The 57671-nt window shown below is 51.9% G+C and carries 45 protein-coding genes and 3 tRNA genes (1 of these 48 running past the window's edge); 30 read left to right on the top strand and 18 right to left on the bottom strand.

Annotation, left to right across the window (positions count from 1 at the left end; translation table 11 throughout):
- Together recB and recD are read left to right on the top strand one after the other, a co-directional pair.
- On the top strand, positions 1–3105 hold the 3' portion of the coding sequence (recB, locus tag NNN64_RS08220; protein WP_271441065.1) for an exodeoxyribonuclease V subunit beta. Its footprint begins 441 nt before the window's first position; the window shows 3105 of its 3546 coding nt (coding positions 442–3546); the start codon falls outside the window, past its left edge; it ends in the stop codon at positions 3103–3105.
- Positions 3102–4937 (top strand): exodeoxyribonuclease V subunit alpha, encoded by a 1836-nt coding sequence (recD, locus tag NNN64_RS08215; protein ID WP_271441064.1) that lies wholly within the window; start codon positions 3102–3104, stop codon positions 4935–4937. Before recB ends, recD begins: the two co-directional genes overlap by 4 nt.
- An 85-nt stretch (positions 4938–5022) precedes the next feature.
- On the opposite strand, the gene argA is transcribed toward recD, so the two are convergent.
- Positions 5023–6354: an amino-acid N-acetyltransferase gene (gene argA, locus NNN64_RS08210; protein ID WP_271441063.1), complete on the bottom strand. Its 1332-nt coding sequence runs from the start codon at positions 6352–6354 to the stop codon at positions 5023–5025.
- A gap of 234 nt (positions 6355–6588) precedes the next feature.
- On the opposite strand from argA, the gene amiC reads away from it, so the two are divergent.
- The gene (gene amiC, locus NNN64_RS08205) at positions 6589–7842 is read left to right on the top strand and encodes an N-acetylmuramoyl-L-alanine amidase AmiC (protein ID WP_137382705.1); all 1254 of its coding nucleotides are present in this window, start codon (positions 6589–6591) and stop codon (positions 7840–7842) included.
- Positions 7843–7917: 75 nt separating this feature from the next.
- Here the strand turns inward: amiC and NNN64_RS08200 are convergent.
- The 3 genes from NNN64_RS08200 to NNN64_RS08190 form a co-directional block, all read right to left on the bottom strand.
- Positions 7918–7994, bottom strand: a tRNA-Met gene (locus NNN64_RS08200).
- Positions 7995–8027: 33 nt separating this feature from the next.
- Positions 8028–8104 (bottom strand) — tRNA-Met (locus NNN64_RS08195).
- Between the two features lie 34 nt (positions 8105–8138).
- Positions 8139–8215, bottom strand: a tRNA-Met gene (locus NNN64_RS08190).
- A 205-nt stretch (positions 8216–8420) separates the two neighbouring features.
- Here NNN64_RS08190 and mltA point away from each other — a divergent pair.
- On the top strand, positions 8421–9518 hold the full coding sequence (gene mltA / locus NNN64_RS08185; RefSeq protein ID WP_271441062.1) for a murein transglycosylase A: 1098 nt from the start codon (positions 8421–8423) through the stop codon (positions 9516–9518).
- A 108-nt stretch (positions 9519–9626) separates the two neighbouring features.
- Positions 9627–10433 (top strand): tRNA cyclic N6-threonylcarbamoyladenosine(37) synthase TcdA, encoded by an 807-nt coding sequence (gene tcdA / locus NNN64_RS08180; protein ID WP_271441061.1) that lies wholly within the window; start codon positions 9627–9629, stop codon positions 10431–10433.
- Between the two features lie 68 nt (positions 10434–10501).
- Here tcdA and csdE read toward each other — a convergent pair whose 3' ends face one another.
- Both csdE and csdA read right to left on the bottom strand, forming a co-directional pair.
- Positions 10502–10945 carry a cysteine desulfurase sulfur acceptor subunit CsdE gene (csdE, locus tag NNN64_RS08175; RefSeq protein WP_271441060.1) on the bottom strand — a complete coding sequence of 148 codons (444 nt, stop codon included), beginning with the start codon at positions 10943–10945 and terminating at the stop codon, positions 10502–10504.
- Complete coding sequence (csdA, locus tag NNN64_RS08170) at positions 10945–12150, bottom strand: cysteine desulfurase CsdA (protein ID WP_271441059.1); 1206 nt, start codon at positions 12148–12150, stop codon at positions 10945–10947. Before csdA ends, csdE begins: the two co-directional genes overlap by 1 nt.
- A gap of 192 nt (positions 12151–12342) precedes the next feature.
- On the opposite strand from csdA, the gene NNN64_RS08165 reads away from it, so the two are divergent.
- The 4 genes from NNN64_RS08165 to rlmM all read left to right on the top strand — a co-directional run bounded on the left by NNN64_RS08165 (position 12343) and on the right by rlmM (position 15357).
- Complete coding sequence (locus NNN64_RS08165; protein ID WP_202037874.1) at positions 12343–12570, top strand: YgdI/YgdR family lipoprotein; 228 nt, start codon at positions 12343–12345, stop codon at positions 12568–12570.
- Positions 12571–12932: 362 nt separating this feature from the next.
- The gene (gene gcvA, locus NNN64_RS08160; protein WP_101741626.1) at positions 12933–13850 is read left to right on the top strand and encodes a glycine cleavage system transcriptional regulator GcvA; all 918 of its coding nucleotides are present in this window, start codon (positions 12933–12935) and stop codon (positions 13848–13850) included.
- Between the two features lie 18 nt (positions 13851–13868).
- A complete protein-coding gene (locus NNN64_RS08155; RefSeq protein WP_005130969.1) occupies positions 13869–14264 on the top strand; it encodes a DUF423 domain-containing protein in 396 nt (131 codons plus the stop codon).
- A complete protein-coding gene (rlmM, locus tag NNN64_RS08150) occupies positions 14257–15357 on the top strand; it encodes a 23S rRNA (cytidine(2498)-2'-O)-methyltransferase RlmM (protein ID WP_271441058.1) in 1101 nt (366 codons plus the stop codon). The genes NNN64_RS08155 and rlmM overlap by 8 nt, the downstream gene beginning before the upstream one ends.
- Positions 15358–15388: 31 nt before the next feature.
- Here the strand turns inward: rlmM and fucR are convergent, their stop codons facing one another.
- The 4 genes from fucR to fucI form a co-directional block, all read right to left on the bottom strand.
- Positions 15389–16117 carry an L-fucose operon activator gene (gene fucR / locus NNN64_RS08145; protein ID WP_271441057.1) on the bottom strand — a complete coding sequence of 243 codons (729 nt, stop codon included), beginning with the start codon at positions 16115–16117 and terminating at the stop codon, positions 15389–15391.
- A 58-nt stretch (positions 16118–16175) separates the two neighbouring features.
- Positions 16176–16598, bottom strand: a complete 423-nt coding sequence (fucU, locus tag NNN64_RS08140; protein ID WP_271441056.1) for an L-fucose mutarotase — start codon at positions 16596–16598, stop codon at positions 16176–16178.
- 1 nt (position 16599) lies between these two features.
- Positions 16600–18018, bottom strand: coding sequence for an L-fuculokinase (fucK, locus tag NNN64_RS08135; RefSeq protein ID WP_271441055.1), 1419 nt, complete (start codon positions 18016–18018; stop codon positions 16600–16602).
- A 115-nt stretch (positions 18019–18133) separates the two neighbouring features.
- On the bottom strand, positions 18134–19909 hold the full coding sequence (fucI, locus tag NNN64_RS08130) for an L-fucose isomerase (RefSeq protein ID WP_061068497.1): 1776 nt from the start codon (positions 19907–19909) through the stop codon (positions 18134–18136).
- A gap of 464 nt (positions 19910–20373) precedes the next feature.
- On the opposite strand from fucI, the gene NNN64_RS08125 reads away from it, so the two are divergent.
- From NNN64_RS08125 to fucO, 7 genes are all read left to right on the top strand, one after another.
- A complete protein-coding gene (locus NNN64_RS08125; RefSeq protein ID WP_271441054.1) occupies positions 20374–21873 on the top strand; it encodes a sugar ABC transporter ATP-binding protein in 1500 nt (499 codons plus the stop codon).
- Between the two features lie 3 nt (positions 21874–21876).
- Complete coding sequence (locus tag NNN64_RS08120) at positions 21877–22860, top strand: ABC transporter permease (protein ID WP_271441053.1); 984 nt, start codon at positions 21877–21879, stop codon at positions 22858–22860.
- 73 nt (positions 22861–22933) lie between these two features.
- A complete protein-coding gene (locus NNN64_RS08115; RefSeq protein ID WP_061068495.1) occupies positions 22934–23884 on the top strand; it encodes an ABC transporter substrate-binding protein in 951 nt (316 codons plus the stop codon).
- Positions 23885–23937: 53 nt separating this feature from the next.
- Positions 23938–25518 (top strand): FGGY-family carbohydrate kinase, encoded by a 1581-nt coding sequence (locus tag NNN64_RS08110; RefSeq protein ID WP_271441052.1) that lies wholly within the window; start codon positions 23938–23940, stop codon positions 25516–25518.
- A gap of 66 nt (positions 25519–25584) precedes the next feature.
- Entirely contained in the window at positions 25585–26583 is a 999-nt protein-coding gene (locus tag NNN64_RS08105) for a LacI family DNA-binding transcriptional regulator (RefSeq protein ID WP_271441051.1), read from the top strand.
- Positions 26584–26725: 142 nt separating this feature from the next.
- Positions 26726–27373 (top strand): L-fuculose-phosphate aldolase, encoded by a 648-nt coding sequence (gene fucA, locus NNN64_RS08100; protein ID WP_005130946.1) that lies wholly within the window; start codon positions 26726–26728, stop codon positions 27371–27373.
- 27 nt (positions 27374–27400) lie between these two features.
- A complete protein-coding gene (fucO, locus tag NNN64_RS08095) occupies positions 27401–28549 on the top strand; it encodes a lactaldehyde reductase (RefSeq protein WP_048213086.1) in 1149 nt (382 codons plus the stop codon).
- 94 nt (positions 28550–28643) lie between these two features.
- Here fucO and xni read toward each other — a convergent pair whose 3' ends face one another.
- From xni to queF, 5 genes are all read right to left on the bottom strand, one after another.
- Positions 28644–29399 (bottom strand): flap endonuclease Xni, encoded by a 756-nt coding sequence (gene xni / locus NNN64_RS08090; RefSeq protein WP_271441050.1) that lies wholly within the window; start codon positions 29397–29399, stop codon positions 28644–28646.
- Positions 29400–29568: 169 nt separating this feature from the next.
- The gene (locus NNN64_RS08085; RefSeq protein WP_271441049.1) at positions 29569–30936 is read right to left on the bottom strand and encodes an L-serine ammonia-lyase; all 1368 of its coding nucleotides are present in this window, start codon (positions 30934–30936) and stop codon (positions 29569–29571) included.
- Between the two features lie 53 nt (positions 30937–30989).
- A complete protein-coding gene (locus tag NNN64_RS08080; RefSeq protein WP_005130942.1) occupies positions 30990–32279 on the bottom strand; it encodes an HAAAP family serine/threonine permease in 1290 nt (429 codons plus the stop codon).
- Positions 32280–32839: 560 nt separating this feature from the next.
- The gene (gene ppnN, locus NNN64_RS08075) at positions 32840–34204 is read right to left on the bottom strand and encodes a nucleotide 5'-monophosphate nucleosidase PpnN (RefSeq protein ID WP_005130941.1); all 1365 of its coding nucleotides are present in this window, start codon (positions 34202–34204) and stop codon (positions 32840–32842) included.
- A 113-nt stretch (positions 34205–34317) separates the two neighbouring features.
- Positions 34318–35166, bottom strand: a complete 849-nt coding sequence (gene queF, locus NNN64_RS08070) for an NADPH-dependent 7-cyano-7-deazaguanine reductase QueF (protein ID WP_271441048.1) — start codon at positions 35164–35166, stop codon at positions 34318–34320.
- Between the two features lie 68 nt (positions 35167–35234).
- On the opposite strand from queF, the gene syd reads away from it, so the two are divergent.
- The 8 genes from syd (at position 35235) to NNN64_RS08030 (ending at position 43616) form a co-directional block, all read left to right on the top strand.
- Positions 35235–35780 carry a SecY-interacting protein gene (gene syd, locus NNN64_RS08065; RefSeq protein WP_271441047.1) on the top strand — a complete coding sequence of 182 codons (546 nt, stop codon included), beginning with the start codon at positions 35235–35237 and terminating at the stop codon, positions 35778–35780.
- Between the two features lie 635 nt (positions 35781–36415).
- Positions 36416–36745 (top strand): YqcC family protein, encoded by a 330-nt coding sequence (locus tag NNN64_RS08060; RefSeq protein WP_149692202.1) that lies wholly within the window; start codon positions 36416–36418, stop codon positions 36743–36745.
- Entirely contained in the window at positions 36745–37527 is a 783-nt protein-coding gene (gene truC / locus NNN64_RS08055) for a tRNA pseudouridine(65) synthase TruC (RefSeq protein WP_271441046.1), read from the top strand. Before NNN64_RS08060 ends, truC begins: the two co-directional genes overlap by 1 nt.
- 19 nt (positions 37528–37546) lie before the next feature.
- Positions 37547–37996 carry a flavodoxin gene (locus NNN64_RS08050; RefSeq protein ID WP_271441045.1) on the top strand — a complete coding sequence of 150 codons (450 nt, stop codon included), beginning with the start codon at positions 37547–37549 and terminating at the stop codon, positions 37994–37996.
- 342 nt (positions 37997–38338) lie between these two features.
- Positions 38339–39691, top strand: a complete 1353-nt coding sequence (gene gudP / locus NNN64_RS08045) for a galactarate/glucarate/glycerate transporter GudP (protein ID WP_271441044.1) — start codon at positions 38339–38341, stop codon at positions 39689–39691.
- A gap of 2 nt (positions 39692–39693) precedes the next feature.
- Entirely contained in the window at positions 39694–41034 is a 1341-nt protein-coding gene (locus NNN64_RS08040; protein ID WP_271441043.1) for an enolase C-terminal domain-like protein, read from the top strand.
- A 20-nt stretch (positions 41035–41054) separates the two neighbouring features.
- The gene (gene gudD, locus NNN64_RS08035; RefSeq protein ID WP_202037889.1) at positions 41055–42395 is read left to right on the top strand and encodes a glucarate dehydratase; all 1341 of its coding nucleotides are present in this window, start codon (positions 41055–41057) and stop codon (positions 42393–42395) included.
- Between the two features lie 78 nt (positions 42396–42473).
- On the top strand, positions 42474–43616 hold the full coding sequence (locus tag NNN64_RS08030) for a glycerate kinase (protein ID WP_271441042.1): 1143 nt from the start codon (positions 42474–42476) through the stop codon (positions 43614–43616).
- Positions 43617–44256: 640 nt separating this feature from the next.
- Here the strand turns inward: NNN64_RS08030 and barA are convergent.
- Positions 44257–47013, bottom strand: a complete 2757-nt coding sequence (barA, locus tag NNN64_RS08025; RefSeq protein ID WP_271441041.1) for a two-component sensor histidine kinase BarA — start codon at positions 47011–47013, stop codon at positions 44257–44259.
- A gap of 57 nt (positions 47014–47070) precedes the next feature.
- Between barA and rlmD the strand changes: the two genes are divergently transcribed.
- From rlmD to eno, 5 genes are all read left to right on the top strand, one after another.
- Positions 47071–48369, top strand: a complete 1299-nt coding sequence (gene rlmD / locus NNN64_RS08020) for a 23S rRNA (uracil(1939)-C(5))-methyltransferase RlmD (RefSeq protein ID WP_271441040.1) — start codon at positions 47071–47073, stop codon at positions 48367–48369.
- A 100-nt stretch (positions 48370–48469) separates the two neighbouring features.
- On the top strand, positions 48470–50704 hold the full coding sequence (relA, locus tag NNN64_RS08015; protein WP_202037893.1) for a GTP diphosphokinase: 2235 nt from the start codon (positions 48470–48472) through the stop codon (positions 50702–50704).
- 71 nt (positions 50705–50775) lie between these two features.
- A complete protein-coding gene (gene mazG / locus NNN64_RS08010; RefSeq protein WP_271441039.1) occupies positions 50776–51567 on the top strand; it encodes a nucleoside triphosphate pyrophosphohydrolase in 792 nt (263 codons plus the stop codon).
- 224 nt (positions 51568–51791) lie between these two features.
- Positions 51792–53429: a glutamine hydrolyzing CTP synthase gene (gene pyrG / locus NNN64_RS08005; RefSeq protein ID WP_005130912.1), complete on the top strand. Its 1638-nt coding sequence runs from the start codon at positions 51792–51794 to the stop codon at positions 53427–53429.
- Positions 53430–53515: 86 nt separating this feature from the next.
- Entirely contained in the window at positions 53516–54814 is a 1299-nt protein-coding gene (gene eno / locus NNN64_RS08000) for a phosphopyruvate hydratase (RefSeq protein ID WP_202037895.1), read from the top strand.
- 69 nt (positions 54815–54883) lie between these two features.
- On the opposite strand, the gene NNN64_RS07995 is transcribed toward eno, so the two are convergent.
- Complete coding sequence (locus NNN64_RS07995) at positions 54884–55993, bottom strand: SDR family oxidoreductase (protein ID WP_271441038.1); 1110 nt, start codon at positions 55991–55993, stop codon at positions 54884–54886.
- A 429-nt stretch (positions 55994–56422) separates the two neighbouring features.
- Between NNN64_RS07995 and queE the strand changes: the two genes are divergently transcribed.
- A complete protein-coding gene (gene queE / locus NNN64_RS07990; RefSeq protein ID WP_040232204.1) occupies positions 56423–57094 on the top strand; it encodes a 7-carboxy-7-deazaguanine synthase QueE in 672 nt (223 codons plus the stop codon).
- Between the two features lie 97 nt (positions 57095–57191).
- Here queE and queD read toward each other — a convergent pair whose 3' ends face one another.
- Positions 57192–57554 (bottom strand): 6-carboxytetrahydropterin synthase QueD, encoded by a 363-nt coding sequence (gene queD / locus NNN64_RS07985; protein WP_041686189.1) that lies wholly within the window; start codon positions 57552–57554, stop codon positions 57192–57194.
- Positions 57555–57671: the final 117 nt, after the last annotated feature.

Here is a 57671-nt window from a genome sequence, read left to right as displayed (position 1 = left end):
TTTGAACAGCAGTTGATTGAGGATGAGTCGCTGCTGCGCTATCAGGCCTGCGCAGACTTCTGGCGTCGACATTGTTACCCGCTGTCTCGCGACATTGCACAGGTTGTTTTTGAAACGTGGAAAGGTCCACAGGCGCTGCTGAGGGATATCGATCGCTACCTGCAGGGTGAATCCCCGGTGATTAAAGCGCCACCGCCAGCCGATGAAACGCTGGCAGCCCGGCACGAAAAAATTCTGACGCGTATCGACCAGATTAAGCAGCAATGGCGAGATTCCGTTGCTGAACTGGACGGTTTACTGGAAGCATCCGGGATCGACAGACGTAAATTTAATCGTGGTAATCAGGGAAAGTGGATCGAAAAGATCAGCGCCTGGGCACAGGAAGAAACCCGAAGCTACCAGCTTCCTGACGCACTGGAGAAATTCTCTCAGCGTTTTCTGGAAGACCGCACCAAAACTGGTGGTGTAACCCCTCAACATCCGCTGTTTGTCGCAATTGATGAACTGCTGAGTGAACCGCTGACAATCCGCGATCTGGTGATCACCCGGGCATTGTCGGAAATCCGCGAGGCGGTCTCCCAGGAAAAACGCCGACGCGGTGAGCTGGGTTTTGACGATATGCTCAGCCGCCTGGACGCGGCGCTGCGTAGCGAAAGCGGCGATGCGCTGGCGGCGGCCATTCGTACCCGTTTCCCGGTGGCGATGATTGATGAATTCCAGGATACCGACCCGCAGCAATACCGTATTTTCCGCCGTATCTGGCAGCATCAACCGGATACAGCATTGTTGCTGATAGGCGATCCGAAACAGGCTATTTACGCCTTTCGTGGCGCGGATATTTTTACCTACATGAAGGCGCGTAGCGAAGTCAGCGCGCACTATACGCTTGATACCAACTGGCGTTCGGCCCCTGGCATGGTCAATAGCGTGAATACGCTTTTCAGTCAGATGGACGACGCCTTTATGTTCCGCGAAATCCCTTTTAGCCCGGTGAGGTCAGCAGAGAAAAATCAGTCGCTACGGTTTGTGCTGGAAGGGGAAACGCAGCCGGCGATGAGTATGTGGCTGATGGAAGGGGACAGTTGCGGTGTGGGTGATTATCAGAACTTTATGGCCCAGGTGTGTGCGACACAAATTCGCGATTGGCTTAAAGCCGGGCACTCTGGCGAAGCGTTGCTGGTCAGCGGTAAAACGTCCAGGCCGGTACGCGCGTCTGATATCAGCGTACTGGTGCGCAGCCGTCAGGAGGCGGCGCTGGTACGCGATGCGTTGACGCAACTGGCCATCCCATCGGTGTATCTTTCTAACCGTGACAGCGTCTTTGATACGCTGGAAGCCCAGGAACTGCTGTGGGTTCTGCAGGCAGTGATGACGCCGGAGCGTGAAAATACGCTGCGTAGTGCGTTGGCAACCTCAATGATGGGATTGAATGCGCAGGATATTGAAGCGCTGAATACTGACGAAAAAGCCTGGGATGCGGTTGTTGAGGAATTTGATAGCTACCGACAGATCTGGAATCGACGCGGCGTGATGCCCATGCTGCGCGCGCTGATGTCCGCTCGCCATATTGCGGAAAACCTGTTGGCAACGGCAGGGGGCGAACGCCGTCTGACCGACATTTTGCATATCAGCGAGCTGTTGCAGGAGGCGGGGGCGCAACTGGAAAGCGAGCATGCGCTGGTACGCTGGTTATCGCAACATATTCTGGAGCCCGATAGCAATGCGTCCAGCCAGCAGCTCAGGCTGGAAAGTGATAAGCATCTGGTCAAAATCGTCACTATCCATAAATCGAAAGGGCTGGAATATCCACTCGTCTGGCTGCCGTTTATCACGAATTTTCGCGTCCAGGATCAGGCGTTCTATCACGATCGCAGTTCGTTTGAAGCCGTGCTGGATCTCAGCGAAGCGGATGAAAGCGTTGAACTGGCAGAGGCTGAACGTCTGGCAGAAGACTTGCGCTTGCTTTACGTCGCGCTCACCCGCTCGGTCTGGCACTGTAGTCTTGGCGTGGCACCGTTGGTACGCCGTCGGAGCGATAAGAAAGGTGATACCGATGTGCATCAAAGTGCTCTTGGTCGCCTGTTGCAACGGGGTGAACCAATGGATGCCGCAGGTTTGCGTAGCGCTATTGAGGCGCTGTGCGGTGAGGATATCGCCTGCCTGACGCCGAATGAACCGGATGGAGAGCGCTGGCAGGTTGTACAGCCTGCCAGTTCTACGTTGAATGCAAAAATGCTGCAACGAACGCCTGGTGACAGTTGGCGTGTTACCAGCTATTCCGGTCTGCAACAGCGTGGGCATGGTATTGCACAGGATCTGATCCCACGCCTGGATATCGACGCGGCAGGTGTTGGTGAAACCATTGAGGAATCGGGCCTTACGCCACACCAGTTTCCTCGCGGCGCGTCACCGGGGACATTTTTGCATAGCTTGTTTGAAGATCTGGATTTCACCCAGCCGGTTGAGCCAATGTGGGTACAAGAAAAGCTTGCGCTTGGCGGATATGACGCGCACTGGGAGCCCGTTCTGACGCAGTGGCTGGATACTATTTTGCATGCGCCGCTCAATGAAACCGGTGTGAGTTTGAGCGATCTTTCTGCGCGTGAAAAACAGGTGGAGATGGAGTTTTACCTGCCGATTTCACAACCGCTGGTGGCCGACCAGCTCGATGCAGTGCTCCGTAAATACGATCCTCTTTCGGCTGGCTGCCCGCCGCTGGACTTTATGCAGGTACGCGGCATGCTGAAAGGGTTTATTGACCTGGTGTTCCGCCACCAGGGGCGGTATTACCTGCTCGACTACAAGTCAAACTGGCTGGGTGAAGACAGTTCTGCGTATACCCAGCAGGCAATGGCCTCAGCCATGCAGGCGCACCGCTACGATCTGCAGTATCAGTTGTATACCCTGGCGCTGCACCGTTATCTGCGCCATCGCATCGCTGATTATGACTATGAACGCCATTTTGGCGGCGTTATCTATCTTTTCCTGCGTGGCGTTGACGGCGACGATCCGCAGCAGGGAATTTTCGCCACCCGACCCAATGGGGAATTGATCGCGTTGATGGACGAGATGTTTGCCGGTGCGGCTCTGGAGGAGATGCAATGACAATCCAGAAACGATTGCTGGAGGCCGTAGAGCAAAAACAGCTCCGTCCTCTGGATGCACAGTTTGCGCTGGCGGTTGCCGGAAACGACAACCCTGCCGTTACGCTGGCGGCGGCTCTGCTCAGCCGTGACGCGGGCGAGGGGCACGTTTGCTTACCGCTTTCCCGACTATCTTTACGCGAAGATGCCCATCCACTGTTGAGCGCTTGGCTGTGCGAGGCCGGTGAACCGGAAGATTGGTCGGAATGCCTGCTGGCCTCCGCTGCGGTAAGTCACGGCGAACAGCCAACGCCGCTGGTGTTATATGACAATCGCCTGTATTTGAACCGTATGTGGAATAACGAACGCGCGGTGGCCCGTTTTTTCAGTGAGGTAAACCAGGCCATTGAGGTGGATGAGCCTCGGTTGATCTGCACGCTGGAAGCGCTCTTCCCGCCATCGGAAGGCGTGAACTGGCAAAAAGTGGCGGCTGCTGTGGCGCTGACCCGCCGTATATCGGTGATCTCCGGGGGACCTGGCACCGGTAAAACGACAACGGTAGCCAGACTGCTGGCAGCATTGATACAGATGGCGGAGGGGGAGCGTTGTCGCATCCGTCTGGCAGCACCGACGGGAAAAGCGGCAGCACGTCTGACGGCATCGCTGGGGGCGGCACTGCGTGAGTTACCGCTGACCGATGAGCAAAAGAAACGTATTCCTGATGATGCCAGCACGCTGCACCGGTTGTTAGGTGCACAGCCAGGCAGCCAGCGTCTGCGCCATCATGCGGGTAATCCGCTGCATCTGGACGTGCTGGTGGTGGATGAGGCTTCCATGATTGATTTGCCCATGATGTCGCGCCTTATCGATGCACTACCGCCGCACGGACGGGTGATTTTTCTTGGCGATCGTGACCAGCTTGCTTCTGTCGAGGCGGGGGCCGTGCTGGGAGACATTTGTGCATTTGTGAATGACGGATTTACCCCGGAACGTGCCAAACAACTCAGTCGGCTGACCGGTAGTCCCATTCCAGCGGGAACCGGAACTCAGGCCGCGTCTTTGCGTGACAGTTTATGCTTGCTGCAAAAGAGTTACCGTTTTGGCAGTGATTCTGGCATCGGTCAACTGGCTGCGGCCATTAATCGGGGTGACAAGGCCGCGGTTAAAACCGTTTTCCAACAGGGATTCGGTGATATCGAAAAGCGTACGCTTAATAGCAGCGAAGACTACACCGCGATGCTGGATGAAGCCCTGGCGGGGTATGGTCGCTACCTGGATTTACTGCGTGAAGGGGCTGCGCCGGACACCATTATTCAGGCCTTCAATGATTATCAGTTGCTGTGTGCACTGCGCGAAGGTCCATTTGGCGTTGGCGGATTGAATGAGCGCATTGAGCAGGCGATGGTGCAAAAACGTAAAATTTACCGATTTGCACACTCTCGCTGGTATGAAGGGCGACCGATAATGATTGCGCGTAATGACAGTTCGCTGGGGCTGTTTAACGGTGATATCGGCATCGCGCTCGATCGTGGTGATGGTTTACGCGTGTGGTTTGCATTACCGGATGGCTCTATCAAGTCGGTGCTGCCTGGCCGTTTGCCGGAGCATGAAACGGCCTGGGCGATGACAGTACACAAATCACAGGGTTCTGAGTTCGACCATGCGGCGTTGATTTTGCCCAGCCAGCATTCGCCAGTTGTTACCCGAGAGTTGGTGTATACCGCAGTGACCCGTGCCCGCCGCAGCTTGTCGCTGTATGCCGATGAGCGGATTTTGAGTAGCGCCATTGCCACGCGCACTGAACGACGTAGCGGATTGTCAGCATTATTTAATGACGGCCTGCAGTGTGCCTGATGGCGACGCTAACGCTTCTTATCAGGCCTACGGTGCCAGCGAGGTAGGCCGGATAAGGCATTTATGCCGCATCCGGCAATGACTACTATCCCAGATCCGCCATCAATACTTTTGACCGCCGCTGATAGTTGTACATCTCTTTTTTGCTTTCCGGCAGCAGCTCGATATCGACCGGCGTGAAGCCACGCTCCTGGAACCAGTGAATGCTGCGTGTTGTCAGCACGAACAACTTGCTGAGCCCCATTTGTCTGGCCTGCACTGCAATCCGCTCCAGCAAAACTTCGCCGCGTGATGAGCTACGGTAGTCCGGATGCACTGCTACGCACGCCATTTCGCCAATCTTCTCCTCCGGAAAAGGGTACAGGGCTGCACAGGCAATGGTCAGATTATCGCGCTGAATTATGGTGAACTTATCGATCTCCATTTCCAGTTGTTCACGGGAGCGACGCACCAGAATACCTTGCTGTTCCAAAGGACGAATCAATTCCAGAATGCCGCCAATATCGTTAATGGTGGCGCGACGGATCTGCTCGGCGCTTTCCATCACGATTTGCGTACCGATCCCATCGCGGGAGAACAATTCTTGTAACAACGCGCCATCTTCCTGATAGCTAATCAGGTGACAACGGCGCACGCCGCTACGACAGGCTTTAACGGCACCGCGCAGGAAACGCACCGTACCGGAGCTGTAATCACCTTTCTCTTCCTGTGACTCAACACGCGCTTGCGCTTCGTTGGGAAAGAGTTCGGAAACAATATCGCCATTATCGTTAGTCACCCCTTGAGAGGAGCAAAAACCGATCATTTTCTCTGCTTTCAGTTTGATCGCCAACTGGGTGGCGACCTCTTCGGACGTCAAGTTAAAGCTCTCGCCGGTCACGGAAACGGCGACCGGGCCCAGCAGAACAATAGCACCGCTGTCCAGTTGACGGTGAATTGCTTCTTCATCAATTCGACGAATACGTCCGCTATGGCAGTAATCAACACCGTCATCCACACCCAACGGTTGCGAGATAATAAAATTACCGCTGACCACATTGATGTGTGCGCCCTGCAAAGGCGTATTGTTCAGACTCATCGACAGGCGGGCGGTAATATCAAGTTGAAGCAAACCCGCAGCCTGCTTGACCAGCTCCAGGGTTTTGGCGTCGGTAACGCGCGTATTTTTGTGATACACCGGTTCATGGTGATGCGCGGCCAGATTGGCATCAATCTGCGGCCGTGCGCCATAGACTACGACAAGGCGAATGCCGAGGCTATGAAGGAGACCAATGTCATTGACGATACTGGAAAAGTTTTCATGCTCGATGGCTTCGCCGCCCAGCATAATGACAAACGTTTTTCCCCGATGGGTATTGATATAGGGAACAGAATGGCGGAATCCCTGTACCAGTTCGGTTCTACGTTCCTTCACCACGGCACATCCTCATTGCATGATTATTCGTAATTAATGTATTTTTATTCTGTTTCTGCCCTGTGTGCAAGCGTAATTTTTACCCCAGCCGAAGATTTTCTTCAGTAATACCGTGAATATAAAAACAATGTTTACCCTTTTATTGATGACAGATTATGCGTCATTCGCTAAAGTTTCCGGTCAATTCGGACGTTTTACGTATTACCTCAATATAGATTTCTTTTGCTCGGGAGAAGCATGTCGGGATCCAACTCAGCAATCAGTCGCCGCCGTTTACTGCAAGGTGCGGGTGCTATGTGGCTTTTAAGCGTCAGCCAGGTCGGTTTGGCTGCCGTGAGTCAGGTCGTTGCCGTACGTATCTGGCCCGCGTCCAGTTATACCCGCGTTACGGTGGAATCCAACCGTCTGCTGAAATACAAACAGTTTGCCCTGAGTAATCCTGAGCGTGTGGTTGTAGATATTGAAGGCGTTAATTTGAACTCGGTGCTGAAGGGCATTGGGACGCAGATCCGCCCAGACGATCCCTACATTAAATCCGCACGCGTCGGGCAGTTTGACCCGCAGACCGTGCGTATGGTGTTTGAACTGAAACAAAATGTGAAACCTCAACTCTTTGCATTAGCGCCAGTTGCAGGCTTCAAAGAACGTTTGGTGATGGATCTCTATCCTGCCAATGCTCAGGATGTCCAGGATCCGCTGCTGGCATTGCTTGAAGATTACAACAAAGGCGATCTGGATAAACAGGTGCCACCTGCGCAAAGCGGCCCACAGCCGGGTAAAGCGGGACGCGATCGTCCGATTGTTATTATGCTTGACCCTGGCCACGGTGGAGAAGACTCCGGTGCCGTGGGGAAATACAAGACACGTGAAAAAGATGTGGTACTGCAGATAGCCCGTCGCCTGCGAGCACTTATAGAGAAAGAAGGCAACATGAAGGTCTATATGACGCGTAATGAAGATATCTTCATTCCGTTAAAAGTGCGCGTGGCGAAAGCCCAGAAACAGCGTGCTGACCTGTTTGTTTCTATTCATGCAGATGCGTTTACCAGTCGCCAACCCAGTGGTTCGTCGGTGTTTGCACTCTCAACCAAAGGCGCGACCAGTACAGCGGCAAAATATCTGGCACAAACCCAGAACGCCTCGGATTTAATTGGTGGCGTCAGCAAAAGCGGTGATCGCTACGTCGACCACACCATGTTTGATATGGTGCAATCGCTGACTATTGCCGACAGCCTGAAGTTCGGAAAAGCGGTGCTGAATAAACTCGGTAAGATTAATAATCTGCATAAAAATCAGGTTGAACAGGCCGGGTTTGCCGTGTTGAAAGCGCCGGATATTCCGTCCATTCTCGTAGAAACTGCATTCATCAGTAACGTTGAAGAAGAACGCAAGCTCAAAACGGCGACCTTCCAGCAGGAAGTGGCAGAGTCGATTCTGGCCGGGATTAAAGCTTACTTTGCTGATGGGGCGACGCTGGCGAGAAGGGGATAACAAAAAAGCGCTGAGAAGCGCTTTTTTTTATGGGCGACAGATACAAAAAAACACCCGTTAAGGTGTTTAATGTGTTGGTTGCGGGGGCCGGATTTGAACCGACGACCTTCGGGTTATGAGCCCGACGAGCTACCAGGCTGCTCCACCCCGCGTCACCGTACTGCTTATATTTTATCAAATTTGATTGGTTGCGGGGGCCGGATTTGAACCGACGACCTTCGGGTTATGAGCCCGACGAGCTACCAGGCTGCTCCACCCCGCGTCACCGTACTGCTTGTACTTCATCAAATTTTAATTGGTTGCGGGGGCCAGATTTGAACTGACGACCTTCGGGTTATGAGCCCGACGAGCTACCAGGCTGCTCCACCCCGCGTCCGTGGATGCGCACTATACTCTGCTCGCATTTTCATGCAACCCTTTTTTCACCTTGATCACGTTTTTAGGCTGAAAATGAACAAAAACAACGCATTCTGGATTATTTTTTGCTCAAAATTTGCGTTGGGGTATGTATACGCATTTCATTAGCTTCGGGGGTTTGTTATCTTCGTCTCGCATTCAGGCAACATAAGACGAGAACAATGAAAGGACGTTGGGCAAAATATCTTCTGGCGGGAGCTGTAGTCGCGATGCTCGCCGCGTGTTCCTCAAAACCCACCGATCGTGGGCAGCAGTATAAAGACGGGAAATTTACCCAGCCTTTCTCACTGGTGAACCAACCTGATGCGGTTGGCGCGCCAATTAACGCCGGCGATTTCGCCGAGCAGGTTAATCAAATTCGCAGCGCTTCCCCGCGTTTGTACGGTAACCAGAGCAACGTCTACAACGCTATCCAGCAGTGGCTACGTGCGGGCGGTGATACGCGCAGTATGCGCCAGTTTGGTATTGATGCCTGGCAAATGGAAGGGGCGGACAATTATGGTAACGTCCAGTTTACCGGTTACTACACGCCGGTTATCCAGGCGCGGCATACGCGCCAGGGCGAGTTTCAGTATCCTATCTATCGCATGCCGCCAAAACGTGGGCGCTTACCCTCTCGTGCCGAGATCTATGCAGGCGCGCTCAGCGACAATTACATTCTGGCGTACAGCAACTCTCTGATGGATAACTTCATCATGGATGTTCAGGGCAGCGGATACATTGATTTTGGTGATGGTAGCCCGCTTAACTTCTTTAGCTATTCCGGGAAAAATGGCCACGCTTATCGCAGTATCGGTAAGGTGCTGATCGATCGCGGTGAAGTGAAGAAAGAAGATATGTCGATGCAGGCCATTCGCCATTGGGGTGAGACGCACAGTGAAGCCGAAGTGCGTGAGCTGCTGGAGCAGAACCCATCATTCGTTTTCTTTAAGCCGCAATCTTTTGCACCGGTCAAAGGGGCCAGTGCTGTACCGTTGATTGGTCGTGCATCTGTTGCGTCTGACCGCAGTATTATCCCTGCAGGTACGACGTTACTGGCGGAAGTTCCGCTACTGGACAATAACGGGAAATTCACCGGTCAGTATGAATTACGTCTGATGGTCGCGTTAGATGTCGGTGGGGCGATCAAAGGGCAGCACTTCGACATCTACCAGGGTATTGGTGCAGACGCCGGACACCGTGCAGGGTGGTATAATCACTACGGACGCGTGTGGGTGCTGAAAACAGCGGACAACGCGGGTAACGTATTTAGCGGTTAATTTCCTGATGACGGCTGCGCTTTATCAGGCCTGCTCAATAATGTAGGCCGGATAAGCGAAGCGCCATCCGGCAGTCATACTGCTCGGTATTAATGAATTTGAGGTTTTATGTCTGTAGTTATCAGTGATACCTGGCGCCAGCGTTTTGGCGGTACGGCACGTCTGTATGGCGAAAATGCGCTGCAGCTGTTTGCCCAATCGCACGTTTGTGTCGTTGGAATTGGCGGCGTGGGGTCGTGGGCGGCGGAAGCGCTGGCGCGTACCGGTATTGGCGCTATTACACTCATCGATATGGATGATGTGTGCGTCACTAATACTAACCGTCAAATCCATGCTTTGCGTGATAACGTCGGCCTGGCGAAAGCCGAGGTGATGGCCGAACGTATACGTCAGATTAACCCGGAGTGCCGGGTGACCGTGGTTGATGATTTTGTCACGCCGGATAACGTTGCCGAATATATGAGCGCAGGATTCTCGTATGTTATTGATGCAATTGATAGTGTGCGCCCAAAAGCGGCACTGATCGCATATTGCCGACGTAATAAAGTTCCGCTGGTGACCACCGGAGGCGCGGGGGGACAGATTGATCCCACGCAGATTCAGGTGGTTGATTTGGCAAAAACCATCCAGGACCCACTGGCGGCGAAGCTACGTGAGCGGCTGAAAAGTGATTTTGGGGTGGTGAAAAACAGCAAAGGCAAGTTGGGCGTGGATTGTGTGTTTTCGACGGAGGCGTTAGTTTACCCGCAGGCCGATGGGTCTGTGTGTGCAATGAAGGCCACGGCGGAAGGGCCGAAGCGGATGGATTGTGCATCCGGGTTTGGCGCTGCCACCATGGTGACGGCGACTTTTGGTTTTGTGGCCGTGTCCCACGCGCTGAAGAAGATGATGGCGAAGGCGGCGCGCCAGCCCTGATTGTGTCGGATGGCGCTGCGCTTATCCGACCTACGCTTTGTGCGGCGTTGTCGGCCAGATAAGACGCATCAACGTTGCCATCCGGCATCCTGAGCTGCCTCAACGAGCGCATTCAGCCCCTGGCTACGTGACGCGCTCAGTTGTGCGCTTAAGCCCAACTCATCAAATAACGCCATCGGCGAACGAGCCTGTAACTCCGCAGTAGTTTTACCTTCGATAGCCGTGAGTAGTACCGCCAGCAGGCCGCGCACAATTCGGCCTTCGCTATCACCGAAGAAGTGAAGTGTGCCATTCTCATGCAGACTGTATCCCAGCCAAACGCGGTTTTCACATCCGGCAATCTCTTTTGCCTGCGCCTTCAAATCATCCGAAAGGGCCGGAAGTTGCTTACCCAGTAGAATAAGTTGACGATATTTATCTTCCCACTGAGTGAGCGGGATAAAAGTATTCCGTAACGTCTCTTCCGTTACGATTGTGCCAAACGGGTGTCCGGCGAACAGAGGGCTTGTCATTAGTCCACCAATATTTCCAGTGCGCGGTCAACGGCAGTGACCAACGCATCAACATCGCTTCGGGTATTATAAGGTGCAAATGAGGCGCGCAGCGTCCCGGATACCCCCAACTCGGCCAGTAACGGTTGCGCACAGTGCTGTCCGGCGCGCAGCGCAATGCCATACTCAGCCAGCAGCGTCACCATATCGCTGTGGTGCACACCTATAAAATCAAAGGCTAACAGGCTTGAGTCCTGGCAACGGAAGGAGCGAAATCCCGGCCGTTTCGCCAGCGCATCTTCTGCCAGCGTTGCCAGACTGCGGCTCCAGTTTTCGGCTTGCACGATATCAATATCCGCGAGCCATTCAAGCGCCGCACTTAATCCAATGACGCCCGCAACGTTCGGCGTGCCTGCCTCAAGCTTCCACGGTGCCGCTTGTGTGGTGAAACCGTCAAAGCTGACTTCGCTAATCATTTTACCGCCGCCGAGCCACGGTGACATGGCTTCCAACAGTTCTGGCTTACCATATAATGCACCAATACCCGTCGGACCATATAATTTGTGACCAGAAAAAGCATAGAAATCAATATCTAACTGCTGGACGTCAGCCGGGAAATGTACAACGCCCTGAGCGCCATCCACCATCACCACCATGCCTGCTGCATGAGCAAGCGTAATCGCGCGGACTAAGTCAGGGCAGCCACCGGTGACGTTCGACATCTGACCGAGAGCCAGAATGCGACTGCGGGAGGTGATGAGGTCCGCCAGACATTCAGTGTCAGGCAGCAAATGGGCATTGAGCGGAAGCTTGATGACTTTAGCCCCCGTTTGCTCCGCCACCATCAGCCAGGGAACCAGGTTGGCATGATGCTCTGCTACGCTTACGATAATCTCGTCGCCCGGTTGTAAGCGCGGACGCGCGTAACTTTGGGCAACCATGTTGATAGCCTCCGTCGTACCGCGGGTCCAGACCACCGTCTTGTCATCGGGAGCATTGATGAGACGCGCGACTTTTTCCCGCGCGGCCTCATAGCGCGCGGTCAGACGCTGGGCTTCAGCAAACTGGCTGCGATGGACGTTCCCGCCGCTCAGACTATAAAACTGATGGGTGGCCTCAATCACTGCCTGCGGCTTCAATGCCGTCGCGGCGCTGTCGAGATAGACACCTGCATCGTTGAGTGCGGGAAATTGTGCGCGAAACTGCGTGGGGTTAAAAGCGTTCATGGTATTCCTCAGTTCAGTAAACCGATCGTGGCGCAAAAAGGGCGCAGACACAAGGGTTGCGCTAACCATCGGAATCCTCTGGATATCCCGGCGAAGTCTGTGCAGTGTCTTATGCTAAATAGTGTTAGGCGAATAATTTTGCCTGTTATGGAATTCGCTTTATCTGGCATAAATTGCTGTGAGGAGAAGAATATGAAAAAGACTGCCGCCATAATCTCTGCCTGTATGCTGACTTTTGCCCTGAGCGCCTGTTCCGGTCCGAATTACGTGATGCACACCAACGATGGCCGGACAATCGTGTCTGACGGTAAGCCAAAGACCGATAATGAGACAGGAATGATTTCGTATAAAGACGCTAACGGCAACAAACAGCAGATTAACCGTACCGATGTGAAAGAGATGGTCGAACTGGAGAAATAGCCGGTCGTCATTGGCAGACACACGGACAAAAAAAAGCACCGCAATTTGGCGGTGCTACATTAATCACTATGGACAGACAGGGTAAATGTACAGGAAGTGAAAAAGGGTAGCTTTGCTACCATGGTCTGAATCGCAGACCAATTGCAAACACAACAACACAACATCACAACCGTAAGCCAAAAGCCCACCAGAACACGCATTCCGATAAAACTTTTCGTTCCGGCTTCAGGAAGTGCCGCCACTATAGGTATTTGCTGGTAGAACCTCAACGGACAATTTATAATGGCTCAGATTAAAAAAACTAATAGGTTACAGCCTGTTAGGTAATTGTTAAATTCATTTAACATCAAAGCCTAAAAGTCATGTCAAAACGATTACCACCCTTAAATGCGTTACGTGTTTTTGATGCTGCCGCGCGCCATTTAAGCTTTACGCGCGCAGCAGAAGAACTTTTTGTGACGCAGGCCGCAGTAAGTCACCAAATCAAGTCACTTGAGGATTTTTTGGGGCTGAAGCTGTTTCGTCGGCGCAATCGATCTCTGCTGTTAACAGAAGAAGGTCAAAGCTATTTCCTCGACATCAAAGAGATTTTTTCGCAATTAACCGATGCGACGCGTAAACTTCAGGCACGCAGTGCAAAAGGCGCGCTTACCGTCAGTTTATTGCCCAGTTTTGCGATTCAATGGCTGGTGCCCAGACTCTCTAGCTTTAACTCAGCTTATCCGGGAATCGATGTCAGGATCCAGGCCGTGGACCGTCAGGAAGATAAACTGGCCGACGATGTCGATGTGGCTATTTTCTACGGACGAGGCAACTGGCCGGGCCTGCGCGTTGAAAAATTGTACGCAGAATATTTATTGCCGGTCTGCTCGCCGCTGCTACTTACCGGTGATAAGCCACTGAAGACGCCGGATGATCTGGCAAAACATACGTTATTGCACGATGCATCACGACGTGACTGGCAAGCTTATACACGCCAGCTCGGGCTGAATCATATCAACGTACAGCAGGGACCTATCTTCAGCCATAGCGCCATGGTGCTACAGGCCGCTATCCATGGACAGGGCGTTGCGTTGGCCAATAACGTTATGGCGCAGTCCGAAATTGAAGCCGGACGTCTGGTTTGTCCTTTTAATGATGTTCTGGTCAGCAAAAACGCATTTTATCTGGTTTGTCATGACAGTCAGGCAGAACTGGGTAAAATAGCCGCCTTCCGTCAGTGGATACTGGCGAAAGCGGCCACGGAACAAGAAAAATTCCGCTTTCGTTATGAACAATAATTTACGTAGGGTATTAACATGACCAGCCGTTTTATGCTGATTTTTGCCGCCATCAGTGGCTTTATCTTTGTAGCTCTGGGAGCCTTTGGGGCACATGTTCTGAGTAAAACCCTCGGTGTTGTTGAAATGGGGTGGATCCAGACTGGCCTTGAGTATCAGGCATTTCATACGCTGGCTATTTTTGGTCTGGCCGTCGCCATGCAGCGACGTATTAGCATTTGGTTTTACTGGAGTAGCGTGTTTCTGGCATTAGGGACCGTGCTGTTTAGCGGCAGTCTGTATTGCCTCGCGCTTTCTCATTTACGCCTGTGGGCGTTTGTTACCCCTGTCGGTGGTTTTAGCTTCCTTGTAGGCTGGGCACTGATGTTAGTGGGCGCTATTCGATTGAAACGTAAGGGCGTAAGCCATGAATAAGGTTGTATTGTTGTGTCGCCCGGGTTTTGAAAAAGAGTGCGCCGCAGAAATTACGGATAAAGCAGGGCGTCGCGAAATCTTTGGTTTCGCCCGCGTCAAAGAAAATGCGGGTTATGTCATCTTTGAATGCTATCAGCAGGAAGATGCGGAAAAGCTCGTTAAAGAGTTGCCGTTTAGCTCGCTGATTTTTGCTCGCCAAATGTTTGTTGTTGGCGAGCTACTGCAATATTTGCCGCCGGAAGATCGCATCACACCGATCGTCGGTATGCTGCAGGGCGTGGTGGAGAAAGGCGGCGATTTGCGTGTCGAAGTTGCCGACACGAATGAAAGCAAAGAGCTGGTGAAATTTTGCCGCAAATTTACCGTACCGCTGCGCGCCGCGCTGCGTGAAGCGGGTGTGCTGGCAAAGTATGAAACGCCAAAACGTCCGGTAGTGCACGTTTTCTTTATTGCACCTGGCTGTTGCTACACGGGCTACTCCTGGCCTGATAATAACTCGCCGTTCTATATGGGCATTCCGCGACTGAAATTCCCGGCTGATGCGCCGAGCCGTTCAACGCTGAAGCTGGAAGAGGCGCTGCATGTGTTTATTCCTGCCGATGAGTGGGATGAGCGTCTGGCCAATGGAATGTATGCCGTTGATTTAGGCGCATGTCCTGGCGGTTGGACCTACCAACTGGTTAAACGCAATATGTGGGTGTACTCGGTGGATAATGGTCCGATGGCGCAAAGCCTGATGGATACCGGGCAGGTCACCTGGTTGCGGGAAGATGGATTTAAGTATCGCCCGAATCGTAACAACATCTCGTGGATGGTCTGCGATATGGTGGAGAAACCGGCCAAAGTTGCAGCGCTGATGGCGCAATGGCTGGTGAACGGCTGGTGCCGCGAGACGATTTTTAACCTTAAGCTGCCGATGAAAAAGCGCTACGAGGAAGTGTCGCAAAACCTGGCTTATATTCAGGCACAGCTCGATGAGCATGGCGTGAATGCGCAGATTCAGGCGCGTCAGCTTTATCACGACCGTGAAGAAGTCACCGTGCACGTGCGTCGTCTGTGGGCTGCCGTCGGTGGTCGCCGCGACGAACGATAATACTTATTTGCCGGATGGCGGCGTGAACGCCTCATCCGGCCTGGATTGTTTCAATCATTTCTGTATCTGAAATAATATGCGTCACATTTGCCAGATGCCCAATCTGCGCCTCACCCGAGCGATTAAATTTACTCTTATCAATCAATAATAATGACTGCGCCGCACGCTTAAGCAGGATGGATTTAAAATCGGCGTTAATCGCATTTGAATCCCAGAGTGTACCGCCGCGGTCGATCCCCTCGCAGGAAAAGATAAACAGGTCGATATCAAGCGACTTTAGCTGCGAGATGAGCGATGGATTAACGTAGCAACCGTATTTACGCTCAAGTCGACCACCGGAACTGATCAACTGAATATTTTCACGTTTTCCCAATTCGAGGCAAATCGGTTGGCTATTCGTAAATACGTGAATGTTAATGTCTGGCAACAGACGAGCCAGGTACCAGCAAGTAGAACTGGCATCCAGCGCGATCACCATGCCTTCCTCTATCCACGTTAACGCGTCTCTGGCGATATCTGCTTTGTGAGAATAATGGCTTTTCAGTCTGATATGAAACGGCTCGCCGCAGTCCTGGTTTACCCGATGTATCACTTTGGCGCGCCCGTGATTACGCAGTACCTTACCCTGTGCCTGCAGTTGTGTAAGATCGCGACGGATAGTTTCTTTACTGACATTAAGCTGTGAGGATAAAGTTTCAGTCGTCAGACTTTTATGGTTGCTCAACAGATCCAGGATCGCTTGCAGGCGTGCTGCTTTCATGTTTTCTCCCCCCATCATGCGATGAATGCCCGTACCTGCCGGGCATTCAGGTAAGAGATTATGGCGTTACCCCTTTTTTTAACAGGATATTTCCGTACTTTGCCCGCTCCCCTGTAATAACGATTGCGAATACTTTTTGTGCGCGTTCATAAAATGCATAACGGTCAATGCGCGTGATGTCCGGGCAAGGTGTTTGTAATGACAATGCCTGCCGATATCGCGCTTCTACGTCGGGGTCGAGGGAGTCTCCTTCGACGGCGGCCATCATCACCAGTGGTGGGGCGTAACTGTCCAGTTCAAACAGCGGAATAATTGCCCGCAACAGGTCGCTGACCTGCAGGCCATCGGCCCGGATAACCTGCGGGCCCATACTGTGGGCCGGAAAGTGGGCGTCGGAAAAGATAATCTCATCACCGTGACCCATTTCAGCCAGTACCTTTAACAGGTCAGGGGAAATTAAGGGGGAAATCGTTTTGAGCATGTCACTCGACTCCTGTGAATACGGGTTCTGTTTGTGGGTAGAAGTAACGATATTGATAGTCCACCTGCGCACGAGCCTGCTCCGGAGAGGCAAATTCGCCGATACCGGACCAGGCAAACATCGCAGCACCGGCAACCGTCGTTTCGGCATCATCCAGCACTTTGATGGGAATACCCAGAACGTTCGCTTTTATCTGATTCCATAGTGCATTACGACTTCCTCCACCAACCAGAAGTAGCTCTGTCGCGTTGAAATGACCGATGGTTTCTAGTGTGTGTAGATTGTGCTGCAACTGGGCCGTCAATCCTTCCAGCGCAGCGCGGTAAAAGTGTCCGCGGGTACTGTTGAGTGTGACGCCCTGCCAGCCTGCACGTGGACTGGCAAGCAGGTCGCAGTGCATGGTTATACCTTCAGCGCCCGCCGGGACGGCCTGCGCTTCATCAATGAGCGTTTGCCAGGGGGTGTCGGGTGTCCACAGCAACTTACGTACCCACTCAAGCACGCCGGATGCCAGCCACTGCATACCGGGGTTATAGAGTCCCGACCGACTGTCCAGTTCACAGGTAGAACCCACATAGTCGCTGAGTAAGGCCGTATTCACCTGTGCGCTGCGTACCATCAGTATTTCCCATGTACCGGAAGAGAGCACGGGTTCATCTGGCTGTGCGCCTGCGCCAAAGAGCGCAAACTGCGTGTCGTGCCCGGCAGAGATAACCGGAATCCCCGCTGTGAGCCCAAGTTGCTTTGCCGCGTCATTTTTCAACGTTCCGATCTGCTCTCCCGCTTCAACTAAACGTGGAAACAGTCGGCGTGGTATCCCGGTAGCCTGCAAAATATCAGCACTGAAATCGCGCTGATGAATATCCAGCATCTGGCTGGTACCGGCCATGGTGATATCTGTGGTGAACTCACCGGTGAGGCGATGGTTGAGCAGTGATGAAATAAATAGCCAGGCGTGTGCCTGTTCCAGCAATTGTGGGTGATTCTCTTTAAGCCATACCAGCTTGTACAGCGTGTTGAAACTGAACGCGCCAACGCCTGATATATCCTGTAATTTCTGAGGTGATATCCGTTGGCTGATAGAAGCCATGACGGCGGCGGTACGTGGACATTTCCAACTGATAACCGGATAAAGCAGTTTGCCATACGCATCAACCAGCGCGCCATCAACGCCAAATGTGGTGACCGTTATCCCTCGAATGTTACAGGCGGTCAGTTCCGCGGTGAGTTGTTGGCAGCAATCGGCAAAGCGCTGCACAATGGCGTCGAGGGACCACTGATGCCAACCAGCGTTCTCGACGGCGGTATCACTGGCGTTCGGGGTTGAGGCGCGGGCGATAATTTTTCCCTGGCGGTCAACGGCGATTGCCCGCACGTTGGTCGCGCCACAGTCGAGGACCAAAATAACGTCATTCTTCATAATCTTCCCCGAGAAGTTGCCGGATGGCGGCATAAATGCTTTATCCGGCCTACAGGCTGCTCACCCGTAGGCCTGATAAGACGCGTCAGCGTCGCCGTCCGGCAATCGCAGATGCTTAACGCTTATACAGCGGGCCGTAGTTTTGGCAGGCGCGATAATCCTGGCCTTCGCTGTCCATGCCGTGGGCTGCCCATGCGGAAGGGCGATAGATCTTCTCTTCTTCCACGTTGTGCATACACACTGGGATACGCAGCATGGCGGCGAGCGTAATAAAGTCCGCACCAACGTGACCAATCGTCAGTACTCCGTGGTTGGCACCCCAGTTAGCCATGACGGAATAGACATCGCTGAACGGACCTTTGCCGGTTAAGCGCGGCGCAAACCAGGTTGTTGGCCAGGTAGAGTTGGTACGAGCATCAAGCTGAGCATGCACCTCCTTCGGTAATTCCACACTCCAGCCTTCTGCAATTTGTAGCACCGGGCCCAGGCCTTTGATGATATTGATGCGGGTCATGGTGAACGGTACGCCACCTTCGGTAAGAAAACGGGAAGAGTAGCCGCCGCCTCGGAAATACTCGTGGATCGCCGGACACCATTCGGTCGCTGCCAGGCAATCATCAGCTTCCTGCTGTGAGATCTCCCAATGTGGTTTCATGGTGGGCTGGCCTTCGCTGTCACGCTGTTTGCAGGAACCATCCAGTGCCGCAGAGCCGGAGTTAATCAGGTGAATAATGCCGTGCTCAGCAAGACCGGTCAGCGGTTTACCTGTGACGCGTTCTACTGCTTCCGGTGACCAGTAGGTCCGTACATCAGCAAAGACCTGCGCTGTGCCGGTGAGCTGGTGGCCAAACAACATTGCGACACCGTTCAGGCTGTCGTTCTCGGTGGCGACGACATACGGTTCGCGCACGCCATTCCAGTCAAATGAGCTATTCAGCAACGCTTCGGCGGTGTCACCGTTTGGATATTGATCCGTCCAGTGGCGCTGGCCCTGGAAGCCGGCGGCAATCGCGTTGTACCCCATCGACTCTTCAACCCGGCCTTTCTCTGCCAGTTTCTGGTTACCCTGCATCATGTCGCGGATGCACATTGCCATCAGCAGGCTCTCTTTCAGCACTGCACGGCTCTGTTCTTCATTTCGCTTATACTGTTGTGCGTTCTGATCCTCGCCATAACGGAAATGTTTATCCGCCCACGCCAGGGCAATTTCCAGTTCCGCTTCGTCATAGATTTTCTGGTCAATACGACGACGTAATTCGGTCATATCAACAGGTTGAACCTTCATTCCCAGCCAGGATTCAAAGAAGTTATGGTCGACAATAGAGCCTGCAATTCCCATTGAAACGCCGCCGACGGACAGATAGCTTTTGCCTTTCATGCTGGCAACGGCTAAACCTGCCCGGGTGAAACGCAGCAGTTTTTCTTCAACATCGGCAGGGATAGTGGTATCACCTGCATCCTGCACGTCATGACCGTAAATAGAGAAGGCGGGAAGCCCTTTTTGATTATGTGCAGCCAGGGCTGCAGCCAGATACACGGCACCCGGACGCTCCGTCCCGTTGAAACCCCAGATGGCTTTCGGGCGCATGGGGTCCATATCGATAGTTTCGCTGCCGTAGCACCAACATGGCGTGACGGTAATTGTCACGCCGACGTTCAGGCTACTGAATTTTTCTTCACAGGCGGCAGATTCAGCCAATCCGGCAATACAGGTGTCTGCGATAACGCACTCGATCTGTGCCCCGCAGGCATGACGAAGTTTCTCGGAAATCAGTGCTGCAGTGGCTTTTGCCATGTTCATGGTTTGTTCTTCGAGCGACTCGCGTACACCCATACGACGCCCATCAATCACCGGACGAATACCGATTTTCGGTAAACTATTTTTTTTCATTCGAGGTTCCTCATCTCACTTTATGCCGTGCTGCAAAAGCGGATGTTGGACACCACTGTCGCAGTTGGCTGAATTACCCATTTTTGCTAACTCGAGTTAGCTTAGGTATTAGAGAGTTTTTTGCACAACTTTTTTGTTATGGAACTGTGAGAAACCTCACGAGAAGTGGTTAAAATTCGATCTGCGTCAAATAAACAAATACAGACTTTTTCATTAAATTCTTTTTAAATTAATAAGATAAAATAAATTGTCTGTTCAGTGTCACAGTTTTAGACCAAATGATTTGGCTATTTTTGGCAGCTAAAATAGCTTTAAAAGGCAATCGCTAACTCGAGTTAGCATCGTTGATAAAACGCATATGATCTTGTAGGCACATTCGCATTAACGGTGACGATGGCTTCCTGGCAACGCTGTTTTTCGCCTGATTCACTGATTACAGTTTCTGTATATTGAGGAAAGCAGCAATGTCTGAAACATTTTTACAGATGAGTCATATTACGAAACGCTTTCCCGGCGTATTAGCGTTGAGTAATGTGGATTTTACTTTACGCAAAGGTGAGGTTCATGCGCTGTTGGGGGAGAATGGCGCGGGAAAGTCTACCCTGATGAAAATTTTATCCGGTGTATATCAACCTGATGAAGGTGATATTATTTTTGAGGGCCAACCCGTTTCGTTTGCAAACCCATTGAGTGCACAAAACGTAGGTATCACCATTATTCATCAGGAGTTTAACCTTTTTCCTGAACTGACGGTCGAAGACAATATATTTATTGGCAGGGAGTTTTGCAAAAATAACCGCTGGCGTCTGGATGAGAAACAACAGCGACAGGCTGCTATCGATATTTTGCAAAAATTAAACCTGAATATCTCCCCAGACACGCTGGTTGCCGATCTTACTGTTGCTCAGCAACAAATGGTTGAGATTGCGAAAGCGATATCGGTGAATGCCAAGATTCTTATTATGGATGAACCAACGGCGGCGTTGACTGAAACTGAAATTGACAGTTTATTCCGGGTTACACGCTTACTTAAAGAACAGGGAACGGGCATCGTTTATATCTCGCACCGACTGGAAGAGTTGGCGCTGATCGCCGATCGCGCTACCGTCATGCGGGATGGGCAGTTTATTGCCACAGTGGATTATGACTCGGTCAAAATCAGCGACCTGATTGCCATGATGGTTGGGCGCGACCTTGGCAATATTTATCCCCGCCGGGAGCCGCAACCCCAGCGTAAACCGGTGCTGGAAGTTAGTGGTCTGACGCGCAAAGGCGTACTGAACAATATCGATTTTACCTTGCATCAGGGGGAAATCTTAGGTTTTGCCGGGCTGATGGGGGCCGGGCGTACTGAGCTTGCACGGGCGATCTTTGGTGCCGATCCCATCGACAGTGGAACCATCAAGCTGAACGGTAAAGAGACGGTAATCAAGGATATTCCTGATGCCATCCAGCAGGGCATTAGCTACTTAACCGAGGACAGAAAAAAAGAGGGCCTGGCATTAGGATTGTCCGTTGAACGCAATATTATGCTAGGAAATTACCCCGAGTATTCTAACCGATATGGCAACGTGGATAGCAAACGCTGTCAGCAAACCAGCGAAGAGCAGGTGAAAGCACTGCGTATTAAGACGCCGCATCTAGAACAGGCTGCGTTGAATTTAAGCGGCGGTAATCAGCAAAAAATTATTATTGCCAGATGGGTATGCAAGGACACCGACATTCTCATCTTTGATGAACCCACGCGCGGTATTGATGTGGGGGCCAAGCTTGAAATTTATGAATTAATGAATCGACTGGTGGCAAAAGGGAAATCAATTATCATGATTTCCTCTGAATTACCGGAAGTGCTGGGTATGTGCGATCGCATTTTAGTTATGCGTAATGGGCGTATTACCGGAGAGTTAGCTTCTGATGACGCCACACAAGAAAAAATCATGCAATATGCGACGTTAGAGGACTAATTTATGACTATCTCTGTAACCTCTTCAGACAGCAATAATAAGAAAATAAAAATTAACAAAGAACTTTTAATGCGCCTGGCTCCGCTTTTGAGTCTGATTATTCTGGTGATATTTTTTAGTTTTGGATCACCTTTCTTCTTTAACACCGAAAACATTATGACAATTGCCCTGCAAACCTCAGTGATTGGCATCATGGCAATTGGTGTTACTTTCGTCATTATCACCTCAGGAATTGACCTTTCTCTCGGTTCGGTAGTGGCCTTTTCTGGCGTCGCAGTAGGCATTTGCGCCACCCTGGGTTTGCCTTTGCCAATATGCATTCTGGCTGGCGTATTCGCTGGTGGATTATGCGGCTATATCAATGGCTTGCTGGTCACAAAAATGACTATTCCGCCCTTTATTGCCACCCTGGGTCTGATGATGTCTGTCCGGGGGATCAATATGGTAATGACTGACGGCCGGGCAATTTACTTTGCTGATTATCCCACCTTCAAGATGCTGGCGCAGGGACGCTTGTTCGATGTGCTGCCTTATCCCGTTTTTTACCTCGTGGTCGTCGCACTGATCGCCGCATATATCCTCAAGAAAACGGTGATTGGTCGTTATGTCTATGCCGTGGGGAGTAATGAGGTTGCTGCACATCTTTCCGGGATTAAAGTCCAGCGCGTGAAAATTTTTGTCTACGCATTTTGTGGTCTGCTGACCGGGATTGCTGGGGTCATTCTGGCTTCTCGTCTTAACTCGGGCCAGCCGACCGTCGGTGTGGGCTATGAACTGGAAGCCATTGCTGCGGTGGTCATTGGCGGCACGAGCCTGATGGGGGGGATTGGCACTATTGGCGGCACCATTATCGGCGCATTCATTATGAGCGTGTTGAAAAACGGTCTGAACCTGATGGGTGTCTCGCAGTTCTGGCAAATGGTGGCCATGGGCGTAGTCGTTATCGCCGCGGTTTATCTCGACACGTTACGCAAAAAAATTCGTTGATTTACGCACCCGGAAGTCTCGGGACAACATAACCCTGACGTTTAGGGTGACTCACTCAGAACGGAGTAAAACAATGAGAACCAGGAATTTTGTCTATGCGTTATCCCTGCTGGCCTGCATGACATCCAGCGCACTGGCTAAAGATATGAACCTTCCTGTGGTCAGTAAAGGTTTCCAGCATGAATTCTGGCAGACCGTAAAAATGGGTACCGAAGCAGCAGCGAAAGAGTTGGGCGATAAGACCAGCTATGTTGGGCCTGCTGATGAAACTCAGATTGCTGAGCAGATTCAGTTGGTTGAAAACGCAATGGCGCAAAAGCCTAATGGATTGCTGTTGGCAGCATTAGACGCCAATGCGCTTGCACCATTAGTGGAAACAGCGAATTCACGCGGCATAAAGGTTGTGACGTTTGACTCAGGCGTAAATTCTGACATTCCTGTCAGCTTTGTGGCAACGAATAACCGTAAAGCAGGGGCTGAAGCGGCAGATGCTCTCGCTGCACAGGTGGGTAGCAAAGGGAAAGTCGGCATTATTGCGCACGTGGCTGGAACCTCTTCCGCAATTGAACGTTCGGAAGGTTTTGTGGCCAGAATGAAGGAAAAATATCCGGATATCAAAGTGCTGCCGGTTCAGTACAGCGATGGCGATCCGCAAAAAGCGATGGATAAAACCATCGATATGATCCAGGCAAACCCCGATATTGCCGGGATCTACGGCACCAATGAAGGCTCAACGCTGGGTGTGGCGAACGCCATTGATAGCCAAAACCTGAAAGGTAAAGTGAAGGTGATTGGTTTTGATAGCACTGAAGCAATCATTGCCTTCCTGAAATCTGGTGTAATCCAGGGCTTTGTTGTACAGGACGCGTACCAGATTGGCTATCAGGGTATTAAGACGCTGAATGCGGCCGTGTCAGGTCAGTCAGTACCGAAAGAAATTGATATTCCGGTGAAATTTGTGAATGCGCAGAACATTGATACACCGGAAATCGACAAGCTGTTGCACCCATTCGGTAAAAAATAAGACCGCGGGGGCGGTGCATTCGCCCCATTATTAGCCAGCGTCAGGGAGCTACTATGAGCAGTGGATATTTCCTCGGAGTGGATGTCGGTTCTGCCAGTGTCAGGGCGGGTGTTTTTGATGCCAGTGGCAAACGGCTGGCTTTTGCGACATTCCCTATCTCGCAGTTTCGACCTGGCCCTGAGCGGGTAGAGCAGTCATCTGCCGAAATCTGGCAGCAGGTTTGCCATGCCGTGAAGGAGGCAGTGTCGTCAGCCGGGGTTTGCGTTGAGGAGATCCGCTCGTTGGGGTTTGATGCCACCTGTTCGTTAGTGGCTCTGGATGAACAGGGGCAGGGTCTGGCGGTTTCACCTGGTGAACCGTCAGATCACAACATCATCATGTGGATGGATCATCGTGCGGTGCAGGAGACACAGCGGATCAACGCTACGCGGGACCCCGCGTTGCGCTATGTCGGGGGTGAAGTCAGTGTCGAAATGGAACTGCCCAAAGTGCTGTGGCTAAAAAACCATTTCCCTGCGACCTGGCAGCGAGCACACCGCTTCTACGATCTGGCGGATTTTTTGGTCTGGCAAGCCACCGCTTGTGATGTTGCAGGTCTGTGTACTTTAACCTGTAAATGGAACTATCTGGCACATGAACAACGCTTTAGCCACTCCCTGCTGGATGCGGTTGAATTAACGGATTTGTTGAGCAAAATTCCGTCGCGGATCCTGCCCCCTGGCGCGGCCGTTGGGACGCTCAGCCCCGATGCGGCACAAGCGCTGGGACTGACGACTGCGGTGGTAGTCGCCAGTGGCATGATCGATGCGCATGCGGGGGGCGTGGCGCTTGCTGGTGTCGAGCCTGCGGGAACATTGGCGTTGATCAGCGGAACATCAAATTGCCATATGTTGTGCAGCGAGCAGGAAATTCATACACCGGGAGTATGGGGGCCGTACTGGTCCGCCATGCTGCCGGGTTACTGGCTGACGGAAGGGGGACAAAGCGCTGCCGGGGCGCTGGTTGACTGGACGCTTCAGGAGTCAGGTGCCAGCGCTGAGTTGTATCACAAGGCTGAGGCACGAGGTTGTCATCCGATAGTGTTAGTTAATGAATGGGTGGCTGCATTGGAAGCACAGGAGTCAGAGCCTGGTCGTTATCTGCATGTACTGGCCGATCATCACGGTAACCGTTCCCCGCGTGCGCGACCTGATGCCCGGGGCAGCGTTTGCGGTTTGACGCTTGAACGAGGCGAGATGCAGGTTGCTCGTCTGTATCTGGCGACATTACAGGCGATTGCCTGCGGCACCCGACACATTATGGAAGTGATGCGCGAAAACGGTCATACCATTTCTCGACTGACGCTGTGTGGTGGTGCAACACATAATCCACTGTGGTTGCGAGAGTATGCAGACGCCACCGGATGCGATATTCACCTTTTGCAGGAAGAAGATGCCGTGACGTTAGGTGCGGCTATTACTGGTGCGGTAGCCTGCGGAGGGTGGGCAGATGTTCCCTCCGCCTGCCGGGCGATGGTTCGCCCAGGCGGGGTGATTAAAGCGAATCCGGCACGACAGGACTTCTATGACCGTAAATTCCAGGTATATCTGATGATGTGGGATCAACAGCAAGCGCTTAACCAGGTTATGCAGTAAGACAAAAGTTTAAAATACTTTTATGATTGTGAATTGACGTTTTTGGATGTGAACTGGGACATATAAATGGCTAAAACAGTAGAACAGATAGCCAGCGATCTGAATTTATCGGTGACGACCGTGCGACTGGTGCTGAACGGGAAGGCTGAGCAATATCGTATCAGTGTCAAAACCCAAACGCGTATTAATGAATACGTTGAACGGTATGGTTATGTCATAAACCATTCAGCCCGCAGCCTGAAACTGAATAAAACAGATACGTTGGGGCTGATTGTGCCCAATATATCTAACGTCTTTTTTGCCACACTTGCCGAAAAACTTGAACAACGTTGCCGTCGCTCTGGATATCAATTAACGATTAGTTGTACCTACGATGATGTTGATTATGAAAACAAATTAACGAAAGCGTTAATAGCTCGTAATGTTGATGGCCTTTTTATTGTTCCCTCAACATTAGAGAATCAGCAACACCATTTGCGTCAGGTCAGAAAACCGATGGTGCTACTCGACAGGGATTTTAAGTATACCGATAACGCACTGGTTGAAAGTCATAACATTTTAGGCGGTGAAAAGCTGACGCAAAGTTTGTTTGATGCAGGCAAATCCCCGATCTGGTTTTTAGTCGGGGATACCGGATTGCCCAGTATTGGTGATCGTTTAAAAGGTTATCTTAACGCATTGAACAATAATGGAATTTCTCACCGTGACTGGGTGCGTGAAGGTCCGGATAATACGCCGGATGGTGGCTACCGGTTGATGGAGAAACTGATCAACGAACAGGGCTGTCCGCAGGCGTTTATTGCCTCATCATTACCTGTGCTGGAAGGTGCCGTCATTGCTCTTCGCAATCGTTTTGGCGTGATTCCACCGGATATTAATATCGGGACATTTGATGAACATCCGATGCTGGGATTCCTCGCGAATAATGTCTGGTCAATGCAGCAGGATGAAAATGTCTGGGCGGAAAAAGCCTTCACTATGATGATGAGTGCTATTGATGACCAGCCAATTAAAGAAACCGTAAAAGTTGAGATGAAACTAATTAAGCGTGTAAGACAACAATAATTCGTCGCACTAACTAAATCGGCCAACTGAATCTGAATAAATATGTTCAGTGGCTGCTCATATCTGAAACCTGACCCGTCTTACTCTGCGGCAGCATTTTTTCGCAATAAAGACGAGGGGCAACTGTACCCGGAGAATCATTATGGAAAGAATGCGTTTATCACGTGAAATCATCGAAACCTGCCTGGAAATGACCCGTCTTGGGTTGAACCAGGGAACCGCCGGAAATGTGAGTGCGCGATATGAAAATGGAATGCTGATCACACCCAGCGGTATCCCTTACGAAAGACTCACTGAAAACATGATCGTGTTCGTAGATAACGACGGCAAATATGATAAAGGACAATTACCTTCCAGTGAATGGCGTTTTCACCTGGCAGCTTATCAGACGCGTCCGGATGCCAATGCGGTCGTTCATAACCATGCGATTCATTGCACCGCCGTGTCAATTTTGAACCGTCCTATTCCGGCAATCCATTACATGATTGCCGCGGCTGGGGGGAACTCTATCCCGTGTGCGCCGTATGCGACGTTTGGTACACGAGAGCTGTCAGAGCATGTGAGCGTCGCGTTGAAAAGCCGTAAGGCAACGCTGTTGCAGCACCATGGGTTGATTGCCTGTGAAGCGAATCTGGAAAAAGCACTATGGCTGGCGCATGAAGTGGAAGTTTTGGCCCGCCTGTATCTGAGCACCCTGGCGATTGTCGACCCGGTGCCGGTGCTGGATGACGAAGAGATCGCCATTGTGCTGGAGAAATTCAAATCTTACGGATTACGAATTGAAGAGTAATTTCGCATAGCGAAAAGGAGAAATACGATGGCGAACAGAATGATTCTGAATGAAACGGCATGGTTTGGCCGGGGAGCTGTTGGGGCATTAACGGATGAGGTCATCCGTCGGGGTTATCGCAAGGCTTTGATTGTCACCGATGCAAACCTGGTACAGTGCGGCGTTGTCGATAAGGTGACATCCCGTATGGATGCCGCCGGTTTGCCGTGGGAAATCTATTCCGGCGTGATCCCGAATCCTACAATTGCAGTGGTGAAGGAGGGATTAGGAGTCTTTCAGCAAAGTGGCGCTGATTATCTGATAGCGATAGGCGGCGGCTCCCCGCAGGATACCTGTAAAGCGATTGGCATTATCCACAATAACCCTGAGTTTGCCGATGTACGCAGCCTTGAAGGGTTATCGCCAACACGTGCTGCGAGCGTACCGGTGATGGCAATCCCTACGACGGCAGGGACGGCGGCGGAAGTGACCATTAACTACGTGATCACGGATGAAGAAAATCGGCGTAAATTTGTCTGTGTCGATCCGCATGACATCCCGCAGGTGGCGTTTATTGATGCCGATATGATGGACGGTATGCCTGCCGCGTTAAAAGCGGCGACCGGGGTCGATGCGTTGACCCATGCTATCGAAGGTTATATTACGCGGGCGGCGTGGGCACTTACTGACGCGTTGCACATCAAAGCCATTGAGATTATTGCCGGGGCGTTGCGTGGTTCTGTTAATGGTGACAGCCAGTCCGGTGAGGCAATGGCGCTGGGTCAGTACGTTGCCGGGATGGGATTTTCAAACGTCGGTCTGGGACTCGTGCATGGCATGGCACATCCGCTGGGGGCCTTTTATAACACTCCGCACGGGGTCGCCAATGCCATTTTGTTACCGCACGTGATGCACTATAACGCCGAATACACCGGAGAGAAATTCCGCGATATCGCCCGGGTGATGGGGGTGAAAGTGGAAGGTTTGACGCTGGAAGAGGCGCGTAAGGCAGCGGTAGATGCTGTGTTTGCGCTTAACCGCGATGTGGGGATCCCGCCGCACTTACGTGATGTTGGGGTACGTAAGGAAGATATTCCTGCGCTGGCGCAGGCGGCATTTGACGATGTTTGCACTGGCGGTAACCCGCGTGAAGCAAGCATTGCCGATATCGTCGAGCTTTACCATACTGCCTGGTAATCACCAGGCGTTTATCCGGCCTACAGTGTGATTGATTTGTAGGCCGGATAAGGTGTTTACACCGCCATCCGGCAACAGAGCTATCGCCAAAGAACTACCGTGCCAGCCGTAGCTGCTGGAGGTTTCCGTCAATATGTAAGTCCGTTTGCAGGCGCGCGATATCACGGCACAGAAACGCCATCTCTTTATGTATTTCGAGTTTCTTACGCCACTTTTCCGGCACGTCTTCCAGATGTGCGTAAATCCCTTCCAGATGCTGAAATTGCACGAGTAGCTGCGTTGCGCTCTTGGGACCAATACCTGCAACGCCCGGCACTTTTGAGCTGCTGATCCCGGCCAGTCCCCAGTAGTCCGGCAACTGCTGAGGCATTACGCCGAATTCTTTCTCAATGAATGGCGCGTCCAGCCAGCGCTTCTGGAAATAGTCGCGAATGCGTAATGTTGGGGAGAGCAACTGGCAATAACCTTTGTCTGTCGAAACGATGGTGGCCTGATGTCCCGCCTGGGTGACTTTCACCGCCAGCGTTGCGGCTAAATCATCGGCTTCATTCCCGCTCGAGACCCAACAACAGACGCCGCGCTGTTCAAATGCGGCGCGTAGGGCGGGCATTTCGTGATGCAATTCGTCGGGCATCGGTGGACGACCTGCTTTGTAGTCAGGCAGCCGTTGGTGACGCCAACCGCTGTTACGTGCCTCATCATCGAATACCGCCACGGCGTGCGTGGGTTGGCTGTGCACAATCAACTGATCGAGTGCGTGCTGGCATGTCTCCACACAGGGCGACCCCTGGACGGCGTGAATGCGACGAATGAGATTGAGTGCATCGACAATGAGCAGATGGACGGCCACGGTGTTCTCCCTAACAAATTAGTCTGTAGGGTAACATTCACGACGAGTGGAGACGAGCATTGTGAAATAGTGCTATCCGTAGGCCTGATAAGCGCAGCGCCATCAGGCAATAAAAGCCGGATGCGGCGAGCGCCTTATCCGGCCTACAGATACGAAAATGTGCTGAGAATTAATCGCAGGTAACGATCTTCATCGCCAGACCGCCACGCGAGGTTTCGCGGTATTTGGCGTTCATATCTTTACCCGTCTCGTACATGGTCTCGATAACTTTATCGAGGCATACACGAGGCTCGCTGGTACGGCGCAGTGCCATACGAGCAGCGTTCACCGCTTTCACCGAGGCAATGGCGTTACGCTCAATGCACGGAACCTGAACTTGTCCGGCAACCGGGTCGCAGGTCAGACCCAGGTTGTGTTCCATACCGATTTCTGCGGCGATACATACCTGCGTCGGGCTACCGCCCAGCAGTTCTGCCAGGCCCGCTGCCGCCATAGAACACGCTACACCGACTTCACCCTGACAGCCGACTTCAGCACCCGAAATTGAGGCATTCATCTTGTACAGGGAACCGATAGCGCTCGCGACCAGCATATAGCGTGCCAGTGAGTTAGCGTTCACTTCGCGGATAAACTTGTCATAGTACGCCAACACCGCAGGAACAATCCCGCATGCGCCGTTCGTCGGGGCGGTAACTACACGTCCACCGGCAGCGTTCTCTTCGTTCACGGCCAGCGCAAACATGTTGATCCAATCTACAACTGCCATCGGGTCAGTCGTGGTTTTGTCACTGCTAACCAGCATACGACGCAGTGCTGCCGCACGACGCGGAACGCGCAGTTTGCCCGGCAGAACACCTTCGGTGGTGATACCGCGTTCAATTCCACTACGCATCACTTCCCAGACGTTTGCAAAGTGCTGTTCCAGCTCTTCTTTGCTGTGCAGAGCTAGCTCGTTCTGCATCATCAGGCCGGAAAGTGACAGGCCGGTTTCCTGACAGTGTCGTTGCAAATCGGCTGCGGATTTATACGGATACGGCACGCTTACCGGATTGTTATTCGGCAAACCAAAGTGTTCTTCATCAACGATAAATCCACCGCCGATGGAATAGTACGTCTGGCTGTAAATGGCTTTTTCGCCCGCCAGCGCGGTAATGCGCATCCCGTTTTCGTGCAGGGACAGATTGTCCGTATGGAAATTCATGCACTTATCAACCGGGAATTCGACCTCATGTTGACCGTCTGCCAGCAACAAGCGTCCATGGGTATTCACATCCTGGATAAAGGACGGGATAGCATCAATGTCTACGGTATCCGGCAGATTACCCGCCAGGCCCATAATAATCGCGATGTCGGTATGGTGACCTTTCCCGGTCAGGGACAGAGAGCCATAGACATCAACCACTACGCGGGTTACGTCAGTGAGAATTCCGCGTGCAATCAGGTCATCCGTGAATTGTTTGCCTGCTTTCATCGGGCCAACAGTATGGGAGCTGGAAGGGCCAATGCCGATTTTGAAAATATCGAATACGCTAATCATGAGGCGTCCATTGTGTATCGAGGTGCGCCGCCCCGAAGAGCGGCGCAGGGGAATTAACTGAACAGAGAGTAGAAAATAGCGGAGATAGCGATCAGGCCCATAATCACAACGAACACGTTGCTGATATGGCCGCTGTATTTACGCATTGCCGGTACTTTCTGAATCGCATACATCGGCATCAGGAACAGAATCATCGCGATGATCGGGCCACCCAGGGTCTCAATCATGCCGAGGATGCTCGGGTTCAGCGTCGCCACAATCCAGGTGGTTACCAGCATGAACAGTGCAGTGATTTTGTTCAGTTTATTGATTTCGATGGACTTGCCTTTGCCACGCAGAGACTTAATTACCATACCGTTGAAACCTTCACGCGCACCCAGGTAGTGGCCGAGGAAGGACTTGGTGATAGCAATAATCGCGATGATCGGTGCCATCCAGGCAATAATCGGTGCGTTAAAGTGGTTCGCCAGGTAAGACAGGATAGAGATGTTCTGCTCTTTAGCTGCAGCCAGATCCGCCGGAGTCAGGCTGAATACGCAGCTGAAGACGAAGAACATAACGGTCAGTACCATCATGATGTGAGCGAATGCCAGAATCTTGGAGCATTTCTTCTCTGCTTCATCACCGTACTCTTCACGCTTCGCCACGGCGAAGGAGGAGATGATCGGGGAGTGGTTGAAGGAGAACACCATTACCGGAATTGCCAGCCACAGGGTCAGCAGCAGGCCGTTGCCGGTGGTTGCCGCAGAGTCAAAAGACAAGGTTTCCAGAATCGCACCGCTCCACTGAGGGATCAGGTACAGTGCCAGCAGCATCAGTGCCGCAACAAACGGGAATACCAGGATGCTCATCGCCTTCACGATCATCTGCTCACCGAAGCGCACGATGGTCATCATGCCGACAATCAGAATCAGAGAGAGGATTGCACGCGGCGGCGGCGTAATCGCCAACTGGTGAGTCAGGAAGCTTTCAACGGTGTTGGTGATTGCAACGCTGTAAACCAGCAGAATGGGGTAGATAGCGAAGAAGTAGAGCAGAGTAATCAGTTTACCTGCGCCAACGCCAAAGTGTTCTTCTACAACTTCAGTGATGTCTTCACCCGGATTTTTACCGGACAACACGAAGCGGGTCAGACCACGGTGAGCAAAGAAGGTCATTGGGAAGGCAAGAATGGCCATGATGATCAGCGGGATCATACCGCCAACGCCTGCGTTAATTGGCAGGAATAATACACCCGCGCCAATCGCCGTGCCGTAAAGGCCCAGCATCCACATGGTGTCTGTCTTGCGCCATGCGCTGCGGGTCTGGCCCGTAACGATAGTGCTGGTTTGAGTGTTTTCCATCTGTTTCTCCTGGAGGAAGCTTAAAAAGTCGGGTTTGGGTTCAATCCAATGAAAAAATACCCGACTGTAAAACGAAATTCGTTTAGCGATTTTTATATAATTTTTCGCCGTAATAATTTTCGGGCGGAAAGATACATTTAAGTAATGAATGTATCAGTGATCGCGATCTCAAATGCAATAATCCACCTTTTATGTGGATAAATTTGGACCATTAATCTGTTAAAAAATAGTCAAAGCGAATTTACGGGCGTGAAGGCTAACATTAACGACATATGGCATGAAAGGCAGGGCGCGAAGATACGAGGGTTGCGCTATAAAAACTGTTATTTTTAGTGAATTCTGACGACTAATTATAATTTGCGGTGATAAATCACGGTTTCCTTTGGAAGGTAATCGTTTGCGTTTCGGGGCTTGTCAGACGAAGGATAATTGATGTTTATGTTATTGCGTGAGCTATGTGACTGGTATCACTAAAAAAGCCGGTTGGCTGATGCGCCAAATCCGGCTTTGATATGGACAAAACTGTCACCGAGGTAGCATCAGCTACCCGGTGTTGAAGGTTATGCGCAGATTTCGTAGCAAGGGATATACGCAGTGCCCGGCAACTTCATACGATGTTGTGCAACAAAGCCCTGCAGGAGATCGTCCATGCGGCGCATCATCTCAGGGTCGCCGTGGATTTTGTACGGGCCAAACTCTTCAATGGCGCGAATGCCGACTTCTTTCACGTTCCCCGCGACAATACCGGAGAATGCGCGACGCAGGTCTGCAGCCAGCACTTCAACAGGCTGGTCTGGATACAGTTTCAGATTCGCCATGTTTTCGTGGGACGGTTCGAACGGCATCTGCAAATCAGGCGCGATACGAATTGACCAGTTAAAGCTGTAGGCATCACCGGTGTCCCTGCGGTTCTCTTTCACCAGCGGCATCGCTTTTTTCATTAGACGAGCGACTTCCGCTGCATCGTCAATGATAATTCGATAGTGACGGCGCGCCTCTTCTCCCAGCGTGTGCACAATAAACTCATCCAGTACGCGGAAGTAATCTGCGCTCTCTTTTGGCCCGGTCAGGATCAATGGCAGAACCTGATCTTTGTTCGCCGGATTCATCAGGATACCCAGTAGGTACAGCAGCTCTTCAGCCGTTCCTACGCCGCCGGGGAAGATGATAATGCCGTGAGCGATACGGACGAACGCTTCCAGACGTTTTTCAATGTCCGGCATGATGATGAGTTCGTTAACCAGCGGGTTTGGTGGTTCCGCAGCGATAATTGACGGCTCGGTCATACCGATAAAGCGGCTGTCTTTGTAGCGCTGCTGAGCGTGGCCGACCGCGGCACCTTTCATTGGTGCTTCCATCGCGCCCGGACCACACCCGGTGCAGATGTTCAGTTCACGCAGGCCTAACTGAGTGCCCACGCGGCGCGCATACAAGTACTCGTTCTCGTTGATTGAGTGACCGCCCCAGCAGACGACCATGTTCGGCGCTTCACCGACGTGAAGTGCCCGGGCATTACGCAGAATGGAGAACACCAGGTTGGTGATGTGAACCGAGCTTTCGAGATCCAGATGCTGAAAACGACCCGCGTTATGGATCTGGCCATTGACGAAAAGAATGTCGCGCAGGACGGCAAACAGGTTGGCCTGCAGCGCGCGAATGATGCGCCCATCGACAAACGCGTCTTCAGGTGGGTTGATCAGTTCCAGCTTCACACCGCGTTCACGGCGCAGCACGTTAATGTCGAAACTTTCGAAACGAGACAGCAGCTCTTTGCTGTTGTCGGTCAAACTGCCGGAGTTCAGAACGGCAAGCGAACAGTTACGAAACAGTTGATACAGGTCGCTGCTGGCCGTGCGTTTAAGCATATCGACTTCCAGCTGCGACAACATGTCCATTGAGCCAAGCGGGCTAATATGTGTAATCAAGTAAACTCCTTACGGGACGAGAGATATCATCCTCTACTGATTACAATAGCCCTGGCTTATGACCTTTCACAACCTTGCGCGCGGAATCCGACACGCAAAATTGAGAAAAAAGATTACTGACGCACCAGTCTTCCTGTTGCGGGGGTGAAATCTGTGTTGGTGCGCCATGGGTTGATATCGAGGCCGCCGCGTCGCGTGTAGCGTGCATATACGCTCAGTTTCTCCGGCTGACAGAAACGCAGAAGGTCATTGAAAATGCGTTCCACACACTGCTCGTGAAATTCATTGTGGTGGCGGAAGGAGACCAGATAGCGCAGCAACTTTTCCCTGTCGATTTTGCGTCCACGATACTGAATTTGTATGGAACCCCAGTCAGGCTGATGGGTGATCAGACAGTTGGATTTCAGCAGATGGCTGACCAGCGTCTCTTCTACTGCCTTGTCGCCGCTCACGGCGTTTTCCAGATAGTCGGTGCTGAACTGGTAGTTATCAATGACGATATCCTGATTGTCGATACAGGTGCCATTGAAGTGGGCTATCGGCTGCCCTTCTTGTTCGTCAAGACGATAGAGCGCCACGCTGACATCACCCTGCGCGCAGGCTCGCAGATCGTGTTCCAGCGTCTGACGGACGTGTTCCCATGAGTCAAAACGCGTCTGATTAAAACTGTTCAGATACAGCTTAAAACTTTTTGATTCAATCAGATTAACGCTGGTGTAATCCAGCTCTACATGGCCGACCGCAACCTGCGGTAAGCCGTTGGCATTCAGCCATGACAGTTCATACAGCGTCCAGATATCCGCGCCGTGAAAAGGCAGATTATCGGCTTTTAGATCCAGCGGGTCGCGGTTCAGGCTGCGCGGAACACCCTGCAGTAGGCTGGCGTCGTAAATATCTCGGTAATCCGTTGATTTTCCGAGAGTCAGGCCGTCAAGCGCCCGATGATTTTCATAAGAAGACATGTTTCACCGTCATAAACCAGATACACTATGCGACAAGTGTATCCTGGCTTTTGTGAAGAGAGAAATCAGTGGACGAATTGACCGCACAGGCGTTGACAGCCTTTACGACGCGTTATTGCGATGCATGGCATGAAAAAAACAGCAGCTGGCCGCTGAGTGAAGAGCTGTATGGCGTACCGTCTCCGTGCATCATCTCCTCCACGAACGATGCGGTGTACTGGCAACCGCAGCCTTTTGTGGGCGAGCCGAATGTAAACGCGGTTGAACGCGCCTTTGATATTGTGGTACAACCCGCTGTTCATGCGTTTTATACCACCCAGTTTGCCGGGGACATGCACGCACAATTTGCAGACGAAAAACTTACTCTTCTGCAAACCTGGTCTGAAGATGACTTCAGACGCGTACAGGAAAACCTGATCGGCCACCTGGTTACGCAAAAACGCCTTAAGCTCTCTCCTACGCTTTTTATTGCCACACTGGACAATGAACTTGATGTTATTTCAGTGTGCAACTTGTCTGGGGAAGTCTGCAAGGAAACGCTGGGAACCCGTAAACGAACGGTTCTGGCGGCCTCACTTGCGGAATTTCTTACTCAACTTAAGCCTGTTCTGTAATCCAGTTTGCCCTAGGGCGTGTGAGAGATCTCTTACAAACCCTGTAGGAGATTGCCAGGTGATCAGTAAAGACTTCATCAGCCGATATAATATTAAATATTTATAATTCAATCGGTTAATGTTTTATTGTCAACTTTCATACGAAAATAATCATTAGGGTATGTCTGTAAGTGTCTTGTAAGACAATGCGAAACAGGCGATTCTATCTCCGTCGACAAGGAGTCGCACAACGAAGTGAACATCAGGATGATGACACTTCGGCAGGACACACCAGGACGGTGCTGCAAGGACAGGTTTCAGGATGAAGCAAAGAGGAAAACGCGGGACGCGTTAAAGGACACCTCCAGGATGGAGAACGAGAGCCGGTCAGGATGTTCGGCGGGTCAGGATGGCCAGGGACACTTCAGGATGAAGTTTTCACATCGGGGGCGGTGTGAGCAGGATGCAAATGTTCAGGATGAACGAGGTCGCAAGACCACAGGAAAAGTTGTCACGGATGAGCAGGGAGCACCAAAAGTAGCTGGAATGCTGCGAAACGAACCGGGAGCACTGTTTTTACAGTGCTCCCTTTTTTTTATTTCCCTTCTACTAGTGCTATTCTTCGCGCCAGATTTTTCATCATTGAGGTTAATTTCATGACGACTCATGACCGTGTGCGCGAGCAGTTGCATGCGCTTGAAGCACTGCTGCGTGAACATAATCACTGGCGGATGGATGAGCCAGAAGCGCATCTGTTTTCCAGCACGCAGCCTTTTTGTATGGATACCATGGAGCCAGTTGAATGGCTGCAGTGGGTGTTGATTCCCCGCATGCATGCGCTACTTGATAATGCGCAGCCACTTCCGGAAGCGTTCGCTATTGCGCCATATTATGAAATGGCGCTGGCAGCCGATCATCCGCAGCGCGATGTGATCCTGATTGCATTGCAGGATCTGGATGCGCTATTTACCCGTGATGACGCCTGATGCTGGAAATTCTCTATCAAGATCAATGGCTGGTTGCAGTCAACAAACCTTCGGGCTGGCTGGTTCATCGTAGCTGGCTCGACCGCGATGAGAAAGTGGTGGTAATGCAAACCGTGCGTGACCAGATTGGCCAGCACGTTTTTACCGCCCACCGACTCGACAGACCAACATCCGGTGTGCTGTTGATGGGGCTGTCCAGCGAGGCCGGACGACGGCTGGCACAGCAGTTTGAGCAGCATCAAATCCAAAAACGCTACCATGCCATTGTGCGCGGCTGGCTGATGGACGACGCCGTGCTGGATTATCCGTTGGTGGAAGAGCTGGACAAGATTGCCGATAAATTTGCCCGTGACGACAAAGGCCCACAGCCTGCAGTAACCCACTATCGCGGGCTGGCTACGGTAGAAATGCCCGTGGCAACCGGTCGCTATCCAACCACCCGTTACGGGCTGGTGGAGCTGGATCCTAAAACTGGCCGTAAACATCAGCTCAGACGTCACCTGGCACATTTGCGTCATCCGATTATTGGCGATAGTAAGCACGGTGATTTGCGACAAAACCGCAGCGCCGCAGAGCATTTTGGCTGCCAGCGCCTGATGCTGCATGCCAGCCAGCTTGAACTTACGCACCCCTTCACCGGTGAACCACTGGTTATTCGTGCCGGGTTGGATAACGTCTGGATGCAAGCGCTATCACAGTTTGGCTGGTGTGGGCTTCTCCCTGAGAATGAAAGGGTTGAGTTCAGCGGGTTGTCAGGTCAGGATGAGCAGACAGATTCTTAAGTCCTTGGAGATAAAGGTTATGGCGGAAATTGGTATTTTTGTCGGCACAATGTATGGAAACGCGCTGCTGGTTGCCGAAGAGGCCGAAGCTATCCTCGCAAATCAGGGGCATAAAGCCACGGTTTATGAAGATCCGGAACTGGCTGACTGGGAAAAATACAAAGACAAGTACATCCTGGTCGTAACGTCGACGACGGGACAAGGTGATCTGCCGGACAGCATCGTGCCGCTGTTTCAGGGAATTAAAGACCAACTGGGTTACCAGCCTGACGTTCACTACGGCATTATTGCGCTCGGTGACAGTTCATATGCCAATTTCTGCGGCGGCGGTAAGCAGTTTGATGCGCTTTTGCAAGAACAGAGCGCCCAGCGTGTGGGTGAGATGTTGCTGATTGATGCCGGTGAACATCCGGAACCGGAAAGCGAATCTAATCCCTGGGTAGAAAACTGGGGAACCTTGCTTAAATAACCTCTCGCCCGCACGGGCATGCAACCCCCATTTGAACCGTAGGCCGGGTCAGGCGAAGCCGCCACCCGGCAATAAAACCCCAATTACGTGAACTAACTTCCACTGCTTTGGGCTTATGCCCCAAACAACTTCTCACTGCCTCTCTAATGTTGTGTTCCTGCACGGTGAGGGAAAGAGGCACTCCTTCATATACTTTTCCCGTCAGTTCCCGGAAAGGCAGCGAGTCAGAATAAAACGGCCCCGAGCTGTACCAAAACTGCCACACACTAACCTCTCATTCTGATCACCCTACAGGTGCTGTACAGAATGAACTGGCGAAAGCCAAGATTCAGGAGTGCAACAATGAGTTCATTAAGTCAGGCGGCGAGCAGCGCGGAAAAACGCACTAACGCTCGCTACTGGATAGTGGTGATGTTGTTTATCGTCACATCCTTCAACTACGGCGATCGCGCCACTTTATCCATTGCCGGTTCAGAAATGGCCAAAGACATTGGTCTGGATGCGGTCGGGATGGGGTATGTATTTTCTGCTTTTTCATGGGCCTATGTTATCGGCCAGATCCCCGGCGGCTGGTTGCTTGACCGCTTTGGTTCAAAGCGCGTTTATTTCTGGTCCATCTTTATCTGGTCCATGTTTACCTTGCTGCAAGGCTTCGTCGATATCTTTAGCGGCTTCGGAATCATCGTCGCACTGTTTACCTTGCGTTTCCTCGTGGGCTTAGCTGAGTCACCCTCGTTCCCTGGCAACAGTCGTATTGTTGCGGCCTGGTTCCCGGCGCAGGAGAGGGGGACCGCGGTGGCAATTTTTAACTCCGCGCAATACTTCGCCACTGTTATCTTCGCGCCAATCATGGGTTGGCTGACCCACGAAGTGGGCTGGTCACACGTATTCTTCTTTATGGGTGGACTCGGGATCATCATCAGCTTTGTCTGGCTGAAAGTGATTCACGAACCCAACCAGCATCCGGGTGTAAACCAAAAAGAGCTGGACTACATTGCCGAAGGTGGCGCACTGATCAACATGGATCAGGCAGCAGCTAAAGCTAAAGTTCCGTTCAGCGTGAAATGGGGACAAATCAAGCAGTTGTTGGGTTCCCGCATGATGATCGGTATCTACATCGGCCAGTACTGTATTAACGCGCTGACCTACTTCTTTATCACCTGGTTCCCGGTCTATCTGGTACAGGCGCGCGGTATGTCGATTCTGAAAGCGGGATTTGTGGCGTCGGTCCCGGCTATTTGCGGATTCGCAGGTGGCGTGCTCGGCGGCATTATTTCCGACTGGCTGATGCGTCGCACCGGTTCGCTGAATATCGCCCGTAAAACGCCAATCGTGTTGGGTATGTTGCTGTCAATGGTGATGGTGTTCTGTAACTACGTCAACGTTGAATGGATGATTATCGGCTTTATGGCGCTGGCCTTCTTCGGTAAAGGTATTGGTGCACTGGGCTGGGCGGTAATGGCGGACACGGCTCCTAAAGAGATTAGCGGCCTGAGCGGCGGTCTGTTCAACATGTTCGGTAATATCTCCGGCATCGTGACACCGATTGCTATCGGCTACATTGTGGGCACGACGGGGTCGTTTAATGGTGCCTTGATTTACGTTGGAGTGCATGCGCTGATTGCCGTGGTGAGCTATCTGGTGCTGGTCGGCGATATTAAACGTATCGAACTGAAACCTGTCGCAGGACAATGATGATGACAACACAATCGAGTCCCGTTATTACCGACATGAAAGTCATTCCGGTGGCTGGTCATGACAGTATGCTGCTCAATATTGGTGGCGCGCATAATGCCTGGTTTACCCGCAATATCGTGGTCCTTACTGATAACGCCGGACACACCGGTGTGGGTGAAGCGCCGGGCGGAGAAGTGATCTATCAAACGCTGGTGGACGCTATTCCGCAGGTGTTAGGCCAGGAAGTGGCCCGCCTGAATAAGGTGGTCCAGCAGGTGCATAAAGGCAATCAGGCTGCTGACTTTGATACCTTCGGCAATGGCGCCTGGACATTTGAGCTGCGCGTCAATGCGGTGGCGGCGCTGGAAGCCGCGCTGCTGGATCTGCTGGGCAAAGCGCTGAATGTACCGGTCTGCGAGCTGTTAGGTCCGGGTAAGCAGCGTGATGCAGTGACCGTGCTCGGTTATCTGTTCTATGTAGGCGATCGCACCAAAACCGATCTGCCGTATCTGGAAAGTACGCCGGGTAAACATGAGTGGTATCACTTACGTCACCAGCAAGCGATGACCAGCGATGCGGTGGTGCGTCTGGCGCAGGCGTCACAGGATCGTTATGGCTTTAAAGATTTCAAACTGAAGGGCGGTGTGTTGCCGGGTGAGCAAGAAATTGAAACCGCCCGTGCGCTGAAAGCATGCTTCCCGGAGGCACGTATTACGGTAGACCCTAACGGTGCCTGGCTACTGGATGAAGCGATCGCCTTGTGCAAAGGGCTAAATGATGTTCTGACCTACGCCGAAGATCCGTGCGGCGCTGAACAGGGATTTTCCGGGCGTGAAGTGATGACTGAGTTCCGCCGCGCGACCGGTTTGCCGGTGGCGACCAACATGATTGCTACCAACTGGCGCGAAATGGGCCACGCGGTAATGCTGAATGCTGTCGATATTCCGCTGGCCGATCCGCACTTCTGGACGCTTTCTGGTGCAGTGCGCGTGGCACAGTTGTGCGATGACTGGGGCCTGACCTGGGGATGCCATTCCAATAACCACTTTGATATTTCGCTGGCAATGTTTACTCACGTCGGTGCGGCAGCGCCGGGCAATCCGACAGCCATCGACACACACTGGATTTGGCAGGAGGGCGATTGCCGTCTGACGAAGAATCCGCTGGAAATAAAGAACGGAAAAATTGCGGTTCCAGATGCACCCGGTCTGGGTGTGGAACTGGACTGGGATCAGGTGCAGAAAGCGCATGAAGCCTATAAGGCATTGCCCGGCGGTGCGCGTAATGACGCAGTACCGATGCAGTATCTGATCCCCGGATGGACTTTTGACCGTAAACGTCCCGTTTTCGGCCGTCACTGATTTTGAATAAGGACACGATAATGAGCGCACAATTTTCTACCCCAGTAGTGACCGCTATGCAGGTGATCCCGGTTGCGGGCCACGACAGCATGCTGATGAACCTGAGCGGCGCACATGCCCCGTTCTTCACGCGTAATATTGTGATTATCAAAGATAATTCCGGTCATACCGGAGTGGGCGAAATTCCCGGCGGCGAGAAAATTCGTCAGACTCTGGAAGATGCGATTCCGCTGGTGGTGGGCAAAACGTTAGGTGAATACAAAAACGTACTGAATACGGTACGCAATACCTTTGCCGATCGGGATGCCGGTGGGCGTGGTTTGCAGACCTTCGATTTACGTACCACTATTCATGTGGTTACCGGGATCGAAGCGGCAATGTTGGATCTGTTAGGCCAGCACCTGGGGGTGAATGTCGCGTCTCTGTTGGGTGATGGTCAGCAGCGTAGCGAAGTGGAAATGTTGGGGTATCTGTTCTTCGTCGGCAACCGTAAAGCGACGCCGCTGCCGTATCAGAGTCAGCCGGATGAGAAGTGCGACTGGTATCGCCTGCGTCATGAAGAGGCCATGACCCCGGATGCGGTAGTGCGCCTGGCTGAAGCAGCGTATGAGAAATATGGTTTTAACGACTTTAAACTGAAAGGTGGCGTGCTGGCAGGGGAAGAGGAAGCGGAATCTATCGTCGCGTTGGCGAAGCGTTTCCCACAGGCCCGCGTAACGCTCGATCCCAACGGCGCCTGGTCGTTGAATGAAGCGATCAAGATCGGTAAGTATCTGAAAGGATCGCTGGCTTATGCTGAAGATCCATGCGGCGCGGAGCAGGGGTTCTCTGGGCGTGAAGTGATGGCGGAATTCCGCCGCGCTACGGGCCTGCCGACGGCGACCAATATGATCGCTACCGACTGGCGTCAGATGGGGCACACGCTGTCGTTGCAGTCTGTGGATATTCCGCTGGCTGACCCGCATTTCTGGACTATGCAGGGGTCTGTTCGCGTGGCGCAGATGTGTCATGAGTTTGGCCTTACCTGGGGCTCACACTCTAACAACCACTTTGATATTTCGCTGGCGATGTTCACTCATGTCGCGGCAGCGGCACCGGGTAAAATTACGGCCATTGATACCCACTGGATCTGGCAGGAAGGTAACCAACGCCTGACCAAAGAGCCGTTCGACATTAAAGGCGGCATGGTACAGGTGCCAGCGAAGCCGGGTCTGGGTGTAGAACTGGATATGGATCAGGTGATGAAAGCACACGAGCTGTACCAGCAGCACGGCCTGGGGGCGCGTGATGACGCGATGGGAATGCAGTACCTGATCCCGAACTGGACCTTTGATAATAAACGCCCATGCATGGTGCGCTAAGCGTTATGCCGGTTCTGACAGGAACCGGCACATCTCCAGGTGTATGATTAACAGAATCAACATGCGTAAGGACGGCTTATGAAAATAGTAATTGCACCGGATTCTTATAAAGAGAGTTTGAGTGCGCTTGAGGTGGCAACTGCCATTGAGCAGGGTTTTCGTGAGATCTGGCCTGATGCGGATTACGTAAAGATACCGGTCGCTGATGGTGGTGAAGGAACGGTTGAGGCGATGGTTGCCGCTACGGCGGGCCACCTTGTGCATGTTGATGTTACGGGTCCCCTGGGAAGTAAGGTACGGGCATTTTATGGGTTATCGGGAGATGAGCGCTCAGCGTTTATCGAGATGGCGGCTGCCAGTGGATTAGAGCGGGTTCCGACAGGGTTGCGCGACCCGCTGAAAACCACCTCATGGGGGACCGGAGAGTTGATTCGCCATGCGCTGAATGCGGGTGTAGAACATATCATCATTGGGATTGGCGGTAGCGCGACTAATGATGGTGGTGCCGGTATGGTGCAGGCTCTGGGCGCCAAATTGCTGGATGCGCAGAATAACCAGATTGCACAAGGCGGGATCGGCCTGGAATCGCTCACCAGGATAGATATTTCAGCGTTAGATAAGCGCCTTGCTACCTGTCGTATTGAAGTGGCCTGCGATGTCACGAATCCGCTGACCGGTAAAGAGGGCGCTTCTGCAGTATTTGGTCCGCAAAAAGGGGCAACGCCAGAGATGATTACCCGTCTGGATAATGCGCTGACGCACTATGCGCAACTGATTGCCCGCGATCTGGACGTTAACGTGCTGGAACTGGCGGGCGGTGGCGCGGCTGGCGGCATGGGGGCTGCACTGTATGCGTTTTGCGGCGCGCAGCTACGCCGTGGTATCGAGATCGTGACGGATGCGTTACACCTTGATGACTGCGTTGCGGATGCAGATTTAGTTGTGACCGGGGAAGGGCGTATTGACAGTCAGACGATCCATGGCAAAGTCCCGGTTGGCGTAGCGAACGTTGCAAAGCGATATAATAAGCCTGTCATTGGTATTGCAGGCAGCCTGACGCCAGATGTTGGTGTGGTACATGAGCATGGAATTGATGCCGTTTTTAGCGTGATTTATACCATTTGCACGCTGGATGAGGCGCTGGATAATGCGAGTGAAAATGTGCGGATGACAGCACGAAACGTGGCCGCAACGCTTAAAGCAGGGCAGCAATTACGCTGAGTTGTTGGCCGGAAAAGGCGCTGACGCCGCCTCCGGCGATGTGCCCGATGCGCGGCGCTTATCGGATCTGTGGTAAACAGCAAAACCTGTAGGCCGGAAAAGGCGGTTACGCCGCCTCCGGCGATGTGCCCGATGTGCGGCGCTTATCGGGCCTACGGTAAACAGCAAAACCTGTAGGCCGGAAAAGGCGGTTACGCCGCCTCCGGCGATGTGCCCGATGGCGCGACGCTTATCGGGCCTGTGGTATACAGCAAAACCTGTAGGCCGGAAAAGACGCTGATGCCGCCTCCGGCGATGTGCCCGATGTGCGGCGCTTATCGGGCCTACGGTAAACAGCAAAACCTGTAGGCCGGAAAAGGCGGTTACGCCGCCTCCAGCGATGTGCCCGATGGCGCGACGCTTATCGGGCCTGTGGTAAACAGCAAAACCTGTAGGCCGGAAAAGGCGGTTACGCCGCCTCCAGCGATGTGCCCGATGGCGCGACGCTTATCGGGCCTGTGGTATACAGCGAAACCTGTAGGCCGGATAAGGCGTTTACGCCGCATCCGGCGATGTGCCTGATGCGCGACGCTTATAGGAACTGTGGTAAACAGCAAAACCTGTAGGCTGGAAAAGGCGTTTACGCCGCCTCCGGCGAATATCACCCCAATATCCGTTTTGCTTCCCGCGCGACGTTGTCCATCTCATCAAGAAGCTCTAAAAACTCTGGTTCAAGCTCTTCTTCTTTGGTCCCGCTACGTAACTGCTGTTCAATAAGCTGGCACAGGTTTTTCATGCGGGGAACCCCGCTGTAACCGCAGCTGCCGTGTAGTTTATGAATCAAATCCACCAACCCTTCAGGGTTTTCACCCACCAGTTGCTCTTCAATTCTGTTACGGACTTCAGGCAAGAAATCGATCAGCATTTGCAGCATATCCCGCGCCAGATCGTTTTTACCGGCAGCCTGTCTCAACGCCAGTTGCCAGTCGAGGGTCGTATTCGGGTTGACCACGGGTTCAGGGGGTTCCGCTACGATAGTCCGGGCTGATGTGCCGGCACCGGGCTTATAGCGCAACAGTAAACTGTGCAATTTATCTTCTTCAATCGGCTTAGCCAGGTAGTCATTCATTCCGGCGCTGAGTAACTTCTCTTTTTGTCCTGCCATGGCATGTGCCGTTACCGCAATAACCGGTGTCTGCTGCTGGTGTGGAAGCTGATGGATCAGTTCGCAGGCACGAATACCGTCCATGTCCGGCATCTGGATATCCATCAGGATCAGATCAAATTGCATTTGTTTGGCTCTGTCCACCGCCTGATGCCCGCTGTCGCACAGCTCGACGTGCTGCACTTTATCTTCAAGTAATGCGCCGATAAGCTTCAGGTTCGCCGGGTTGTCGTCCACCGCCATCACGGTCATCGCAATCTTGCTTTCATCTAACACCTGGAGCTCTGACCCTTGGTTCAGGTGGCAATACTCGGTTAATGCAGGTAGCAATCGGGTTGAGGTGAGCGGTTTTAGCAGACATGCCGCCGCGCCGCCTTGCTTTAATTTTTCAGCGTTAATCTGCGCATGGCAAGGCAGCGCCAGCAACAGGAAATCGGTCATCGCGGCTGCGCTTGCCAGCCGTTCATGCTGCATGGTGAGCGGCTCGCGTAATGTGACGGGTACACCAAGTAGCAGGATATCGTAGTGTTCTGCCGGTAATGCAGAGAATGAAGGGCTGTAAATCACCTCCAGTGGCGTTTCACTCAAGATATCCAACGTACATTGCGCGGCGGTAGCATTTGGTTCAACGTAAGCCAGTCGTTTACCTGCCAGACAGCGGGTGGTTGAGCGATCGCTCAGAACATTAGGATTGAGATCAAGACTGATATGGAACCAGAAGGTGGAACCGCGATTTGGTTGGCTATGGAACGAGATATCCCCGCCCATTTCATTGACCAGTTTTTGCGTGATCACAAGGCCAAGTCCGGTACCACCGTGACGGCGCGAAATGCTGGCATCAGCCTGACGGAATGCCTGGAACAGACGTGACTGATCGCGTTCTGGAATGCCAATGCCGGTATCGCGGATTTGAACTTCAATCTGGACTTTGGTGTTACTGAGCGCGCGTTTTTCAACCAGAATGTCGATATTGCCACTCTCGGTAAATTTGATGGCATTGCCGACCAGGTTGGTAATGACCTGTTGCAAGCGCAGCGGATCGCCAATCACATTGTCCGGAACGTCATTTTTAATATTCAGTGTTAGCTCCAGCCCTTTGTCATGGGAGGAGTGTGCTAACAGCGTTACGACGTCATCCAGTGTACTGCGCAGCGGGAAAGGTATGCTTTCCAGAATCAGTTTACCCGCTTCCAGTTTAGAGAAGTCGAGCACATCATTGATGATAGCGAGCAGGTTGTTGGCAGAGCGTTCAATCGTATTCAGGTGATCGCGCTGAGTGGTATTTAACTCGGTTTTTAGTGTCAGACGTGTAAAGCCAATGACACCGTTTAGCGGTGTACGTAGCTCGTGAGACATGTTCGCCAGGAACTCTGATTTAATACGTGCAGCTTCCTGAGCGCGTTTCTTTGCCAGGTCCAGCTCAACGTTTTGGATCTCCATCTGCTCCAGCGTTTCGCGCAGATCTGACGTCGCCTGATCGATATTGTGCTGCATCTCTTCATGGTAGGCGGCGAGAGACATCGCCATCGAGTTGATGCCATTCTTCAGCATATCCAGCTCGCCCAACATGAAACCTTCCACGCGGCTATCGAGCTGACCTCTACGTATTCGGTCTACGGTATTCACCATGTTGCGAATTGGGCCGGTCACGTCACGCATCAGACGCCAGCCGAAAATTAACGCAATACCAATACAAAACAGCATCATGACGCTGGAGATAAAGATCTCTTTGTACTGCTGCAATCGCACGGACTTGAGGTCCAACTCAAGCGCCACATACCCCAGCATATTTTTGGTGTTCTTCGCATCGCTAACGGCAGATTCATCCGGTGAATAGCTTTCCGATATAATAGGGGTACGCAGGATCATGATATCCCCGTGCCGGGTTACGCTCAGCTTTCGTGGAAACGGCGATCCGGTAGCCAATTGCATCTCTGACGGATCAAGATGAAAGTTGGAGGTGACGAACAGTCGGTTATTTTCGTCATAGACGGAAATTGCCCGCACAATATCGGAATGGCGACGATGCAACACGCTGATAAGCTGGCCGATGGATTCCCGGTTCTGCAAGTTCATGCCGTATTCGCTGGATACCGCGAGTGGCTCAATGATGCTGGCACCAGCATCTTCCAGTTGACGCTGCAAGTCGTTATAGCGATGCACAACAAAAAAGATACTGAGCAGCAAACCTATCAGGACGGTCGGGGCCAGGATCAGAATCATCATGCGTGCGCGCAGGCTGTAGTTGGTCATGGAGTTCCGTTATGGGACAATTAGGGTCACACTGTTAAATAGAGAAATATCTCGTCGATGGCGCAATTCTACTCTGCAAAACGACGCGTGACGACGCGTCAGATCATAACCGTTACCGTCAATGACCTTGATTCTTTTGGTCAGGGCGTTGCTCGTCATAACGGGAAAGCCCTGTTTATACCGGAATTGCTGCCCCAGGAAAGCGCAGAAGTGGTGATTACTGAAGATAAAAAACAGTTTGCTCGTGCGCAAGTCAAACGTCGTTTAAACGACAGTTCGGAACGCGAAGTGCCACGTTGCCCACATTTTGGGGTCTGTGGTGGCTGTCAACAGCAGCACGCCAGCATCCCTTTGCAGCAGCGTAGCAAAAGTGCGGCGTTGTCGCGTTTAATGAAATGTGAGGTGACGGACGTTATCGCCGATACCCCGTGGGGTTATCGGCGCCGCGCGCGTTTAAGTCTGAACTATCGCTCAAAAGAGCAGCAATTGCAGATGGGGTTTCGCAAGTCCGGCTCCAGCGACATTATCGATGTGAAGCAATGCCCTATTTTGGTGCCCCAACTTGAGGCGCTGCTGCCTGAAATTCGGGCATGCCTGCAGAGTCTGCAGGGGCTGCGTCACTTGGGGCATGTCGAATTGGTGCAGGCTGGAAGTGGAACCCTGATGATTTTGCGCCACACTGCGCCACTGAATACCGCAGATAAAGAAAAACTGGAATGCTTTTCGCATTCTCAGGGACTGTCTTTGTTTCTGGCTCCGCAAAGCGAGATACTGGAATCAAATTCAGAAGAATCGCCCTGGTATGATTCAAATGGACTACGTTTAACCTTCAGCCCGCGTGATTTTATCCAGGTCAATGAAGGGGTAAACCAAAAAATGGTTTCCTGTGCGCTGGAATGGCTGGATGTGCAGCCAGAGGACCGTGTGCTCGATTTGTTCTGTGGTATGGGGAATTTTACGTTACCGTTGGCCGTACGAGCCGCGAGCGTTGTGGGGGTTGAAGGCGTCCCTGCGCTGGTGGAAAAAGGCCGGGAAAATGCGCGGAATAACGGACTACACAATGTGACATTCTTTCATGAAAACCTTGAAGAAGATGTCACCAAACAACCATGGGCAAAAAACGGATTTGACAAAGTATTGCTCGATCCTGCGCGTGCGGGGGCTGCCGGCGTGATGCAACATATTATAAAATTAAACCCTGGCCGCGTTGTTTATGTATCCTGTAATCCTGCTACGCTGGCTCGTGACAGCGAAGCGTTACTCAATGCAGGATATACCGTTCAGCGACTGGCGATGCTCGATATGTTCCCGCACACTGGACATCTGGAATCGATGGTCCTGTTTGAGCGTTTGTAATGAATTTTATACCCATTGGATTTCGGGTTGTAACGCAGCGTGAAAGACAATGGGTACGGCTTGTCGACTTCGACAGGCCAGGCCCCTTAAGGAGAGGACGATGGTTGCGGTAAGAAGTGCACATATAAATAAAGCTGGTGAGTTTGATCCTAAGAAATGGATCGCGAGTCTGGGGATCTCCAGCCAGCAGTCGTGTGAACGCTTAGCCGAAACCTGGGCGTATTGCCTGCAGCAGACACAGGGGCATCCGGATGCGGATCTGCTGCTGTGGCGTGGCGTCGAAATGGTGGAAATACTCTCCATGCTGAGTATGGATATCGACACGCTGCGAGCGGCGATGCTGTTCCCTCTGGCGGATGCCAATGTGGTGAGTGAAGACATCCTGCGCGAGAGCGTAGGCTCGTCAATCGTTAATCTTATCCATGGTGTGCGTGATATGGCGGCAATACGCCAGCTAAAAGCCACGCATACCGACTCCGTCTCTTCCGAGCAGGTTGATAACGTTCGTCGCATGCTGCTGGCAATGGTCGACGACTTCCGCTGTGTGGTCATCAAGCTGGCGGAACGTATCGCCCATCTGCGAGAAGTGAAAGACGCGCCGGAAGATGAACGCGTGCTGGCGGCAAAAGAGTGCACCAATATCTATGCCCCGCTGGCTAACCGATTAGGCATCGGGCAATTAAAATGGGAGCTGGAAGATTACTGCTTCCGCTACCTGCACCCAGCCGAATACAAACGCATTGCTAAACTGCTGCATGAACGTCGTATCGACAGAGAACACTATATCGACGAGTTTGTTGGGCATCTGCGTTCAGAGATGAAAACCGAAGGTGTAAAAGCCGAGGTGTACGGGCGTCCGAAGCATATTTACAGCATCTGGCGCAAAATGCAGAAGAAGCAGTTGGCTTTTGACGAACTGTTCGATGTGCGCGCAGTGCGTATCGTGGCTGAGCGTTTACAGGATTGCTATGCCGCGCTGGGGATCGTGCACACTCACTATCGCCATCTGCCTGATGAGTTCGATGACTACGTTGCCAATCCGAAGCCTAATGGTTACCAGTCAATCCATACGGTTGTGCTGGGGCCAGGCGGTAAAACCATTGAAATCCAGATCCGTACCAAACAGATGCACGAAGATGCCGAACTGGGCGTTGCCGCGCACTGGAAGTACAAAGAAGGTACCGCTTCAGGCGCTGCGCGTTCGGGTCATGAAGATCGCATCGCGTGGCTGCGTAAACTGATAGCCTGGCAGGAAGAGATGGCTGATTCCGGTGAAATGCTGGATGAAGTGCGTAGCCAGGTCTTTGACGACAGAGTTTACGTCTTTACGCCAAAAGGCGATGTCGTTGACTTGCCGGCGGGTTCAACACCGCTCGATTTTGCTTATCACATCCACAGTGATGTGGGGCATCGTTGCATTGGCGCGAAAATTGGCGGTCGCATCGTACCGTTTACCTATCAGCTGCAGATGGGCGATCAAATTGAAATTATCACCCAGAAACAGCCAAACCCAAGCCGTGACTGGCTAAACCCTAACCTGGGCTACGTGACGACCAGCAGGGGGCGCTCTAAGATCCATGCCTGGTTCCGTAAACAGGACCGGGACAAGAATATCCTGGCTGGTCGTCAGATCCTCGATGATGAACTGGCGCACCTGGGTATTAGCCTGAAAGAGGCTGAAAAACACCTGCTTCCGCGTTACAGCTTTAATGAGCTGGAAGAGCTGCTGGCGGCGATCGGCGGCGGTGACATCCGCCTCAACCAGATGGTCAACTTCCTGCAAGCGCAGTTTAATAAACCAAGCGCTGCTGAACAGGATGCCGCTGCACTGAAACAACTTCAGCAGAAAACGCAGGCCCCGCAGACTCGCCGAAAAGACGATGGCCGTGTGGTGGTCGAAGGGGTTGGAAACCTGATGCACCATATCGCGCGCTGCTGCCAGCCTATCCCTGGCGATGAGATTGTCGGGTTTATCACCCAGGGACGTGGTATTTCCGTGCACCGGGCTGATTGTGAACAACTGACAGAACTGCGCTCACATGCCCCAGAACGTATCGTTGATGCGGTTTGGGGTGAAAGCTACTCGGCAGGGTACTCGCTGGTTGTCCGTGTGCAGGCAAATGATCGGAGCGGCTTATTACGTGATATCACGACGATTCTTGCTAACGAGAAAGTAAACGTGCTGGGGGTTGCCAGCCGTAGTGATACCAAACAACAGTTGGCTACTATTGATATGACCATTGAAATCTACAACCTGCAGGTGCTCGGACGCGTGCTCGGCAAACTGAACCAGGTGCCGGATGTGATCGACGCGCGTCGCTTGCACGGTAATTAATTATTTTGTAGGCCGGATGTCGGCTGCCGCCTTATTCGGCCTACAGTTCTTCAAATCTCCAGGATTTTCACATGAATCAAATCGACCGACTGCTCGGTATTATGCAGCGCCTGCGCGACCCGGAAAACGGCTGTCCGTGGGACAAAGAGCAGACTTTCACCACGATTGCCCCTTACACCCTCGAAGAAACCTATGAAGTACTTGATGCCATTGCGCGCGAAGACTTCGACGATCTGCGTGGTGAACTGGGCGATCTGTTGTTCCAGGTGGTGTTTTACGCACAAATGGCGCAGGAAGAAGGGCGCTTCGATTTTAACGATATCTGCGCTGCGATTAGCGATAAGCTCGAACGTCGGCATCCGCATGTATTTGCCGATGTTTCTGCCAGTACTAGTCGCGAAGTGCTGACCCGCTGGGAACAGATCAAAACCGAAGAACGTGCCGGGAAGGCACAACATTCCGCGCTGGACGATATTCCCCGAAGTTTACCGGCGCTAATGCGCGCCCAGAAAATCCAGAAACGCTGCTCCAATGTTGGCTTTGACTGGAAGACTTTAGGACCGGTTGTCGACAAAGTTTATGAAGAGATTGACGAAGTCATGTTCGAGGCGAAGCAGGCTGTCGTTGACCAGGCTAAACTGGAGGAGGAAATGGGCGACCTGCTGTTTGCCACGGTCAATATGGCCCGTCATTTAGGGACAAAAGCAGAGACGGCATTGCAGAAAGCGAATGAAAAATTCGAGCGCCGTTTTCGTGAGGTTGAGCGAATTGTGGCAGCCCGCGGTCTGGAAATGACTGGTGTTGATCTGGAAACAATGGAAGAAGTCTGGCAACAGGTAAAACGGCAGGAAATTGATCTCTAAGGGATTTCGTCGGTCAAGGACGATTTGTGTGATTTTTTAAATAACAAGCGATTGATTTACGTCAAAAACATTTACCCCAAAGGGGCTATTTTCTCACTCCCGATGTTAATGTGAGCCTGGTGAAGAGGAGGAATAATGAAAGTTTGTGGCGCTCGTCATGTTCGGGTATACTACTTTCCCGTCTTGGTAATTCCATCGTTTCACCCTAACTTCTCAGGTCCAGCATGACAACGAACTATATTTTTGTGACCGGCGGGGTCGTATCCTCTCTGGGAAAAGGCATTGCCGCAGCCTCCCTCGCAGCCATTCTTGAAGCCCGTGGCCTCAATGTGACCATGATGAAACTGGATCCGTACATCAACGTCGATCCAGGTACTATGAGCCCTATCCAACACGGGGAAGTGTTCGTTACCGAAGACGGCGCTGAAACCGACCTGGACCTGGGTCACTATGAGCGTTTCATCCGCACCAAAATGAGCCGCCGTAACAACTTCACCACCGGTCGTATCTACTCCGACGTTCTGCGTAAAGAACGCCGTGGTGACTATCTGGGTGCGACCGTTCAGGTCATTCCGCACATCACGAATGCCATTAAAGAGCGCGTTCTGGAAGGCGGTGAAGGTCATGATGTTGTTCTGGTCGAAATCGGCGGAACCGTTGGGGATATCGAATCTCTGCCGTTCCTTGAAGCGATTCGCCAGATGGCTGTAGAAATTGGCCGTGAGCACACGCTGTTTATGCATCTGACGCTGGTTCCGTATATGGCGGCGGCAGGTGAAGTCAAAACCAAACCGACTCAGCACTCTGTAAAAGAGCTGCTTTCTATCGGTATTCAGCCAGATATCCTGATTTGCCGCTCCGATCGCGCAGTTCCGGCTAATGAACGTGCAAAAATTGCATTGTTCTGTAACGTTCCGGAAAAAGCGGTGATTTCTCTGAAAGATGTCGATTCCATCTATAAAATTCCGGGCCTGTTGAAATCTCAGGGTCTTGACGATTATATTTGTAAACGATTCAGCTTGAACTGTCCGGAAGCGAATCTGTCAGAATGGGAACAGGTTATCTACGAAGAAGCGAATCCGGCAGGCGAAGTGACTATCGGTATGGTCGGCAAGTACATTGAACTGCCGGATGCCTATAAGTCAGTTATCGAAGCGCTGAAGCACGGTGGCTTGAAGAATCGTGTCACCGTCAACATCAAGCTGATTGATTCGCAGGATGTTGAAACGCGTGGTGTTGAGATCCTGAAAGGTCTTGATGCCATCCTCATCCCAGGCGGCTTCGGCTACCGTGGTGTTGAAGGGAAAATCGCGACAGCGCGCTTTGCGCGTGAAAACAATATTCCTTATCTGGGCATTTGCCTGGGTATGCAGGTTGCGTTGATTGAGTTTGCTCGTAACGTCGTGGGAATGGACAACGCCAACTCCACAGAATTTGTGCCAGACTGTAAGTACCCAGTGGTGGCCCTGATTACTGAATGGCGTGATGAAGACGGCAACGTTGAAGTCCGTACCGAGAAGAGCGATCTGGGTGGCACAATGCGTCTTGGTGCGCAACAGTGTCAGCTGAGCGATGAGAGTCTGGTTCGTCAACTGTACGGTACGCCGACAATTGTTGAACGTCATCGCCACCGCTACGAAGTCAACAATATGCTGTTGAAACAGATTGAAGCTGCGGGTCTGCGTGTTGCAGGCCGTTCCGGTGATGATCAGTTGGTCGAGATCATTGAGGTACCGAATCATCCGTGGTTCGTGGCCTGTCAGTTCCACCCGGAATTTACTTCCACGCCACGTGATGGACACCCGCTGTTCGCCGGCTTTGTGAAAGCCGCCAGTGAACATCAGAAGCGTCAGGCGAAGTAAGAAGTAAAAAGTTAGAACGGCAATGCACCCATCAGGGTGCATTGTTTGTCTGGAGTTTTAGTTTAACTTGTACTGAGGAAAACCTAATGTCCAAAATCGTTAAAATCATCGGTCGTGAAATCATCGACTCCCGTGGTAACCCGACTGTTGAAGCCGAAGTACACCTGGAAGGTGGTTTCGTTGGTATGGCAGCAGCTCCGTCAGGTGCTTCTACTGGTTCCCGCGAAGCACTGGAACTGCGCGATGGCGACAAATCCCGTTTCATGGGTAAAGGCGTACTGAAAGCTGTTGCAGCTGTAAACGGCCCGATTGCTCAGGCTCTGCTGGGTAAAGATGCTAAAGATCAGGCTGGCATCGACAAGATCATGATCGATCTGGACGGTACTGAAAACAAATCCAACTTCGGTGCAAACGCCATCCTGGCTGTGTCCCTGGCGAACGCCAAAGCAGCAGCTGCTGCTAAAGGCCTGCCGCTGTATGCACACATCGCTGAACTGAACGGTACTCCGGGCAAATACTCCATGCCGGTTCCGATGATGAACATCATCAACGGTGGTGAGCACGCTGACAACAACGTCGACATCCAGGAATTTATGATTCAGCCGGTTGGCGCTAAATCCCTGAAAGAAGCCGTTCGTATGGGTTCCGAAGTGTTCCACAACCTGGCTAAAGTTCTGAAAGCTAAAGGTATGAACACTGCAGTTGGTGACGAAGGTGGCTACGCGCCGAACCTGGGTTCCAACGCTGAAGCTCTGGCTGTAATCGCTGAAGCGGTTAAAGCAGCAGGCTACGAGCTGGGCAAAGACATCACTCTGGCGATGGACTGTGCAGCGTCTGAATTCTACAAAGACGGTAAATACGTTCTGGCTGGCGAAGGCAACAAAGCGTTCACCTCCGAAGAATTCACTCACTTCCTGGAAGAACTGACCAAACAGTACCCGATCGTATCCATCGAAGATGGTCTGGACGAGTCTGACTGGGACGGTTTCGCATACCAGACAAAAGTACTGGGCGACAAAATCCAGCTGGTTGGTGACGATCTGTTCGTAACCAACACCAAGATCCTGAAAGAAGGCATCGAAAAAGGCATCGTTAACTCCATCCTGATCAAATTCAACCAGATCGGTTCTCTGACCGAAACTCTGGCTGCGATCAAAATGGCGAAAGACGCTGGCTACACTGCTGTCATCTCTCACCGTTCTGGCGAAACTGAAGATGCTACCATCGCTGACCTGGCTGTTGGTACCGCTGCAGGCCAGATCAAAACGGGTTCTATGAGCCGTTCTGACCGTGTTGCTAAGTACAACCAGCTGATTCGTATCGAAGAAGCTCTGGGTGAACACGCTCCGTACAACGGTCGTAAAGAGATCAAAGGTCAGGCGTAATCCTGTTCTTTCTCTGATTTAAAAATGCCAGCCTTCGGGCTGGCATTTTTTTGCCTACACAATCGCAACCTATTTAAAGTCCACCGCCATTTGCTGTGGAATAGTCAGCCCACGTGTCGTCTGCACACAGCGCTCAATGTAATCGGTAAAACGCGGCGGCTTCGGCATCCCCATGCTGAGCAGCTTATCATTGCTGAATCGCACGTTCAGCGTTGCGAACGCGCCGTAAAGACGCATGGCTTTAAGCATCAGTCGTTCGTTGCAGGGGCCAAAAATATTCTTCAGTTCACGGCGCATTTGGACCAGCGTTTCATAGCTGACCTGTGCGTATTTATTGCCGACGGGAGCTTGTTCCAGCGCAGATGCCATCGCGCTATCAATATCTGCAAACCTCACGCTATTTTCTTCTCCTGCTGAGATGTGCACTACTTCACCGCGAGCGAGCGGACTGCTCAGTAACATCAGCAATGCATCGGCGCAGTAATCAACCGGGATCACGTCAATACGGTCTTCCATCGAACACATAAATTTTTGTAGCATCAGACCCATGCTGAATACCCAGAAAATACTGCTGGAGGGTTGGCAGCCATGATGAGTGTGGCCAACAACGATAGAAGGCCGCGCCATAACCAGTGGTAATGTTGGGCATTCCTGTTGCATCAGATGCTCTATCGTGGATTTAGAGTGCGTATACTCAACCAGATGCTCAGCACGTTCGCGAAATTCTGCACTTTCTGCCACCAGTGAATCGGGTTCTGGGGAGCATGACATCGCTGTACCAACGTGAAGAAAGCGCTGCAGGCTGCTGACACTGGCCATTCTCCGGGCGAATTTCAGCGTTCCTTCGACATTTACTTTCCAGATAAGCGGGTTGTTGCCAAAAGAGGCGACGGCGGCGCAGTTGATGACATGAGTAACCTGGTCCAGACGCGGGTCGTTAAGAAACGCTTCGGGTTCTACCAAATCACCCAACAGGATATTCCGCGGGCTAAGTGCGGCCAGCTTTTCTTCTGCAATATTAAATTTGCGCAGATTTTCCTTTATCCGTTCCAGCGCAGATACATCATTATCGGCACGAACTAAAAGCAACAGATTAAATCCATTTGTCTGATTCAGAATGTTTTCTAAAACGGCTCCGCCCAAAAAACCGGTTGTGCCAGTAATTAATAGTGTATTCATGAATGCAGTCTCATTAGGGGTGGTTGACTGGATTCTAGGCGCGGATAATTAAACGAAGATTAAATGGAAAATTAGCGTAACATTAGGTTTCTTAAGCCTATTTTAATATAAAAAATACCGCGGATCGAATTTGACTATGCATGATACTAATAAATTCATAATTTTATGTATCCGTTTGTACATGCTTGAAATATTTTACTTTTAAAATATTTATACTATTTTTATAAGGTTATTATCAAAAATGTTTTGTTACATCAAAACGCTGCCTGAACAGCTATGAAATTAAATCACAGCTATTCGATCATTGCAGACGCAAACACGAGATCATGTTTCATGATTTTTTAACTCAGGGGACAGCGCAGCCGGGGGCAAGACCTGAGCGTGCAAATCTGCAATAATACGCATTCATAACCCAAAACAGAGATGACTATGCAGTACCCGATTAACGAGATGTTCCAGACCCTGCAAGGTGAGGGTTACTTTACCGGCGTCCCCGCCATTTTTATTCGTTTACAGGGATGCCCGGTTGGCTGTGCCTGGTGCGATACCAAACACACCTGGGATAAGCTTGAGGATCGGGAAGTCTCCTTATATAGCATCCTGGCCAAGACGAAAGAGAGTGATAAATGGGGCGCGGCGAGCAGTGAAGATCTGCTGGCTGTTATTCAGCGTCAGGGCTATACCGCCCGACACGTGGTGATCACCGGTGGTGAACCCTGCATTCACGATCTGATGCCACTCACTGACTTACTGGAAAAAAACGGCTTTAGCTGCCAGATTGAGACCAGCGGGACACACGAAGTTCGCTGTACGCCGAATACCTGGGTGACGGTATCGCCGAAGGTGAATATGCGTGGTGGCTATGACGTACTGTCACAGGCGCTGGAACGAGCCAATGAAATCAAGCATCCGGTGGGGCGCGTTCGCGATATTGAAGCGCTGGATGAACTGCTGGCCACGTTGAGCGATGATAAACCACGCATTATTGCGTTGCAGCCAATCAGTCAGAAAGAAGATGCTACGCGTTTGTGTATTGATACCTGTATTGCGCGTAACTGGCGTTTGTCGATGCAAACGCATAAATACCTGAATATTGCCTGATGAATTTTGCCGGGTACGCATCGCTTGCCCGGCCTACGCTTGTAAATAAGGTAGGCCGGAATCAGACGCGATGCGTCGCCATCCGGCAAGGTCGGGATCACTCTCCGCGATAAACGCAACCTGCTGTGCAGGTCTCTTTTACCATCACTGCGCTCAGCAGAGGAACAACCGGTTTTACCTGTTCCCAAATCCAGCGAGACAATACTTCGCTGGTTGGGTTTTCAAGGCCCGGGATATCGTTCAGGTAGTAGTGATCAAGCCTGTCGTAAGTTGGCTTGAACGCCGCTTTTAACTCGGCGAAATCCATGATCCAACCGGTATGTGGATCGACTTCACCGGTAATTTCAAGACGCACCATAAATGAGTGACCATGCAGACGGCCACACTTGTGTCCTTCCGGTACGTGCGGCAGGCGGTGAGCGGCTTCGAAGGTGAAATCTTTAAACAAGGTGGTGGACATTATTTACTCTCAAGAATGCAAAAAACGCCGTAGGGTAACGTAAAGAGCAAATTTTATCATTATTTAAAAGGGCGCTGAGCATCAGAACGATTCATTCATGATGTTAATATTTGATAA

Source organism: Citrobacter sp. Igbk 14 (genome assembly GCF_028069825.1).
GTDB lineage: Bacteria > Pseudomonadota > Gammaproteobacteria > Enterobacterales > Enterobacteriaceae > Citrobacter.
Note: the sequence above shows the minus strand (reverse complement) of the source record. Positions and strands in the feature narration are given on the sequence as shown.

Bases quoted from the DNA above. Each gene is read 5' to 3' on its own strand.
- recD (WP_271441064.1), top strand. From the start codon at position 3,102: ATGACAATCCAGAAACGATTGCTGGAGGCCGTAGAGCAAAAACAGCTC.
- amiC (WP_137382705.1), top strand. From the start codon at position 6,589: ATGTCGGGATCCAACTCAGCAATCAGTCGCCGCCGTTTACTGCAAGGT.
- mltA (WP_271441062.1), top strand. From the start codon at position 8,421: ATGAAAGGACGTTGGGCAAAATATCTTCTGGCGGGAGCTGTAGTCGCG.
- tcdA (WP_271441061.1), top strand. From the start codon at position 9,627: ATGTCTGTAGTTATCAGTGATACCTGGCGCCAGCGTTTTGGCGGTACG.
- csdE (WP_271441060.1), bottom strand. From the start codon at position 10,945: ATGACAAGCCCTCTGTTCGCCGGACACCCGTTTGGCACAATCGTAACG.
- csdA (WP_271441059.1), bottom strand. From the start codon at position 12,150: ATGAACGCTTTTAACCCCACGCAGTTTCGCGCACAATTTCCCGCACTC.
- NNN64_RS08165 (WP_202037874.1), top strand. From the start codon at position 12,343: ATGAAAAAGACTGCCGCCATAATCTCTGCCTGTATGCTGACTTTTGCC.
- gcvA (WP_101741626.1), top strand. From the start codon at position 12,933: ATGTCAAAACGATTACCACCCTTAAATGCGTTACGTGTTTTTGATGCT.
- NNN64_RS08155 (WP_005130969.1), top strand. From the start codon at position 13,869: ATGACCAGCCGTTTTATGCTGATTTTTGCCGCCATCAGTGGCTTTATC.
- rlmM (WP_271441058.1), top strand. From the start codon at position 14,257: ATGAATAAGGTTGTATTGTTGTGTCGCCCGGGTTTTGAAAAAGAGTGC.
- fucR (WP_271441057.1), bottom strand. From the start codon at position 16,117: ATGAAAGCAGCACGCCTGCAAGCGATCCTGGATCTGTTGAGCAACCAT.
- fucU (WP_271441056.1), bottom strand. From the start codon at position 16,598: ATGCTCAAAACGATTTCCCCCTTAATTTCCCCTGACCTGTTAAAGGTA.
- fucK (WP_271441055.1), bottom strand. From the start codon at position 18,018: ATGAAGAATGACGTTATTTTGGTCCTCGACTGTGGCGCGACCAACGTG.
- fucI (WP_061068497.1), bottom strand. From the start codon at position 19,909: ATGAAAAAAAATAGTTTACCGAAAATCGGTATTCGTCCGGTGATTGAT.
- NNN64_RS08125 (WP_271441054.1), top strand. From the start codon at position 20,374: ATGTCTGAAACATTTTTACAGATGAGTCATATTACGAAACGCTTTCCC.
- NNN64_RS08120 (WP_271441053.1), top strand. From the start codon at position 21,877: ATGACTATCTCTGTAACCTCTTCAGACAGCAATAATAAGAAAATAAAA.
- NNN64_RS08115 (WP_061068495.1), top strand. From the start codon at position 22,934: ATGAGAACCAGGAATTTTGTCTATGCGTTATCCCTGCTGGCCTGCATG.
- NNN64_RS08110 (WP_271441052.1), top strand. From the start codon at position 23,938: ATGAGCAGTGGATATTTCCTCGGAGTGGATGTCGGTTCTGCCAGTGTC.
- NNN64_RS08105 (WP_271441051.1), top strand. From the start codon at position 25,585: ATGGCTAAAACAGTAGAACAGATAGCCAGCGATCTGAATTTATCGGTG.
- fucA (WP_005130946.1), top strand. From the start codon at position 26,726: ATGGAAAGAATGCGTTTATCACGTGAAATCATCGAAACCTGCCTGGAA.
- fucO (WP_048213086.1), top strand. From the start codon at position 27,401: ATGGCGAACAGAATGATTCTGAATGAAACGGCATGGTTTGGCCGGGGA.
- NNN64_RS08085 (WP_271441049.1), bottom strand. From the start codon at position 30,936: ATGATTAGCGTATTCGATATTTTCAAAATCGGCATTGGCCCTTCCAGC.
- NNN64_RS08080 (WP_005130942.1), bottom strand. From the start codon at position 32,279: ATGGAAAACACTCAAACCAGCACTATCGTTACGGGCCAGACCCGCAGC.
- queF (WP_271441048.1), bottom strand. From the start codon at position 35,166: ATGTCTTCTTATGAAAATCATCGGGCGCTTGACGGCCTGACTCTCGGA.
- NNN64_RS08060 (WP_149692202.1), top strand. From the start codon at position 36,416: ATGACGACTCATGACCGTGTGCGCGAGCAGTTGCATGCGCTTGAAGCA.
- truC (WP_271441046.1), top strand. From the start codon at position 36,745: ATGCTGGAAATTCTCTATCAAGATCAATGGCTGGTTGCAGTCAACAAA.
- NNN64_RS08050 (WP_271441045.1), top strand. From the start codon at position 37,547: ATGGCGGAAATTGGTATTTTTGTCGGCACAATGTATGGAAACGCGCTG.
- gudP (WP_271441044.1), top strand. From the start codon at position 38,339: ATGAGTTCATTAAGTCAGGCGGCGAGCAGCGCGGAAAAACGCACTAAC.
- NNN64_RS08040 (WP_271441043.1), top strand. From the start codon at position 39,694: ATGACAACACAATCGAGTCCCGTTATTACCGACATGAAAGTCATTCCG.
- gudD (WP_202037889.1), top strand. From the start codon at position 41,055: ATGAGCGCACAATTTTCTACCCCAGTAGTGACCGCTATGCAGGTGATC.
- NNN64_RS08030 (WP_271441042.1), top strand. From the start codon at position 42,474: ATGAAAATAGTAATTGCACCGGATTCTTATAAAGAGAGTTTGAGTGCG.
- barA (WP_271441041.1), bottom strand. From the start codon at position 47,013: ATGACCAACTACAGCCTGCGCGCACGCATGATGATTCTGATCCTGGCC.
- rlmD (WP_271441040.1), top strand. From the start codon at position 47,071: ATGGCGCAATTCTACTCTGCAAAACGACGCGTGACGACGCGTCAGATC.
- relA (WP_202037893.1), top strand. From the start codon at position 48,470: ATGGTTGCGGTAAGAAGTGCACATATAAATAAAGCTGGTGAGTTTGAT.
- mazG (WP_271441039.1), top strand. From the start codon at position 50,776: ATGAATCAAATCGACCGACTGCTCGGTATTATGCAGCGCCTGCGCGAC.
- pyrG (WP_005130912.1), top strand. From the start codon at position 51,792: ATGACAACGAACTATATTTTTGTGACCGGCGGGGTCGTATCCTCTCTG.
- eno (WP_202037895.1), top strand. From the start codon at position 53,516: ATGTCCAAAATCGTTAAAATCATCGGTCGTGAAATCATCGACTCCCGT.
- NNN64_RS07995 (WP_271441038.1), bottom strand. From the start codon at position 55,993: ATGAATACACTATTAATTACTGGCACAACCGGTTTTTTGGGCGGAGCC.
- queE (WP_040232204.1), top strand. From the start codon at position 56,423: ATGCAGTACCCGATTAACGAGATGTTCCAGACCCTGCAAGGTGAGGGT.
- queD (WP_041686189.1), bottom strand. From the start codon at position 57,554: ATGTCCACCACCTTGTTTAAAGATTTCACCTTCGAAGCCGCTCACCGC.